Here is a 57,671-nt window from a genome sequence, read left to right as displayed (position 1 = left end):
CTCTCCCGGTATAAATTCCGCCCGCCTCGACAGGCGCTTGACGATACTTCGCCCATGCGATCCAAACACCAGCCCACTCCTTCGTCTTCGCCCTCTTCGACCCCGTCCCTGGCTCCACGTCTGCTTCGCCCTCTGGTGCTGGGCCTGCTGCTCTTGAGCGGCTCCCCCTGGAGCCTGGCTGCGGCCGACAAGGCCTCGACCTATTACGAAGACGGCCTGCGTCGATTCGAGCGAGGCGATCTGCCGGGCGCCATCATCCAGCTGAAGAACTCCATCCAGGAGGACCAGAAGATGCTGGCGGCACACCTGCTGCTGGGCAAGGTGTTGCTGGGCCAGGGCGAGTTGAAGGCTGCTGAAGCGGCGCTGGAAGAAGCGCTGAAGCAAGGCGTCAGCCGCAGCGAAGTAGCGATCCCGCTGGCACAAATCTATCTGCTGCTGGGTGATCGCAAGAAGCTGATCGACCAGATCACCACCAGTGGCCTGCCCACCCAAGCTCAGGCCGAGGTCCTGACCTTGCGAGGTTCGGCCTACGCCATGTCTGGCAATGTCACCCAGGCTGCCAAGAGCTTCGCCGAGGCCAAGGCCTTGAATCCCCGCTCGGGCAGCCCCTGGACAGCCGAGGCGCCCATGCTGCTGCGCCTGGGCGAGCGAGACAAGGCCAGGGCCTCGGCGCTCAAGGGCACCGAGCTGTCGCCCAACGAAGCGGGCGCCTGGTACACCCTGGGCACGATCTTGCAAGGTCAGCAAGACCTGAAGGGCGCCCTGGCGGCCCAAGAACGCGCCCTCAAGATCAATCCCAAGCAGGTCGACGCCCGGGTGGCACGTGCTTCCCTACTGATTGGCCTGAATCAGGAGGCCGAGGCCAGCAAGGACCTGGCCCAACTGGTGGAATGGGAGCTGGAAGACCCTCGCGCCTCATTTCTGCGCGGCTTTCTGGCCAACCGCAAAGGCGACCTTGCCACCGCCAAGACCGCCTTCGCCAATGCGGTGGACCTGATCGACGCCATTTCCCCTGAAGTTCTGGCGGGCAACGACCCTTTGCTGCTGGCCGGAGCAATGTCGCACCGTGCACTGGGCAACCCGGAGAAGGCGCGCGGCTATCTCGACATCCTCCTGGGCTTGAACAGCAAGAACTACGCCGCACAGGTGATGCTGGCATCCATCCTGGTCGACACCCGAGACTACGGGCGGGCCATGGTCTTGCTGGAAGCCGCACAGCGCATCAATCCGGAAGACCCGCAGGTCTTGTTCCTGCTGGGCACGGTGAACATGGCTCGCAAGCGCTATGTCCAGGCGAGTGAGTTTTTCGAGAAGTCGGCCGCCCGCAGCGGCTCGGCCTCGGCCATCCGCGAGCTGGGCTTCAGCCAGTTGAGCCTGGGCCAGGACAAATTGGGCCTGGCCAATCTGGAGAAAGCCTTCGCCGCCACACCGGGCGATGGCCGCGCTGGCATTCAGTTGGCCAACGTCTACCTCAACCAAGGCCAGACCGCCAAGGCCTTGCAGACCGCCCAAGCCATCGTCAAACGCGAGCCCGACAACCTGACCATGCTCAACTTCCTGGGCAATATCAAAGGCAGGGCCGGTGACAAAAAGGGCGCTCGCGACACCTTCCAGCAGTTGCTGCAGAAAGACCCGAACTTCCGCCCGGCGGCCGTCAATCTGTCCTGGCTGGACATGGAGGAAAGCAAGTTCGATCCGGCGCGCAAACGACTGGAGAAGCTGCTGGAAGGCGGCAACAAGGATGATGCCGAGTTGCTCTACCAGCTGGCGATCCTCGAGCTGCGCGCCAAGCGCCCCAATGAAGCGATCGCCCATCTGCGGCATGCCCACGAGGTGCAGCGCGTTGACGCGCGCCCGGGCTTGATGCTGGTGGAGCTTTACATGGAACAACGCCAGGCAGATCTTGCTCTGCCCCTGGCCAAGAGTCTGGCCGCCAACTATTCCGGCAAGCTTCCCGCCTTGCTGTCGCTGGCACGTGTCTACCTGGCCTTGAACGACGGTAGCAACGCACGCCAGGTGCTGCAAGAGGCCACCCGCGTGGCGGACTTTGATGCACAGGAGCAAGTCAAGATTGGACGCATGCAACTGGCTGCAGGCAATGTCGATGGGGCCACTTACAACGTGCAAAAGGCATTGCAGTCGCAGGCGGGCGACCTCGGCGCCCTGCTCTTGCAGGTCGAGGTGGAAGCTCGCCGCGGCGATCCCGCCAAGGTGGATGCCGCCTTGAAGACGTTGAACAACACCCACCCAGGCAAAGTGCAAACAACGCTGGTTGGCGCCCATGTGGCCATGTCGCGTGGTCAATTCCCTGCCGCTCAAGCTGGCTACCGCACCGTGTTCGAGAAAGAACCGAGTACGGCCAATGCGATTTTGCTGGCGCGCGCCATGGTGGCCGCAGGTGAGCTGGACAAGGCCCTGCTCATGCTGGAGGGCTGGGCCCGCAAAGCGCCCAATGACATCACCGCCCTGAAGGCCGTCGCGGGCGTGCAAATGCAAGCGGGCCGAAATGAAGCAGCGAAAAAGAACTACCAACAGATTCTGGCCTTGCAGCCAGGAGACATCGGCATTCAACTCAATTACGCCCAACTCCTGCACCGCATGGGCGACGCTGGAGCCGTCGCTGCAGCCGAGAAGGCCTTGAAGCAGGCGCCCGGCAACGCGGATGCAGCCGATACCTTGGGCTGGATCTTGGTGCAGCGCGGCAATATCGAGGGCGGCCTGCGTCATTTGCGTGAGGCTCGCCTGCGCAGCCCCGGCAATAGCGAAATCCGCTTTCACCTGGCCTTCGCCTTGGCCAAGCTGAACCGCAAAGCAGAAGCCAAGGAAGAACTGAGCGCTGCGCTCAACGCCCAACCCAAGCTGCCGATGACGCAGGAAGTCAGCCGTTTGAAACTGGAACTCGGTCTGTGATCACGGCTCCAGTCTTGCGCCCTGACGCCAATACGGCAAATCAAGCCCAGAATATGTAAGCCAAAAGGCCTATTCGAATATCCAAACCAAGGCCAATTGACCGAGACATTACTCACGCCCCTCGATATCGGGGGTTCTCTTGCAGCGGATTGAACAGGCAGAATCCGGGCATGAAATTGGTATTGAGTATTTGCTTGGGTAATTGGCTGCAACTGTGAATTTTTTACAGCCCCTCAACACCCCCCGGTTCGCGGGATTGTTGGAAGCCAAGGGCCGAGTAGGATGCAATCCAAGATTTCCGTAACACCATCTACGCCGACAGGGTCCACACCATGAACTACGCTGCCACAGCGACAACTACCACCGGTCGTTTTGCGTCTTTTGCCGCAACGGCTCTGTTCGTGGTGGCCGCCGGCTCCGCTTACGCTCAAGGCGCGACGACCGTGACCAAGGCGACTGGCTCCGGCTCTTCGCTGATCGAAACCCACTCGCTGGTGTTCGGCAACACCAGTGCCCGCGACACCGGTCTGGGTGCTTGGAAGGTCAATGAAGGCACAAGCAATGCACTGGGCGCCAACAGCTTCTGGGTTTACTGCCTGGACCCGCTGAACAACTACCTCTCGCCGGACACTTATGACAAGGTGTCGCTGAACAACTTCGTCAATGGCTACCAGGCCACGCCCGGCGGCGCCACCATGGGCTACGCCTCGATCTTTGCGGGCGCCAACTACCAGGCGACAGGTATCAAGGGCATGTACGACGACTCGACCACGACGACCAGCCGCGTCCTGGCCGACTTGACCAACCTGTTCGAGCACGCCTACTCTGACAGCCTGACTTCATCGACCAAATCGGCCGCCTTCCAGTTCGCCATCTGGGAAATCCTGGGCGACGGCGCCGGCAAGAGCTCCGACAAGAAATACTACAGCGCCGCCTACACCAACAGCGGCCTGGACGTGAACGAGACCGGTACATCGTTCAAGAACCAAGTGGACGTTTACCTGGCAGGTCTGAATGGCACCTGGGCTGCCGGCCTGACTGGCACAACGAACTACACCTTCTCGGTCTACAACCCGAACCCGAGCGGCTCGGGCCAAGCCCTGATCCGCGCAACCGCACGCGCCGTGCCGGAGCCTGGTTCGCTGGCACTGGTCAGCCTGGCTGTGTTCGGCGTGGTTTACACCCGCCGCCAAAGCAAGAAGCACTGATGCAAAGGGCTGGGCCATCCAGCCCGGCCATCAACAGAAAAAAGCGGCCGCGGGCCGCTTTTTTCATGTCTTTGTCGAGTCTCAGACAAGCAGTCAATAGGAGCGCAAAGGAGCAAATCAGCCTGCGTGCCGATGCCTCAGCACAACTACTCTGAGCGATAGACCGCCACCACGGGCTCGCCAGCAGCCACCCGCGCATAACCCCGATACATTCCCTCGGAGTTGAATGGCAGACATACCTCGCCTCGGGCAGAGACTGCAATCAATCCACCTGCATCCGGCGGAAGCTTTTGCATCACCACACGCTCACAAGCCTCGGCCAATGACAGACTGGCATATTCCATCAGTGCCGACACATCATGTGCGGCGCAAGCACGAATGAACAGCTCACCCGTGCCCGTACATGACACGGCCACTGTGGCGTCATTGGCGTAGGTTCCGGCTCCCACGAGTGGCGTATCCCCGACTCGACCGACCTGCTTGTTGGTCATGCCACCCGTAGAAGTGGCGGCCGCCAGATGGCCAGCCGCATCCAGGGCGACAGCGCCGACCGTACCAAACTTGGTGAGCTCATCAATTGGGCCCGACACCCGAGCATCACCCCGCAGCGATGACACATCCCGAGCCAGCAACTCTTGACCATCGTGATCGCGCAGCACGCCAGCCTGCAGTTGCCGCGCACGCCGAAGCTGCTCCAGGCGATGCGGCGTACCAAACCAACTGGGCTCCACCTGTTCCAAGCCATGGCGTGCGGCGAACTCATCGGCTGCCGCGCCGACAAACAGCAGATGAGCGCTGTGCTCCATCACCGCTCGAGCCGCAAGAATCGGGTTGCGCGTTCGGCTGACCCCAGCCACTGAGCCTGCACGACAGCCATGCCCATCCATCACGCAGGCGTCAAGCTCATGGGTGCCAGCCGCCGTGTAAACCGCGCCCTTGCCAGCATTGAACAGCTCACACTCTTCGAGCTGCCTAACCGCCTCCACCACCACATCAACTGAGCTTGCGCCTGCGGCGAGCTGCGCCTGACCGGCGCGCAGAATGCCCGCCAAGGCAGCGCGATAACGAGCCTCTTGCTCGGCACTCATGGCGCCCCTCGTCAAAGTACCAGCGCCACCATGGATGGCCAGGACAGGAGCAGGACGAGAAGTGGTTGTGTCGGTCATTTTGAGGTCCATGGCGAGCGAAGTACTGCGGCAGCGAGGATCACCTCGGACTTGGCGCTTGTGGATCATAGGCAAGCATCAGCGCCCCTTCAGCGCCCGCGTGCGAACAGCGCAGCGGGCTCATGGACAATAGCGATATGAAAATGCGCCTCTCCAACATCCTGTTCTCGCAAGGCTTCGGCACTCGCCGTCTTTGCGCCGGTCTGATTTACAACGGCGAGGTTCGCATCGCCGGCGAAGAGGCAGACGATCCGGATGCTGAATACGAAACCGAAGGGTTCAGCTTTGAAGTCAGTGGCAAGACCTGGCCCTTTTACGAAAAGGCGCTGATCCTGCTCAACAAGCCGGCAGGCTACGAGTGCTCGCAAAAACCCAAGCACCACCCCAGCGTCATGAGCTTGCTGCCCGCACCGCTGCGCGAGCGCAATGTGCAGCCAGTCGGTCGCCTGGACGAAGACACCACCGGCCTGCTGCTGCTCACCGACGACGGCAGCCTGATCCACAAGCTCACCAGCCCCAAGCACCATGTTCCCAAGGTCTACGAGGCACAGTGCAAGCACCCGGTCACCCCGGAGATGGTGGCACAGCTCATGGCCGGCGTGGAGCTGCGCGAGCCTGCAGAGTCCAAGCTGCCGGCCGAGTTGGCAGCCCGCCGCGCCAGCGAAGCGCGCAAGCCCCTCAAGCCCAGCAAGCCAATCGCCAGTGAACGCCCTGGCTTCACGCCGGAGATGGTCAAGGCCGAAGGCGCCGAGGCCTTCGGCAGCCACGGCCTGCGCCTGACGCTCACCGAAGGCAAGTACCACCAGGTCAAGCGCATGGTCGCCGCCGTCGGCAACCGGGTGGAGAGCCTGCATCGGCCGCAATTCGGTGCCCTGGCCCTGCCTGCGGATCTCAAGCCCGGCGAATGGCAGTGGGTCCACAGTCCAGCCCTGATCAGCAGCTGATTGCGCTGGGACAAGTGCCCTAGTGGTTTGCCCTTGAAAGCCAACCCCACTGTGGTTTTCAAGGGTTGTTCCGGTTCAATTTGTCATCTTTGCCCTGTAGAAACACACCCGCGAGTGGAGCGATCACAAGTGCGGGCATGAACCCGCACTGCCAGAGCGGTCTCAAGAAGAGGCCGCCGGACGTCGAGGGGTGAAAGAGATGACAACAGCGTCGGCCTCATGGGCCGCGAAGGGGCAGGATGCGGGACGCGTGTCCGAGTTCCCAGCAGACCTGGAGGGCGGCCGAGAAACACGGCTGAGCCCCGATATTTCCGCCCAGGTCTTGGTTGAGCAAATCCTTGGCCTGTTTGAAGGCACCGTCAAGCGCAGCATGCTGGGCCTGGCCTTTTGCTTGTTGCCCGTCTATCTGCTCTGGCCTCAGCTCTCCCACGAATTGCTGCTGGGCTGGCTGGGCGCACGCGCCTTGATCACGCTGTGGCGTTGCGCAGAGGCTGTGCATTTCCAGCGCCATGTTGTGGCCCCATGCGGCGAGCAAGGCCCTGCTCTCAACACCCTGCTGCCCTGGCGCCGGCGGGCCCTGCAACTGCTGGCCCTCGATGCTCTGAGCTGGGGGGCCATGGGCTGGTTCTTCCACACCCCGCAGGCGCCGGAACTGGAGGGCGTGATGCAGGCCTCCACCGTCGGGCTGAGCGCCATGGGCCTGTTTGTGCTCGGCGGGCGCTTTCAGGCCAATTTGATTTTCTCCACCCTGGCCCTGACGCCGCTGATGGCCTACCACCTCAGCTTGGGCACGCAGACCGGCGCCCTGATCGCCCTCGGGCTGGGCTTCTTCCTTTGCATCGCACTGAGCGAGTCCCGCCGCATCGAGCAACGCCACACCGAGCTGCTGCGCCTGCGCTTTGCCAATGCATGGGTGGCCGAACAGCGCCAACAGGCCCTGCAGTCGGCCGAGCACCAAAGTACCAGCAAGAGCCGTTTCGTCGCGGTGATGAGCCACGAAATCCGCACGCCGCTGAACGGCATCCTGGGCATGACCCAGCTGCTGGAGCGCAGCGAGCTCAAGCCCGAGCAGCGCGAGCAGATCGACATCGTGCGCCGCTCGGGCCGCCATCTGCTGGCCCTGGTCAACGACATCCTGGATCTGGCCCGCATCGAGTCCGGCAAGCTGGCCGTGGACGCCGGCCCGGTCAGCCTGCGCGAGGTGGTGGACGATGTCTGCCAGTTGCTGGTGCAGACCGCTCGCGACAAAGGTCTGGCCTTCGAGCTGCAGTTCAGCCCCGCCCTGCCCAGCCATGTGCTGGGCGATGCCTCGCGCATCAAGCAGGTGCTGCACAACCTGATCGGCAACGCCATCAAGTTCACCGAGCGCGGCGCCGTGAACGTGGAGGTCAGCTCGACCCTGGACATGCGCGCCGGCACCTTGCTGCGCTTTGCCGTGCGCGACAGCGGCGAAGGCATTGCGGCCGACCAGATGGAGCGCATCTTTGCCCCCTTTGAGCAGGCCACCCAGCAAAGCCGCGCGCCGCGCCAGGACGGCAGCGGCCTGGGCCTGACCATCTCGCGCGAGCTGGCCCGCGCCATGGGTGGCGATCTGCGCTGCAGCTCGGTGCCCGGCCAAGGCTCGCTGTTCGAGTTCACCCTGCCCCTGCAAGCCTGCCAGCCCGCGCCTGCGCGCCCCCTTCCTGCCAGCGACTACCGCGCCCTGGGCACCAGCAGCGCCAAGGACCTGGCGCCCCAGCTCAGCGGCCGCGTGCTGCTGGTCGACGACAGCCTGGTCAATGTGCTGGTGGCCTCGTCCATGTTGGAGTGCTGCGGTCTGCAGGTGGACACGGCCGAGAACGGCCTGGAGGCCTTGGACCGGCTGAGCCAGCAGCACTACGACCTGGTGCTGATGGACTGCCAGATGCCACGCATGGATGGCTTCGAGGCCACGCGCCGCTGGCGCAGCCAGGAGCGCCAGAAGTTCCTGGCACCCGTGCCCATCGTCGCCTTGACCGCCAGCGCCGTGAACGGCGACCGCGAGCGCTGCATCCAGTGCGGCATGGACGATTACCTGGTCAAGCCCTTCGAGATGGATGACCTCGTGGCCGTGGTGCAGCGCCATATGCAGGTCGCGCAGCTGAGCCGCTCGGCCGCTCTGGTCTGAAGGCCAAATCCGGTCGCTGCGCCGGCGCACGATAATCGGCGCCATGCAGGTTTTTCGCGGTTTCCATCATCCCGGCATCGCCAGCGCCTGTGCGCTGACGATTGGCAATTTCGACGGCGTCCATCGCGGCCACCAGGCCATGCTGGCCTTGCTCAAGTCCGAGGCCTCACACCGCGGCTTACCCAGCTGCGTGATGACCTTCGAGCCCCACCCACGCGACTTCTTTGCCCAGCTCGCCGGCAAGCCGGAGCTGGCGCCCGCCCGCATCGCCACCCTGCGCGACAAGCTCAGCGAGCTGGAGCGCTGTGGCATCGACCAGGTCATCGTGCTGCGCTTCGATGCGGCGCTGGCTGCGCTCAGCGCCCAAGCCTTCATCGATCAGGTGCTGATGCAGGGCCTGGGGGCGCGCTACATCCTGGTCGGCGATGACTTCCGCTTCGGCGCCAAGCGCCAGGGCGACTACGCCACACTGGACGCCGCCGGACGGCAGCGCGGCTTCGACGTCGCCCGCATGATGAGCTACGAGGTGCACGGGCTGCGCGTCAGCAGCTCCGCCGTGCGAGAGGCCCTGGCCGCCGGTGACATGGCAGGTGCGGCGCGCCTGCTCGGTCGGCCCTATGCCATCTCGGGCCATGTCGTTCATGGCCAGAAGCTGGGCCGCAGCCTCGGTGAATCCAGCCCCGGTGCCCTGGACGGCTTTCGCACCCTGAACCTGCGCTTCAGCCATGACAAGCCGGCCGCCCACGGCATCTTCGCCGTGCGCACCCATGGCCTGGCCGCCGAGCCGCTGGACGGCGTGGCCAGTCTGGGTGTGCGGCCCACGGTGGAAGACGCCGGCCGCGTGCTGCTCGAGGTGCATTGCTTAGCCTGGCCCGCGCCTCTGGGGCGTGAGGAGGCCTACGGTAAACTCGTGCGCGTGGAACTCCTGCACAAACTTCGCGACGAAGCCCGCTACGACGGGCTCGATGCCTTGACGGCTGCCATCCGGCAGGATGCCGAGCAGGCACGCGCCTTTTTGGCCACCCACGCCGCCTTGCGCCGGCAGACCACCCGCGATCGAATTTGATCGGCGCGGGGGCCGGGTGCAGCACACCGGCCTGCCGCAGCCCCTGCGACGGGCTCCATCCCCTCGCGCCTCCTGCACGCCTTCCACCGCCCGCCCTGCGCGCGGCGCCTCTTTTGAACGGGCTCACGCCTGAAAGCCATCGCTTCACCATGACAGCCGCCAAAGACACCCCCGCCGATTACCGCGCCACGCTGAACCTGCCCGACACCCCGTTCCCCATGCGCGGCGATCTGCCCAAGCGCGAGCCGGGCTGGATCAAGGCCTGGGAAGAACAAGGCACCTACCAGCGCCTGCGCGAGGCGCGCCGCGGCGCGCCCAAGTTTGTGCTGCATGACGGCCCGCCGTATGCCAATGGCCAGATCCACATCGGCCACGCCGCCAACAAGATCCTCAAGGACATGATCGTCAAGGCCCGCCAGTTGGAAGGCCTGGACGCGGCCTACATCCCCGGCTGGGACTGCCACGGCCTGCCGATCGAGAACCAGATCGAGAAAACCCACGGCCGCGGCCTGCCGCGCGACGAGGTGCAGGCCAAGAGCCGCGCCTATGCCGGCGAGCAGATCGACGCCCAGCGCGCCGATTTCAAGCGCCTGGGCGTGCTCGGCGAGTGGGACCGCCCCTACCGCACCATGGACTTCAAGAACGAAGCGGGCGAGATCCGCGTCTTGAAGCGCTTGTTCGAGCGCGGCTTCGTCTACCGCGGCCTCAAACCCGTGTACTGGTGCTTTGACTGCGGCTCCTCACTGGCCGAGTTCGAGATCGAGTACCAGGACAAGAAGAGCCCGGCCGTGGACGTGGCCTTCCTGAGCGCTGAGCCGGTGCGCCTGGCCGCGGCCTTTGGCCTGAGCTCGCTGGACAAGGATGCCTTCACCGTCATCTGGACCACCACGCCCTGGACCATCCCGGCCAACCAGGCACTCAACCTCAACCCCGAGCTGAGCTACGCCCTGGTGGACACGCCGCGCGGCTTGTATGTGGTGGCCGAGGCCCTGGTCGAGAAGTGCCTGGCACGCTGGAAGCTCGAGGGCTCGGTGCTGGCCACCACGCTCGGCAAGAACCTGGCCGGCCTGGAGTTCAAGCACCCGCTGGCCCATGTCGATGCGGGCTACAACCGAACCAGCCCCGTCTATCTGGCCGATTACGCCACCGCCGAGGACGGCACCGGCGTCGTGCACTCGGCGCCGGCCTACGGTCTGGATGACTTTCAGTCCTGCATCTCGCATGGCATGGCCTTCAAGGACATCCTGAACCCGGTCACCGGCAACGGCACTTACGAAGCCAGCCTGCCCCTGTTCGGCGGCCAGCACATCTGGAAGGCCAATGCCGTCATCGCCCAGACCCTGGAAGACGCCGGCCGACTGCTCTCGCATGTGCAGATCACCCACAGCTACCCGCACTGCTGGCGCCACAAGACGCCGGTGATCTACCGGGCGGCCGCGCAATGGTTTGTGCGCATGGATGAGGGCGAAGGCCTGTTCGCCACCGAACCGGCCGCCAAGACCCTACGCCAGACCGCGCTGGAAGCCATCGACGCCACCAACTTTTACCCCGAGAACGGCCGCGCCCGCCTGCGGGACATGATCGCCGGCCGGCCCGATTGGTGCATCTCGCGCCAGCGCAGCTGGGGCGTGCCCCTGCCCATCTTCCTGCACAAGGACAGCGGCCTGGCCCACCCCAAGACCCTGGAGTTCATCGAGCGCGCTGCGCAGCTGGTGGAAGTCGGCGGCGTCGAGGCCTGGGCCAAGCTGGACCCGGCCGAATGGCTGGGCGAAGAAGCGGCGCAGTACAGCAAGGGCAGCGACATCCTGGACGTCTGGTTCGACTCCGGTTCGACCTTCCAGCATGTGCTCAAAGGCAGCCACGTGGGCGCCGCCCACGACAGCGGCCCCGAGGCCGACCTCTACCTGGAAGGCCATGACCAGCACCGCGGCTGGTTCCACAGCTCCCTGCTGATCGGCTGCGCACTCTACGGCCGCGCGCCCTACAAGGGCTTGCTGACTCACGGCTTCGTCGTCGACGGCCAGGGCCGCAAGATGAGCAAGTCGGTCGGCAATGTGGTGGCGCCGCAGACCGTCAGCGAGAAGATGGGCGCCGAGATCATCCGCCTCTGGTGTGCCTCGACCGACTACTCGGGCGATCTGGGCCTGGACGACAAGATCCTGGCCCGCGTGGTTGATGCTTACCGCCGCATCCGCAACACCCTGCGCTTCCTGCTGGCCAATGTCTCGGACTTCGATGCCAAGACCGATGCCCTGCCGCTGGATCAGCTGCTGGAAGTGGACCGCTTCGCCCTGGCCCGCGCGGCGCAGCTGCAGGCCGACATCCTGGCGCACTACCAGCGCTACGAGTTCCACCCGGTGGTGGCCAAGCTGCAGGTCTATTGCTCGGAAGACCTGGGTGCCTTCTACCTGGACGTGCTCAAGGACCGGCTCTACACCACCGCGCCCAAGAGCCTGGCGCGCCGCTCGGCGCAGACGGCGCTCTGGCACATCACCCAGGCCATGCTGCGCTGGATGGCGCCCTTCCTGAGCTTCACCGCCGAGGAGGCCTGGGCCATCTTCGACGGCGGCCACGGCGGCGAGAGCATTTTTGTCGAGACCTACTGGAAGTTCGCTGCCCCGGACGAGGCCTTGCTGACCAAGTGGGGCCGCATCCGCGAGATCCGCGAGGCGGTCAACAAGGCCATCGAGGATGTGCGAAGCGCCGGCGGCGTGGGCGCCTCCTTGCAGGCCGAGGTGGCCCTGGGCGTCGAAGCGCAAGACCTGGCCCTGCTGCAAAGCCTGGGCGAGGATCTGAAGTTCGTCTTCATCACTTCGGCCGCCAACCTCTCGGCTGCGGAAGCATTGAGCGTCACGGTCACCCCGTCGGCTCACCAGAAATGCGAGCGCTGCTGGCATTACCGCGAGGACGTGGGTGCTAACCCGGCCCACCCGACTCTGTGCGGCCGCTGCGACAGCAATCTGCACGGCAGCGGCGAAACCCGTACGGTGGCCTGAACGATGGCGAGCAGCAACAAGAAAAGCGGCGCGGGCGGTGGCAACAAGCTGGGCCTGTGGCTGAGCATCGCCCTGGTCATCATCCTGCTGGACCAGTTCACCAAGGTGCTGATCCTGGGCAACTTCCAGCTCGGCGACAGCCGCTATGTAGCCAGCTTTTTCAACGTCGTGCGGGTCCACAACACCGGCGCCGCCTTCAGCTTCCTGGCCAATGCGGCGGGCTGGCAGCGCTGGTTCTTCGTCGGCCTGGGTGCCGTGGCGACGGTCTTCATTCTGGTCATGCTCAAGCGCCACGGCCAGCAAACCCTGTTTGCCACCGCGCTGAGCCTGATCCTGGGCGGCGCCATCGGCAATGTCATCGACCGCCTGTTGCACGGCTATGTGGTTGATTTCATCCAGGTGCACTTGAGTGGGCGAGCCTTCCCGTCCTTCAATGTCGCCGACAGCGCCATCACCGTGGGCGCGGTGCTGCTGATCTGGGACGAAGTTCGGCGAGTTCGCAAGGGCTGAGCGCGGCCCCGCGCCGCACTGCACCGCTGAACCTGAGCGCCAGCTTGACTCGCGTCCCGCGGGGCCTGCATCTGCTGGAAAGCCCGCTGGTGCACATGCCTTGCGGGCGCCTAAGCTGCGGCCATGACACCCGCCGAACTGCCCTCCAGCGATGCGCCCCGGCCCCAGCCTCTGCCGCCCTCGGCGGTGAATGAGGAAATCCCTGCCGACAGCGCTTTTGCCATCCGCCTGCGCCCGCTGGGCTTTGGCGACCCCGTGCGCTGGCTGGCGGCCGGCTGGGCCGATTTCCGGCGCGCCCCCCTGATCGGCCTGTTCTTCGGTGCCTGTTTCATGCTGATGGGCTGGTGCTTGCTGGGCGTCTACGAGCACGCACCCATCTACACCCTGGCCTTGTCGGCCGGCTTTCTGCTGATGGGTCCGTTTCTCTGCCTGGGCCTGTACCAGGTCAGCCGACGCCTGCAGCAGGGCTACCAGCCCCGCCTGCTGGACTGCCTCACCGCCTGGCGCAAGCGCATGTCGCAGATCGCCATCTTCGGCACCGTGCTGCTGATCCTGGAGATGATCTGGGGCCGCGCGGCCCTGGTGGTGTTTGCCGTCAGCTTTGACGGCATGCCCGATCTCAGCGGTTCCTTGGTCAAGTTGCTCAACCCCGAAAACCTGGGCTTCATCGTCGCCTACCTCGGCGTCGGCGCCTTCTTCGCCGGCCTGATCTATGCCGTCAGCGTGATCTCCATCCCCATGCTGCTGGATCGCCCGACCGATGCTGTCACAGCCGGCCTGACCAGCTTGCGCCTCGTGCTGACGCAGACCGGTGTGATGCTGTTCTGGGGCGCCCTGATCACGGTGCTGGTGGTGCTGGCCTTGCTGCCGGGATTTGCCGGCCTGCTGGTGGTGGGGCCGGTGTTGGGCCATGCCAGCTGGCATGCCTACCGCGCGGCCGTGGAAGACTGAAGCCGCCGAATTGCGCACCAGTCGCGCGTCGAACGCAGTTTTTTTGCGCAACAGCCGGCCGACAAGCGACGGCAGGCCGCGTCACCCAGGCGACAATGCGCAGCGCCACGCGCAGCCTGCCGGATGGCCACGGTGGTGGCCCCACAAGGCCTGCACGCTCGGCCGATTGGCCCACCCTGACCCTCCATGCTCGATTTTTCCTGCTTGACCCATTACGACTGGCTTGACGTGCCGATGTGGGTGTTCGACCCCGCACGCCAGCGCAATCTCTGGGCCAATGCCGCGGCCTTGGGCTTCTGGCGCGCCAGCAGCGCCGAGGAGTTCCTCTCGCGCGACTTTTCCGACACCAGCGAAGCCGTGCGCGAGCGCCTGGCCGTCACCGCCGCCGACCATGCTCAGGGCAAGATCGTGCGCGAGCAATGGACGCTCTACCCCAAAGGCCAGCCCGCCACCGTGATGCTGGTCTCACGCGGCATCCTCACCCCCGACCGCCGCCAGGTCATGCTGTTTGCGGCCGATTCCCTGGCCAACAGCAGCGACAAAGCCATGCTGCGCGGCGTGGAAGCCCTGCAGCACACGACCGTGCGCATCGCCGTGTTCAGCCTGCAGGACGGCAGCACCCTGATGCGCAATCCGGCGGCCGCCCTGGCTTTTGGCAAGCGCCCGGCTGTGGCTGGCACCAGCACCACCGGCCGCGGGCGCATCAGCGATTTCGAAGCCCTGTTTGCCGACAGCGGCGATGCCATCAAGGTCTTCAACCAGGTGCGCGCCGGCCACAGCTTCAAGGCCGACCTGGAACTGCTGACCGACGGCGGCCGCTGCTGGCATGGTGTCAACGCCCGGCCCATGCGCGACCCGGTGACCGGCGAGCAGGTGCTGCTGCTCAATGCCCGCGACATCGCCGACCTCAAGGCCAGCCAGGCCGCGCTCGAAGCTGCCCGCGAAGCGGCCGAAGCGGCCAGCCAGGCCAAGAGCAGTTTTCTGGCGAATATGAGCCACGAGATCCGCACACCGATGAACGGGGTGCTGGGCCTGACCGAGCTGGTGCTGCAGACCGAGCTCAGCGACAAGCAGCGCAAATTCATCGAGCTGGCCCACAGCTCGGCCAAGGGCTTGATGGTCATCATCAATGACTTGCTGGACGTGGCCAAGATCGAATCGGGCCGCGTGGTCATCGAGCAGGCGCATTTCTCCCTGCACGATTGCCTGCGCGAGGCCCTGCACCCGCTGCTGCTGCAGGCGCACGAGAAGGGCTTGCACCTGCACGCCCGCGTCCAGCCCGGCGTGCCGCAGCATGCCACCGGCGACGCTCTGCGCCTGCGCCAGGTGCTGGTCAATCTGGTCGGCAATGCGCTCAAGTTCACCGAAAAAGGCGAGGTGCGGGTCGAGGTGGAACGCATCGAGCCCGAGCCTGGAGAAGCCGGCAGCGCGCCGACCGAGGGCCCGCCGCAGCTGCGCCTGCGCTTCAGCGTGCACGACACCGGCATCGGCATGACGCGCGACCAGATCCAGCAGATCTTCGAGCCCTTCAGCCAGGCCGATGGCAGCATCACGCGCCGCTACGGCGGCACCGGCCTGGGCCTGACCATCGTGCAGCGCCTGGTCAGCCTGATGGGCGGCCAGGTGCAGGTGGAAAGCCAGCCGGGCACGGGCTCATGCTTCAGTTTTGAAGTGGCTCTGGACGGCTCGGGGGCGGACCGCCCAGCGAGCCCGCCCGACCCAGAACCTTGAATCCAGGCACGCCATGGACATGAATCTCACGGGCTCCGCCCGCTACCGTCGCCTTGCCTGGGGCTTGGCCGTGGCCGGCGCCCTGGCCTTGCTGTCACTCGCCTTGATCGGCGGCTTGTTCGGCTGGCTGATGGACACCGTCGCCAGCCTGGGCTCAGCGCGAGCGCAGCAAGCCAGCGCGGCTTTGCCGCTGATGACCGCCCTGGTGGTGGCCCTGGGCCTGCTGCTGCGCTGGCGCCTGCGCAGCAGCCGCAAGAACAAGCACCACGCCGACAAGCGCCCGGACATCGGCTTTTGAACCCGCGCCTGGCCCTTTTGCTGACCCTTCCACCCCTGATGTGGGCGGGCAATGCCGTGGTCGGGCGATTGATGGTGGGCAGCATCAGCCCCCTGGCCCTCAACGGCCTGCGCTGGGCCCTGGCAGCCCTGCTCTTGCTGCCACTGTCCTGGCGGCTGCTGAAACAGACCGAATTGCTGCGCCAGCGCTGGGCCTATCTGGCCTTGACCGGGTTCCTGGGCATGGGCTGCTACAACGCCCTGCAGTACCAGGCCTTGCGCAGCTCCAGCGCGCTCAACGTCACCCTGATCGCCGCCAGCCTGCCGGTCTGGATGCTGGCCATCGGCGCCCTGTTGTTCGGCGTGCGGCCGCAGCGGCGCCAGCTGCTGGGCGCCCTGCTCTCGCTGGCCGGCGTGGCCCTGGTGATCGCGCGCGGGCAACTGACCATCCTGGCCCAGGTGCACTTCGTCAGCGGCGATCTGCTGATGCTGCTGGCCATCCTCTCCTGGGCCCTGTACAGCTGGCTGCTGGCAAGGCCACCGGCCTCGATGCGCGGGGAACAGCGCCCCCACTGGGATTGGGCCGAGACCTTGATGGCCCAGCTGCTCTTCGGCTTGGTCTTTGCCGGCGGCATGGCGGGCGCCGAGCAGGCGCTGGGCAGCTCTGCGCCCATCGCCTGGGGGTCAGGTCTTGCCCTGACCCTCATCTATGTGGCGGTGGGGCCTTCGCTGATCGCCTACCGCTGCTGGGGCCTGGGCGTGGCCCAGGCCGGGCCGGCGGTGGCGGCTTTCTTCGGCAACCTCACGCCGGTGTTTGCCGGCCTGATGTCAGCCGCTCTGCTGGGCGAATGGCCGCAGTGGTACCACGGCGCGGCCCTGGGCCTGATAGCGGCCGGGATCTGGGTCTCGTCGAGGGTCTCGTCAAAAAAAGCGTAAGGCTGCGGGGCTGAGCACAACTCAGCTGCGCCCTCATTTAGGCCCTCAGCTGCGCTGGCCGCTGAAGCTGCCACCGCCCTTCATGCCGCCGCCATAGCTCCAGGTGCCGCTGACCGTGCCGTTGATGGGATCCACGCCGCCCTGGTAATGGGCCGAGCCCGCCGAACCGGAAGCCACCATGGTCAGGCGGCCATTGGGCAGCACCGCACCGCTGACGCTGAATGCGCCGCTCTGGTTGGAGACACCACTGCCGGTGACCGTGCCGCTGCCATTGAGGCCCGGCAGGATGCTGACGGTGAAGCTGCCTTGCTCGTAGCCGCTGAAGCTGCCGGAGAAGTTGCCGAAGATGCCGCCGGCCACCGACTGCGTGACCGGCAGGGGCTGGGCCTGAGGCGCGCTCGACACCATGCCGCAAGCGCCGACCAGGGTGCGCTGCACCCAGCCGCTGAAGTTGGCGGCGTCCACAAAGACAAAGCCGTTGCTGAGCTCACCCGAGGCGATCAGCTCGTCGTTCTTGGTGAGGGTGGCGACAACCTTGCCCTCGCGCGAAGCCGTGGCATAGGCCTTCACATTGGCGATCTTGGGGCACAGGGTCTGGCCGGGCTTCTGCGGTGCCTCGGCCTTTTGCGAGGCGGCGGCATTGGCATCGCCCGAGGCGCTGTTGCTGCGGATCAGCTGGGGCTGGTCGCGGATGGTCTGGACGATCTTGTTGTAGTTGTCCAGCAGGCTGGCCGCCACCATCTTGCCTTCCGGCGTCTTGGTGTAGCCACCCAGGGCACCCAGCATGCCGTTGCCATAGGCCCAGCCGCCGATGCCGAAGTCGGTCTTGGTGGCCTTGCCTTCGGCGGCGGCCACCTGGATGCTGGAGCGCACATCGGCGATCAGAAGGCTGGTGGACGCTTCCTTGAACTTGAGGCCACCGGCAATCGCGCCGAGCACGCCCAGGCGGCCCATCAGCGCACCGCCGATGCCGCCGGTGTCGGAAGCCGCCACCTGCACATTGGGCGTCATCACAAAGTCGGCGGCCTGCATCTGGCCCTTGCCGACATTGGATTCCTGGCGCAGATCACCGCTCTGGCCCAGGGCGCGCTCCTGCTGCAGGTTCTGCATGGCCACGCCGCGCTCGACCACATCGAAACAGCCCGACTGCTGAATCATCATGCGCAGCAAGGCCTCAGGCGAGCCCAGGCCGTAGCGCGACAGGTGGTGCCAGCCGGTATGCGGCTCGGCCACGGCGATCACGCCCAGCTTCTTCGAGCATTTCTCGACATTGGAGCCGTGCTCCTCGGCGCGGGCGCCGCCCGCCAGCATCATCACGGCCGCAGCCACCACGCCGGTCTGCACGAAGACCTTCTGCTTCATCATCAAGATGCACTCCCATTCAGGCATAGCCACACGAAGCCGGGCATTGTGCCCAAGTGTGTCCCACTCACCCATCCCCCAAAAGGGCACGGATCGGTAACAAATTGCGACCGAGCGATGCCCCGGCGAGACCACTCAAAACACGCCGGCGTAAGCCCCGCCATCGAGCAGGATGTTCTGCCCCGTCAGGTAGCCGGCCTGGGCGCTGCACAGCATGGCGCAGATGGCGCCGAACTCGGCAGCCGTGCCGAAGCGCTGGGCTGGAATGCTTTGCTTGCGGCGCTGCGCGAACTCCTCGGTCGCCAGGCCGTTCTTGCTGGCGCCGGCCACCAGGGTCTTGTGCAGGCGCTCGGTATCAAAAGCGCCGGGCAGCAGGTTGTTGAGGGTGACATTGCGGCCGGCCAGCTGCGGTTGGCGCGCCAGGCCGGCGACGAAGCCGGTCAGGCCCGAACGCGCGCCGTTGGACAGGCCCAGCACATCGATGGGCGCCTTGACGGCGCCCGAGGTGATGTTGACCACGCGGCCGAAGCCACGCGCCGCCATGCCGTCGACCGTGGCCTTGATCAGCTCGATCGGGGTCAGCATATTGGCGTCGATGGCGGCCAGCCAGGCGGCGCGGTCCCAGTCGCGGAAATCACCGGGCGGCGGGCCGCCGGCGTTGTTGACCAGCACATCGACCTGCGGGCAGGCGGCCAAGGCCGCCGCGCGGCCCTCGGGCGTGGCAATATCGCCCGCCACGGCAAGCACCTGCACGGCGGGGTTGAGGGCCCGCAAGGCCTCGGCCGTGGCCTCCAGCGCTTCAGCGCCGCGCGCGGTGATCACCACATGCGCGCCCTCTTTCACCAAGGCCTCGGCACAGCCCCGACCCAGGCCCTTGCTGGCCGCACACACCAGGGCCCAGCGGCCCGACAGTCCCAAATCCATCGCCATCACCTCCAACGCGTCAACAACCACACCCCGCCCAGCACCAGCAGCGTGCCCATCAGCACCCAGACCGTGAAGGGTTCATCCAAAATCAGCGCGCCCAGCACGATGGTGGACATGGGCCCCACCATGCCGGTCTGGGCCGCCAGGCTGGCGCCCAATCGCTCGATCGCCAGCATCACCATCAGCACCGGCGCAAAGGTGCACGCGGTGGCGTTCAGCAAGGACAGCCACCACACCTCGGGCGCCAGCTGGGCCAGGCCGCTGAGCGGCCGCAACAGCAGGAACTGAGCGATGCAAAGCAGGCAGGCCACCGTGGTGGCCAGGCCGGTCAGGCGCATCGCCCCCAGGCGCCGCACTTCTTCGCCGCTGAACAGCAGGTAGCAGGCATAGCTGAGCGCACTGCCAAATACCAAGGCCGCGCCGAGGCCCACATGCGGGCCTTGCAAGGACAGCTCCTGCCCAAACACCAGCAAAACACCGCTGTAGCTGATGGCCAGAGCCAGCAACTGCCGGCCAGTGACACGGCGCTTGAAGAACAGCCAACCCAGCAGCAAGACCAGGGTCGGGTTGAGGTACAGGATCAGGCGCTCGAAACTGGCGCTGACGAATGCCAGGCCGGCGAAATCCAGAAAGCTGGCCAGGTAGTAGCCGCTGAAGCCCAGGCCCAGCACCACCCAGGCGTCACGCCGGGTCAGCGCCGGCTTGCCCCGCCCGGCCCACCAGGCCAGCAGCACAAACAGGGGCAGGGCCATCAGCATGCGCAGCATCAGCAAGGTGATGGCATCGACACCATGCCGGTAGGCCAGCTTGACGATGATGGCCTTGCCCGAGAAGGCGATGGCGCCAGCGGTGGCCAGGGCGAAGCCGGGCCAGAGGCGGGGCGGAGGCGCCACTGGCAAGCCGGGAGAAGCGGGAGAAACGGGAGACGAAGAGGACATCGCCAGCCATCATAGAAGCCAGCCAGGGCCCGCGTGCGAACCGGGCCTTCCTATGGATGCGAGGCTCTCTCGCCTGAAGCGGAGGGCCGGGACGGGACGGAGCGAGCCAGGCGCTGCGCGGTCAGCGCCAGAACTTGCCGTCGGGGCCGATGATGGAGATGTCCACGAAATCCAGACCGCTGCGGTCCTTGGGGCCGTAGTGCAACTCGACGCCGCCCAGGTCCAGACGCTGCAAGCTTTCCAAAGACTTGAGCAGGCTGGCCCGGCTGATGTCCTTGACGCTGCGCTTGAGGCCTTCGACCAGCAGCTTGGCCGCTGCAAACCCTTCGATCTGCGAAGGGCTCAGTTCATTGCGACCACGCGCCTTGGCCAGCCCTAGGGCTTCACGCACCAAGGGGTTGTTGGTCGATCGCTCGTAGGGGAAGACCTGGGTGACGATCACGCCATGCGCGTTCTCGCCCAGGGCTTTGACGAAATCGACTGAAGCATTGTTGGACAGCGTGGCCACCTGGGCTTTGGAACCGGTCGCACGCAAGGCGTTGACCCCTTGCACCACCGCATGGCTGGGCCCAATGAAAAGCACGGCCTCGACACCGGCCCGTGCCACCTGCTCCATCAAGGGCCCCAGCTCGGGCCTGGCGCCATCGAAGCGCAGGATGGCCGAGGCCTTCATGCCCTGGGCTTCCAGGCCCTTGATCGCACCGAGACCGGCATCGTTGCCGAAGGCATCGTTGACTTGAACAATGGTCACCCGCTTGACCCCGATCGATGCCAGGTGCTGCACCGCGCGCGCCGCTTCCTTCTGGAAGGTGGCGCGCACATTGAAGACCTGGGGGATCATGGGCTGATGCAGCACCATGGCACCGCTGGACGGCGCCACCAAGGCCATCTGATGCTTGCTGAGCAAGGGTAGCAGAGCCTGGCTTTGCGCGGTGCCGCGGCTCAGGAACAAGGCCACCACCCCTTCGTCGATCAGACGCTCGGCATTGGCCGCACTGAGTCGCGGGTCGTACTTGTCATCCAAAGAGACCAGCTCGATGGGCTGACCCTTGATGCCGCCCTGGGCATTGATGGCGTCGAAATACAGGCGCGCGCCGTCGGTGATTTCCTGCACGCCGGTGGCAGCGGGTCCGCTGAAACCCGCCGTTTGGCCGATCTTGATCTGCGCCTGGGCCAGACCGCTGCACCACAGGCAAGACAGAACCAAAGCCAGCAACGCCCACCTGTTCCAAACGGGCACCACGGTGCCCTGCTGCCGGGCTGACACAACAGCCCTTCCTCCAGCGTCACGCATGACTCTCCCCCTCACCCTCGTCCCTTGTTTTTCGCCGGCCACGAAGGGGCCGTCAGCGAAAATTCAAGGCGCGATTGTGGCGCAGGGATTTGTCGCACGGGTGACCCTTGGCACCCGGAAAAACCCGTGCTGGCCTGGCCCCATCCGGGCGTGAACCGCCTCTCAGATCGAGGCGTTCAAAGCCTGCGCGCCGCCAGGGCTGAGCAGGCATTGCATCAACTCCGCGACGCTGCGGATCTGCGCACCGAAGGGCAAAGCCCCTACACCGCGGAAGAACAAGCCATGCTTGACATCGCCGCGCAAGGCGGCTGCCAGCTGGTTGTCGATGCAGAACTGGCCGGCGTCCTTGAGACCATCGCGCAAGCCGCATTGCGCCAGGCAATCGAAGGCCTTGGTACAGCGGCTCTTGACCTGGGCCATGGCCTGCAGCTTGGGCGCGGCGCGCAGGTAGTTGCGCAGCCAAGGGGTGGCCACGGCGCGAGCTGGCAGGCCAGCCACGCTGATGAACTCGACCAAATCGCTCTCCTGCGCTTCGGCCAGCACGCGCTTGAACTCGGGGTGGGCATCGCCCTCGGTGGTCACCGCAAACGGCGTGCCCAGTTGCACGCCGGCCGCGCCCAAAGATTGCAGGCGCTGGATGTCGGCGAAGCTGCGCACGCCGCCGGCCGCGATCAAGGGGATCTGGCCCGCAATGCCGGCCTTCTCGAAATACTCCAGGCACTCGGGAATCACGCGCTCGAAATCGAAGCGCGGATCGTGCACATCGGCGACCTTGGCCGCGCCCAAGTGGCCACCGGCCAGTCGCGGGTGCTCGATGACGATGGCATCGGGCAAGCGCTGCTTGCGCTCCCATTTGCGCACGATCAGCTGCACGCCGCGGGCATCGCTGAGGATGGGGATCAAAGCCACCTGCGGGTGCTCGGCCGCCAGGTCGGGCAGGTCCAGCGGCAGGCCCGCCCCCACCACCACGGCCTCGATGCCGCACTCCAGCGCCCGACGCACCTGGGGCGCGTACTCGGCCACCGCACGCATGACGTTCAAAGCCACCAGACCGCGGCCCTGGGCGCGCTGCTTGGCGCCCTGGATCTCGCGCTCGAGTGCAATCAGATTGACCTCGTTGATCAGGCGCTTGGCCGCGTCGCCCGCATTGTGGCCCTCGGTGCGAGCCATCAGGTCGGGATGCTGGCGGCGCAGATCCACCGAGCTCAAGGTGCCCACACCGCCAAGACTGGCCACCGTGCCGGCCAGTTGCTGGGCGCTGACGCCCACGCCCATGCCGCCTTGCACGATGGGCAGCAAGCGACGGCCCTTCAACTCAAGAGCGCGCAGACCGCTGCGCTCGAACAGGGATTGCAGCTGCTGCTGGGGGCTGGAGGTTTCAGTCATGGGCAGGCTCGGGCGCTGAGCGCCCCGCACGGTGGATGAAGAACAGCCGGCAGACTAAGGCCTAGAGAGCCGGCACTAATTGACAAAAATCAGCCTCGCGTGGATGGGCCTGGCCTGTCTGTGCCGCTGAAGGCTTGAGTTCACGCAAGCGCTGCCGATAGGCCCGGCATGCCAAGCAGACCGGGGCCGCTGAACATGCGTCGCCACCCGGCAGCAGTTGGAGGTCCGGTCACGGAACACCACCGATCTTGGCCCATTGAAAAGCAATCAAAACGCCAAGCTTCGAGGGTTCCCCGATGAGATACCAAGACAGCATGGCGCGCAGCGCCGAGCACCTGCGCGCCGCCCTGCCCCAGATGACGCGTCAGCGCGCTGCTTTGCACCCGATCAGCTATGCGGTCTGGTACGAGCATGTCAGCGGCATCAACCCCGCCCTGAGCCACGCCCTGCAAACCTTGACGCAGGACGAGCGCAGCCTCGACGAGGCGCAGACCCTGCAGCTCTACCAGGACCATGTCAGCGATTTCAATGCCCGCACCGCCCAGAACATCGGCGACGGCCTGAACCGGGTGCTCGACACCCTATCGGCCTCGGCCTCGCTGGCCGGCCGGCAAACGGCCGGGTTTGAGGCCTCGCTGCAGCGCTGGGTGGAAGAGCTGCTGGTCGAAGCCGTGCCGGCGGCCGAGCGCAGCGGCCAGACGCCGGGCCAGATCGTCCAGCAATTGCTGGTCGGTACCCAGGACATCCGCGCCACCCTGCAAACCCTGCAGGATCGCTTGGACGGCAGCCAGAACGAGCTGCGCCTGCTGCGCGAAGAAGTGCGCCGGGCGCGGGCCGATGCCTTGGTGGATTCGCTCACCGGTCTGGCCAACCGCCGCGCCTTCGAGCAGGAGCTCAGCCTGTGCGCCGCCAGCCGCACCGGCCTGCGAACCGAGCACGAGGACCGCCGTGCCGAGGACGCGCAAGCGCCCTGCCTGGTTCTGGGCGACATCGACTTCTTCAAACGCGTCAATGACAGCTTTGGCCATTTGTTCGGCGACCATGTGCTGCGCGCCGTAGCCCAAACGCTCAAGCAGGTGGCACGCGGCGACAGCCTGCCGGCCCGGGTGGGCGGCGAGGAGTTCGCCCTGCTGCTGCCGCATGCCAGCCTGGCGCAGGCCCAAGGTCTGGCCGAACAGATGCGCGCCAGCGTGGCGGCCAGCCGCATCCGTCCGGCCCAGGCCCAGCCCAGCCTGGAGCGCATCACCATGTCCATGGGCGTGACGCAGATGACGCCGGGCGAGAGTGCGAACGACTTCTTTGAGCGGGCTGACCGCGCGCTCTACGCCTCCAAACGCTGCGGCCGCAACTGCGTCACCGTGCTCAGCGCGGAGGCGGCCTGAGCCCGCCCCCATGCACAGCACCAGCCTGCCCGGCCGCCCGCCCGACACGCCGCCGACGCGGCCGCGCGACGCCGGGCCACTGCCCCGACTTGACCGGGCCGCGTCTGCCCATACACTGAGGGCAGTTCGTCCCCTGCCCTTGCAATGACGCCCCGTTTGAACATCCTGCCGCTGACGCATTCCCGCCCAGCCCCGGCCTCGGAGCAGACCGCGTGATGTTCGAACGCGCCTCGCTGCGCTACGCCGTCATCGTGGCCCTGCTGATCGGCCTGCTGGTGCCGACCGCACTGGTGCTTCTGTACGACGCCCAGAAAACCCGGCGGACCGCGCTGGAGGACCTGAAACGAGATCTGGTGCGCACGACCGAGGTCATGTCGCTGTCCCTGGCCGAACCGGTGTGGCAGGTCTCGCCTGACCTGGCCGAGCCCATGATCAAGGCCCAGTTCGACGACCCTCGCTTTGTCTCGGTGGTGGTGCGTGAACCCTCCAATGTCGCCCCCTTCCAGGAGCTGCGCCGCAAGCTGGCAGCCAACGAACCGGACCTGACGCTCAGCGAAAGCCGGCCCGTGCTGCGCGATGGCCGCAAGATCGCCGAGCTGACGGTCGAGATGAGCGCAGCGCCCCTGCTGGAGACCAAGCAGGCGGAAATGTTGCGCACCCTCTGGCGCAGCTTTCTGACCCTGACCCTGTCCTCGGCCCTGATCCTCTGGGTGATGCAGCGCCGCGTGCTGCAACCCATGACCCAGATGACCCAGGCCGCCGAAGCCCTGGCCGCCGGCCAGCTGCAGCAGCCGCTGAAACTGGGAGGCAGCGACGAGATCGCCCGGGTGGGCCAGGCCATGGAGCATATGCGCCAGTCACTGCTGCAGGCCTTTGATGCCTTGCGCGAGCATGCCAATACCCTGGAGGAACAGGTGGAGCAGCGCACCGCCGAGCTGACCACCAGCAATGCCGATCTGACCCAGGCCCTGGCCAACCTCAAGACCGCCCAGCATGAGCTGGTCGAGTCGGAAAAGCTGGCCTCGCTGGGCCGCTTGGTGGCCGGGGTGGCCCATGAGCTGAACACGCCGTTGGGCAACTCCCTGACCGTGGTGTCCTCGCTGGAAGATCGCTACAAACAGCTCGACGAGATGCTGGCGAACAACACGCCCATGCGCCGCAGCGTGTTGGAGGACCTGGTGCGCGACACCCGGCGCGGGCAGGACATCCTGCAACGCAATGTGCAGAAAGCGGCCGACCTGGTGCGCGACTTCAAACGCGTGGCCATCGACCAGACCACCGACTCACGGCGAGATTTCGAACTCGATCGCGTGATCGAAGATGTGCTGGTGATGGTGGAGCCCAGCTTCAAGCACACGCCCTTCCTGATCAAGACCGAACTGACCCGCGGCATCGCGATGAGCAGCTACCCCGGCTCCTTGGGCCAGGTGTTGACCAATCTGTTGATCAACGCCCTGGTGCATGGCTTTGAAGGCCGCGAACAAGGCCAGGTCCTGGTGCGCTGCATGTACGGCAGCAGCGGCGAGGAGGTGGAACTGAGCGTCGAGGACGACGGCCGCGGCATGGACGAATCGGTGCGCCGCCGCATCTTCGATCCCTTCTTCACCACCAAGCTGGGCACCGGCGGCTCCGGCCTGGGCATGCACATCGTGCACAACATCGTCACCCATGTGCTGGGCGGACAGATCGAGGTGATCAGCAGCGTCGGCCAGGGCACACGCATGGTGATGCGCCTGCCGCTGAATGCGCCACAGCGCAGCGGCGGCAGCGAGGACGCCTTGCACTGAGCGCCCTTGCCGGCCAGGGTTCGCAGCGCGCCCTTCACAGGGCGCTCAGCTCAAAGCCGATGCCGACGGGCTGGGCCCGGCATCTGGCATGACTCAGTTCGAAGCGGCTGAAGCCGGCGCAGAGGTGGCTTCCGGGGTCGCAGAGGCCGGAGCCGAACTGGCCGCGGGCGCTTCGGCGGCATGGGGAGCCGCCACATCGTGCTTCTCGCCGCTCATGTCAATGTCGCCACCCTTGCTCATGATGAAGATGGCCAGAGCCGCAAACGCAATGAAGCCGACGAGCAGTTTCCACATGGTGTATTCCCATTAAAAGAAGAAAGGATGGCGGCATTCTTGCCAGCCAAGCTGACAGCAGCCTGAGCGCAGGCTGAGCTCGGATGCGCCTCAGCGCACCATCTGCACAGGGTTCATGCGCGGGATGTGGATCAGAAAATCCCAGTTCTGTCCCAGGCGACCCGGGCCTCGCGAGGCTTCGATGCCCCCACTCTGGTACTCAAAACTGTGCTGGGGGAGCGTCACCGGTCCACGCGCGATCAAGAGCTGAGCCGGCGACGCCACAGCACCTGGGCGAGATCGGGCAATCAAGGCCTCCAGACTGCCCGGCACCGGCGCGGGCACAGACTGCGGCACTGCGCGCAGGTAATCCAGCACCTGACCACCACTGGCACTGAACTGCAGCACCTTGTAGGCCGGGCCCCAGTGCCGGGCCATCACTTCACCGGATTGCGGGTGCGCCGGGCTGCGCTCAAAGCCTCGCGCGACATGCACGGTATGCGCCCACACCACGGCCTTCTTGCCCGGGAACTGTTGTTCCATCAGCCAGATGGCATGGCGGCCCATCTGGATATCACGCTGAAAGTCGCGTCCCTCGCTCCAAAGGCTGCGGGCCTGGGACTCGATGCTGCCCAACAACTGGCACCACCACCCCTCGGAGCCGACACCTGCACGCTGCTCCGGGGGAATCTCTCGGCACAAGGCCTGACGCTGGGCCTGAACCTGCTGGAAGAAGCCGGCTTGCTCCGCAGCCTCGGGCAGGGGCGGCCGCAGACTCAGCAAGGCCTGGGCGAGTTGCGCGAAGGGCTGCCAGACGTGGTCCCGGGCCAGCTCAGGCGCTCGCAGCTGAATGCGCTCTCGCAGCCCGGGCAGCAAGCCTTTCAGGCTGAGTTCCCCGCTGTGCTGGCTGTCGAAACCCGCCAGTTGCAAGGGGCGGCTGCTGCTCTGCCGACGATCCAGATACTGCAGCAACAAGCGGCCTTCGGCGGTCTTGGCGTACATGAAAAACACATTGCCTGGCGCCAGCGCATCCAGGCTCTGACCCGCGGCCATCGCCTGAGCCAGACGGCCAATGTCATAAAAGCCACTCTCCAGGAGCAGCACCTCGTAGCCCAGCTTTTCATGCAGGAAACGCAAGAGGCGCAGCTTGAGCAAAAACTCCTCGCGGCCGCCATGGGTCTGCTCGCCCAAGGCCAGAACCCGAACACCGTCCAGTTCCTTGGCCAAAGGGGCCAGGTCGCTGAAGTCTTCATCCGCCGGCGACAAGCTGCGCAGCGGCCGCAGATCCACCGGAAGCCCCGCCAGAACCGATGCGCCTGCAGCGGCCGGGGTCGATGCCGGGGGTGGCGCGCTCGCTGGTGCACCTACCGGCAGCGCTGCGAGCACGAGCAGCGGCCCCAGCCAGCGCCTGGAAGCAAGGGAAACCGCAGACGCAAGGGAACAGAGCTTGGTGTTCATGTGAAAGCCAATAAAACCAAAGTAAGACCAATTTAGCAAGAAATCTGCCCCGAGCCCATCTGCCTGAGCGTGGATCGGCTCGCCCAGCGCACCTGCACGCATTTCCTCTGCAAGCAACAAGCCCAATAAAAAAGGGAGGCCCAGGGCCTCCCTTTTGATGAGCCAGATGGCTCGAAGATGAAACGCTCAGTCCTTGGCGTAAATGTCCACATCCTTGGTTTCACGCACGAACAGCAGGCCGATGACCAGGGTCATGGCGGCCACGCCGATCGGGTACCACAGGCCGTGATAGATGTTGCCGTTCTGAGCCACCATCGCGAAGGTGATGGAGGGCAGCAGACCACCGAACCAGCCGTTACCAATGTGATACGGCAGGCTCATCGAGGTGTAGCGGATACGGGTCGGGAACATCTCCACCAGCATGGCGGCGATCGGACCATAGACCATGGTCACGTACAGCACCAGGATGAACAGGATGCCCACCACCAGCGGCTGGTTGACCTTGGCCGGATCGGCCTTGGCCGGATAGCCTGCAGCCTTCAGGCCTTCAGCCAGTTCCTTCTTGAAGGCAGCGATGCCCTTGGTCGTGGCTTCATCGAACTTGTGCTCGTTCAGCTTGGTGGCATTCAGACCGGTGATGACCTTCTCGCCGATCTTGATGACGGCCACCGAACCGGCCTCGCCGGGCAGGGTCTCATAACTGGCCGAAGACTGGGCCAGCGCACGCTTGGCGATGTCGCAGGAGCTGGTGAAGTCCACCTCACGCGCAATCGGGCTGCCCTGGAAGGAGCAGGTGTTCATGTCCACCGTCAACGTGATTTGCGCGGTCGCTTGTGCCTTGGCCAGATCCGGGTTGGCGGCGTTGGTCAGGGCCTTGAACAGCGGGAAGTAGGTGACGATGGCAAGCAGCAGGCCGGCCATGATGATGGGCTTGCGGCCGATCTTGTCGGACAGCGTACCGAACACCACGAAGAAAGGCGTGCCCAGCAGCAGCGAGACCGCCACCATGATGTTGGCCGTGGCGTTGTCCACCTTGAGCACGCTGGTCAGGAAGAACAGGGCGTAGAACTGGCCCGAGTACCAAACCACGCCTTGACCGGCAACCAGGCCGAACAGTGCCAGCACGACGATCTTCAGGTTCTTCCATTGACCGAAGGACTCGGACAGCGGGGCCTTGGAGGTCTTGCCTTCCGACTTCATCTTCTGGAAGGCCGGCGACTCATTCATCGACAGACGAATCCAGACGCTGATGGCCAGCAGCAGGATGGAGACGATGAAAGGCACGCGCCAGCCCCACTCGGCGAACGCAGCCTCACCGACCACGGTACGGGTGCCCAGAATCACCATCAACGACAGGAACAGGCCCAGGGTCGCGGTGGTTTGAATCCAGGAGGTGTAGGCGCCACGCTTGCCGTGAGGCGCATGCTCGGCCACATAGGTGGCTGCACCGCCGTACTCGCCGCCCAGCGCGAGGCCCTGCAGCATGCGCAGACCGATCAGGATCACCGGGGCTGCGGCACCGATGGTGGCCGAGCCCGGCAAGATACCGACGATGAAGGTCGACAGACCCATGATCAGGATGGTCACCAGGAAGGTGTACTTGCGACCGATCATGTCGCCCAGGCGACCGAACACCAACGCGCCGAAGGGGCGCACGATGAAGCCGGCCGCAAAGGCCAGCAACGAAGCGATGAACGCCGCCTGCGGATCCAGTTGCGAGAAGAACTGCTTGGCGATGATGGCCGCCAGCGAACCGTAGAGGTAGAAGTCGTACCACTCGAACACGGTTCCGAGCGAGGAAGCGAAGATGACCTTCTTTTCCTCGGCCGTCATCGGCGTGTTGGTGGAGACTGCGTTTGCAGTTGCCATGGTGGGTGTCTCCGTTGATTGCAGCCGGCCACAAGGGGATGGACCTGGGGTCCTGAGAGGCTCTCACCGGCAAAGGCTGAGGGCCCATCCTCTTGCAAACCGACGTTTGCTTGAGAGCCACCGACCGGTAGCTCTTGACACGCATCATGGGAGTCGGCTCTGACCCAACTCTGACGCCGAACTGAACGCAGGCTGACAAAATCCGCTGCAACCCTGCTTGGGGATTTCGTGATGCGAAATTTTCAGACTTTTCAGGGTAAGTCCCGGGCTGGCATTGCCAGACTCGCCATGCCGCTGAACTAGCTCGTCAGCTCAAGACATGCACAGACCGCACCCTCCCGGGCACAGCCTGAGGGAAGTGCGCTGCTCAAGGGGCCGCCCGACGCACTCCAGGGCGCGGTACCGCGGCCGCCTCCCAGTCACCTTGCTGGAACCAGGGGTCGCCCTTAAGGTAGGCCGCCACCATATCGAATGAGTCCAGGCCCCAGAACAGGCGGCCGTCCACCTCGATCGTCGGCACGCCAAACACGCCCAGGGTCAGCGCGGCCTCGGTGGCCACGCGCAAGGTCTCCTTGACCTCTTCGCTGGCCGGATCGCGCACCGGCGCCAGTTCTTGGCTCAGCGCTGCCAGACGAGCTGGGTCGGCAGGATGAGCGCCCTCACTGCGCCAAACATGGCGAAATATGCGCTCCACCGTGGCCCGGTTCGGCGTGTCACCGGCCGGCGCACACGCCCAGGCCAGGCGCAACAGCGGCAGCGGATTGAAAGGATGCTGGGCCGGGACCTGCAGGGGCTGGCCCAGCTTGTGCGCCGCCCAACTGATCTGACGGAAGGTCCACTGTCGTTTGGGCTCGATTTCGGCCGGCCCCTTCTGCCCCAAGGCGTGGAGCAAAGCAGCGAACAGAATCGGCCGATATTCGACGCTGTAGCTCAGCCCTTCCAGGGCCTGAGGCAGATGCTCGAAGGCAAGCGCGGCGTAGGGAGAGATGGGATCGAAATAAAAACGCAGATGTTTCATGCGAAGGACTCCGGTACGGCGGCTGCGGCCCTGCCGACCTCAGCCTGTTGCAGGTGGATGATTAAAAACAAGAGCAAGGGGGGCGCGATCTTCAGGCGATGAAGATGCCTTGCTCTGCCAATTGCTCGCGCCGCGCCGGCAGGCGCGCCAGGATCTCAAGCCGTGTCGCATCGTCAGATCGCGACCAGACGGTGATCTCCGGAATGCTGCGCGCACAGCCCTCACACCAACCGGTGGGTGCATGGATGCGGCAGATGTTGGTGCAGGGCGAACTGACGGTGGAACCAGGAGCCGGCACGGCCGGCGGCGAAGGGGGGCGCAGCGCGCTCATGCTTGCACCACCTCGATGAACTCAGCGCCCGTCAGGCGCTGGAGTTGCTCGGGGCTCATAAGGAACACGCCGTTAGGGTGTCCGGCCGCGGCCCAAATGAAGTCAAAGCGCCGCAGATCGGCATCCAGGAACAAGAGCGGCTGGGGCAGATCTGCGGCCGGCGCAAAGCCCAGTGGCGACACACCGCCAATCGAGAAACCGGTGCGAGCCTTGACATACTCGGCGTCCGCGCGCCCCAAAGCGCCGGTGTGCTGCTGCAGCTTCTTCTCGTCGACCCGGCGATCCCCCGAAGCGATCACCATCACCGCGGCCTCGTCGCTGCGGCGACGGAACACCACCGATTTGGCAATCTGGCCAAGGCTGACACCCAACGCATCGGCGGCTTCTTGCGAAGTACGTGCCGCCACGTCCAGCCAGCGCGGCGGATGTTCATGACCCCGTTGCAACAAGGCAGCCTGGACGCGAAGAAAGCCCTCGGGCCGCACATCGGCGGGCACGGTCTGGGAAGATGCAGACATGGATAAAGGATTCATCCGTGCATTGTCTCAGGCCCAGGACAGCAGGCCCGGAGCGACGCATCTTCAGGACAGAACCGCGGCCAAAGCCTTCGGAAAGTGAACACGCGGATCCCAGCGCGCAAACTCTTCGACCATGGCCAGGGCACGCGCACGCAGCGCGGGCTCGTCGCGCAGGTCGCGCAGAGCTTGGCGCATGCGTGACTGCGAGAACTGCCCGGCACGGAAATAGCGCCCGACACCGGCTTGCTGCATGGCCTTCATGGTCAAGACCTGATCGAGGTTGGAGCAAATGCCCAGCACGGGCCGCCCCTTCTGCAGAGCCTGTTGAACCGTGGCGCTACCACCATTGCAGACCACCACATCAGCGCAGGCCGCCGCTTCGCTGCCCGGAAGATATGGGGCACAAAACACATAGGGCGAGTCCGAGCGGAAATCGCTGCGCCCTGCAGTGGCCACCAAGCAGCTCATGCCCTCAGCCAGGCAGGCATCAATGATGGCCGGCAGCAGGTCAACACTGCCGGTCGAGCCTAAGGTGATGTAGGCCAGCGGGCGACCTTGTCCCGCGGGTACGCCCCACCAATCCGGCGGCGTCATCTGCGGCGACCAGACGATGGGCCCCACATAACGATGAGAAGCCGGTAAATCCGCGGTTGGCACCAGAGCCGGCGTGTCGGAATACAGCGTCAGATCGCCGTCGCAATAGTATTCACGCAAGCTTCGGTAGGCCGGCAGGCCGTAGTCGGCTCGCACTCGATTCATGGCTGCACAGTGATGCAAGCTGGCCCAGGGCCAGACGGCACGAAACACAAGATCAAGACCCGCGTAACCCAAATATCGGGCCGGCGCCATTTCCGGCGCTTGCATTTGCTGATCACGAGCGAAAGGGCTCCAATGGGCATTAGCTATCGACATCAAAGGGATGCCGACTTTGCGCGCGGCCACACTCAGGGACAGTCGATAGTCACCGACGATGGCCGCTGGACGCAACGCCTCCAGCATGCGGGTGTCGGCATCGACATACGCCCGCAGCTCGGCCTCGTTGTACACCGGTTGACCGTCAGCCAAACGCTGCAGAAACAGCGCAGGCGCGATGCTGTGCAAGGCGTAGGACTGCCATTCCGGGCTGGCAGAACACACCGGGAACTGGCCGTTGCTGGCAAAGATCACCTCATAGCCGGCCGCAACCGCACAATGGGCCAACACACTAGGGCGCGCCACGTGGGCCAGGGACACAGCCTCGGCGACGAACAGAAGTTTCGGTGCGGACATGGCTTGCTTCTACGGCGACTCGGTTCGGGGCGTGCGGAAGTTGAGTTCGGTCAAGACCGGCGCGCCTGCCCAAACAAGCCATGAGCGCGGAGCTCGCTCACGGTCTTGTCGTACAAATTGGCCGACGCTTGGCCCGAGGCCCAGGCCACAAACTCTTCCATGCCCTGCAAGAGGTCCACTTGAGGCTTGAATCCCAGGTCGCGGCGCGAATGCTCAAGCTCGGCATAGCAGGCAAAGATGTCACCCACCCGGAACTCGCCCCGATCCTCCAAGCTGGCTTCAAGCTTCATGGCTTGCGCTTGCGTACGCGCGATGTCCGCGATGGTGGCGGGAACACCGGATCCGACATTGAACTTCTGACCTGCCGCCTGGGGCGAGCTCAAGGCCAGCAAATTGGCTTGAACCACGTCACGCACATGAACGAAATCTCGGATCGGCAAGCCGCTCTCGTACATGGACAAGGCCTTGCCTTCGCGCAGCAGCGAAAAGAAGATGGACACCACCCCGGTGTAGGGGTTCTTCAAGGACTGGCCGGAACCGTACACATTGAAGTAGCGCAGCGTGGTGACGGGCAAACGGTAGGTCTTGGCAAAGTAGTCGCAGTAGTCCTCCTGCTCCTTCTTGGTTCGCGCGTAAACCGACAGCGGCGCAGAGGGGCAGTCCTCCGTCGTGGGCAAGGCCTGCATGGCAGTCTGGCAGTGTGGGCAAGGCATGGAAAAGTCGCCGCGATTCATGGCTTCGACCGAGCGAATCTCGGGATGCTGCACACCATGGCTCGCGCAGTTGTAAAGGCCCTCGCCGTAAATCGCGCGTGACGAAGACAGCACCAGGCGGTGCAGCTGCATCTTCTTCTTCAGAATTGCTTCCAAAAGCACCGCCGTGCCCAGGACATTGGTGGACACGTAATCGGCGATTTCATACATGCTTTGACCTACACCGGTGCGGGCTGCCATGTGGTAGACCGCATCAACACCGTCCAAGGCCTGCATGCAGTCACTCAAACTCAGAACCGAGCCCAGACGGCAATCCGCAAGCTGCTGCAATTCGGCACTGAACTGAGGTGCAGCCCCGTGAATCTGGGGATCAAGGCTGTCCAGGATTCGGACCGTATGCCCCTGGGCCACCAAAGCACGTGTGGTGTGGGTGCCGATAAAGCCTGCGCCACCGGTGATCAAAACATTCATGACTACTCCTTTACTGCAAGCACGGCAGGACGTGCCGGGCCCGATGCCGGCGGATCAGCGTTGCAAAATGCGAGCCACGTTCTCTATCGGTATGGCGTAGCTGATTCCTGAGGGCTGAGCGAGCACGGACTCTTTGGTGTTCTTGATCAGGACCATATTGATGACTCCGAGCACCTCACCGCTGCGCGCATCCAGCACTGGCCCGCCGCTGTTGCCTGGGTAGGCCGTCGCATCCAGCTGCAGGATGTTGAAGGAGCCTGCGCGCAGCTGCGACACATTGCGTGCGTTGAGTGTGGTGGAGCTGGGAGCCGGCAAGGCAACCGGCGTGACGGCCGAGACCATGCCACGATGGCTGACATGTGAAAACCCCAGCGCACCGCCGATGGGGAAGCCAATGAACAGCACCTCCGTGCCCTCCTCGGGCAATTCGGTCTTCAAGGGTAGAGGCCGCAGCGCCGGGGCACCGATCTCAAGAACGGCCAGGTCATGGGCGCGCTCCAGGCTGAGGTCCTGCACCTTGCGCAATTCCCAGGCACCGCTGGCCTGCTTGACCTGCACCGCCAACTGCGATGCTTGCTCTGAACCCGGCTCCGGCAGCACATGGGCGTTGGTGACGATGCGCGTGCCATCAGCGACGGCGAAGCCAGTGCCACGAAACGAAAAACGGGGCGTGGCCAAAGGGTTGAAGGTGCCAACCAACACCACCGAGGGCTTGCTTCGAGCGATGATCTCGGCAGGCGTCAACGCCGAGGCCGAGCTTTGCGCATGGGCTGCCAGCGAGACAAGCAGCCCCGCACACAGTGCGCGCACAAGGGTGCCAAGACACCTCGCGCAAGACTGAGCAAGGCTGATGCCGACCTCTTTCAAGCCAGATCCCCTGAAGTCAAACTCATTTCCAGCGCTGCCACACACTCGCGCCAGATGGTGTCGGGTTCGGTCAACTTGAAACCATAAAAGTGCCCGGCCTCGGTTTCGCGGTGACGCACCGAACGCACTTCCACCCGCGAGCGCTTGTTCTGCCCCAGATCGATCTCAGCCCAACCGTCTTGCTCCAAGGGCAGATTGAGCTTGCACTCCGCCTGAAAACCAGAGAGCGAAATTTCAATGACATCCAGCACAAAGTTGCGCTTCGAGCCGTCCACACTGAACTCAACCGCACCTGGGCAACGAATGGAATAGCGCTGATGTCGGCGCAAGGGATGGCCATGATCCGCAGAGCCTTGAAGCAAGGGCAAAACAGCCCGGTATTCGACCTGGTCGTAAATCGACCAAAGCAGGGACTTCTTGCGATCGTCCAGCTGCAGAAGAACCTGGGTTCTTTGATTGAAAAAGTAGTCCAGCAGCTCGGGCGTCATCACCGGATCGTTGGTGGTGAAGTACTTGCGGCTCGGGCGCTTGATATTGGGCAGAGACAACTCGAAAAAATAGTTGTGCAGGTCCTTTTTAGGCGGCCGGCCACCATAAGTTCGCCGGAACACCCCAGGTGCCAAACGTAAGTCCAGCGTCGCGCCAACGGCTGGCGCGCCGTTGGCGAAGTCATAGTGATCGATCACGTTGGCTTGCAAGCGCTCGCAGCAAAGCACGGCTTCATAGAGCTCGATACGATCAGGGTTGACGGCAATCACGAGGTGGCGGGTATCAAAGTACTCGACGCAGTACTGGCGCATGAACTTCACCAAAGGAAAGAAGATCGCGCCGCCGGTACGCCGAAACTCAGGATGCACCGCCAAAGCAGATATTTCTGCTATCTTGCCGCCTTTTGCACGCACTTGCGTCAAATCAAACGCGGTCTGCATCGGGAAGCCGAACACCCCCTCCCGCACGATGGAAATGGTGCCCACCACGCGGCCGTCGAACTTGGCGCACAGAGTCGTGGTCGTGGGCAATGCGTGGTAAATCGTAACGCGCATACCCGACGGATGCGGCTTCATGAAACCGCTGGACACATAGGCGTCATGCAGGATCTGAAAGCAAGCCTCCAGCTCCTCCTGGGTTTCTGCAATTTTCAGCTCCAGCCGACTGTCAGGCGCGGGATCGCAATCCACCATGCGCCGGTAGAAAGGAAATCGGATGCTCTGCGGGAACTTGCGGAACAAGCCGCGTAGCTGTTGATGGAGGCTTTTGCGGAAATTGGACCGGCGGATTTGACTCATAGATTCCTCAATCTGATGCGTCACCCAACGCGCCGCGGCGGCAGGGCCACGGCGCATGGAATCAGCGGGAATGGCGAGCATTCAACATCCTGCGAACACGCGCGCCACCATCCGACCAATATACGCCGAGCGTACAAATCGTGACAAAGTTTGCAAGTGGCAAGACACCCGTCTTATCGAGAGCCCAAGACACCCAGCTTTCACCGCCTCGCCACAATCCGACCCGACGCAAGGCCCGGGCTGACCTGCCCGACAATGACGCATCTGTCGCGAGTTGCCCCGCGCCGATTTGCCCGCCTGGGGCCACACAGCGCTGGCTACAGGCCCCACTCCTGCGTCAAGCCTTGATCTGGAGCTTGTCCATCAAGTCGTACAGAGTCGGGCGGCTGACGCCCAGCAACTCGGCCGCGCGCAAGATATTGCCATCCACACGCGCCAGGGCGGCGACGACAGCCTGCCGCTCGGCACGCTCACGCACTGTGCGCAAGTCCAGAACGGCAAGCTCCTCGCCATCCAATGGGGCAGCAACTGCGATACCGATGTCATCGGCCGTGATCTGCTGACCATCGGCCATGATGGCAGCGCGCTTGATGATGTTCTGCAATTCACGCACATTGCCGGGCCAGGCATAGGACTCGATCTTGCGAATTGCATCTTCGCCCAGGCTGAGTCCGGGCCGACGCAACTCGCTGCTGAACTTGCGCAAGAAGGTGTGCGCCAACAGGACCGCATCGCCCTGGCGATCACGCAAAGCCGGAATATCGATCACGATCTCAGCCAGTCGGTAATACAAGTCCTCGCGAAAGCCGCCCGAGCTGATCTGATTTTTCAGATCCTGATGGGTTGCCCCGATCACCCGCACATCGATCGGAATCTCCTTGCGCCCGCCAACACGCTCGATCACGCGCTCCTGCAGAAAGCGCAGAAGCTTGGCCTGCAGCGGCATGGGCAGGTCGCCTATTTCGTCCAGCATCAGCGTGCCCCCATGGGCCGTCTCGATCTTGCCGATGGTGGTCTTGCTGGCACCCGTGAAGGCACCCTTCTCGTAGCCGAACAGTTCGCTCTCCAGCAGATTCTCAGGAATGGCGGCGCAGTTGATGGCGACGAAACGCCCTTCCCGCTTGGAGGCTTCATGCAGGCCCTGGGCCAGCACTTCCTTGCCGGTGCCGCTCTCACCGAGCAAAAGCACGGTGACATCGCTGCTGGCTACCTTCTCAATCGTGCGGCAGATGCGCTGCATCTGGGCGTCACGGGTCACCAAGCCGCTCAATGCACCCGTCTGTTGCGCGGTCTGCAGGCGTCGATTCTCTTGCTGCAGTTCGTACAGCCGGTAAGCGCGCTCGACCGTCAAGCTGAGCACATCTGGATCGACGGGCTTGGACAAAAAGTCATACGCACCCATGCGGATGGCTCGCAGCGCGTTTTCTTGATCGTTTTGACCGGTCAGCACGATGACCTTGGCCGAAGGATCCAACTCCAACAGCTTCTCGAGGCACTTGAACCCCTCGGACACCGAATCCTGATCGGGCGGCAGGCCCAGATCCATGGTCACCACGGCAGGACTGTGCCGACGAAACTGCAGCACAGCCGAAGCCACGTCCTGAGCCAACACGGATTCGAATCGATCAAGTGACCACTTGAGCTGCTTTTGCAAAGCAAGATCGTCTTCAACGATCAGCAAAGGCTGTTGTCGCACTGCGCTCATGCGCCTCCCACCAAAGAGTGCTCTCCCGCACCACCGCCATGAAACAAAGGCAATGAAATCGTCACTGTGGTCCCGATCTTGAGTTTGCTGTCCACCGAAATCTTTCCACCCAACTCTTGCAGGTATTGGTAACTTTCATAAGCGCCAATCCCCATACCGCTGGATTTGGTCGTCTGGAACGGCTTGAAAAGACGGTTCTGGATGAAATCTTCACTCATTCCGCAGCCTTGATCACTGACGATGAGGCGAGCCATGCTGCCATTCTGTTCCAGAACCAGCCGCACCTCGGCATCAGCCGCACTGGCATCGAAGGCGTTCTGCACAACGTGACCAATGACGCGCTCGACGCGATCTTCGTGGCCGCGCGTGCGCAGCCCCTGACTCAACTGCAAGTTCAAACGGCGCCCCTTGGCTTCCGCCGCGGCGGCCAGGCGTTTGGCAATCCCGACCAGGTCCACACCGCTGCTCACCCCATGAGGCTTCTCACCCTCGCGAAGCTGCAACATCAGCTGCCGCATCTTCTCCAGCGAGTTCTCCACCGTGTCCAGCATATCCTGCTGAAACTCGGGATTATCTCGAAGCCGCTTTGCATTCTTCATCATCAAGGACAGCTGCGTGACGATGTTCTTCAGATCGTGAACCACAAAGGCGGACATGCGATTGAAGGCATCGAATTTGCGCGCCTCGAGCAAGGCTTCGGCCGCCTGCATCTGTGCCAGGTAACTGGCAGCCTGGCTGCTGGCGGTCTTGAGCAGGTCGCGAACCTCCCAGTTGACCTCGATCGGTGCCCTCGGTCGCCCCAAAACCACCAAGCCCAGCAACTCGCCACCCACGATCAATGGAATGACCAGCCAGTAGCGTGAATCCGCAAGCAACCATTCGGGCAGGGCTACGGCCTGATAGTGCTGGTGCTGAGCATGGAGTTGCTGGATATCAACGATCCAGTTGCGTTCGCGCAAGAACTCACAAAAGCCCGAGGCAGCATGCTCCGCGCGATCCTGCTGAGGCAGGTTCCAGTTCGCCACCGGGCGCAACTCAGCCTCGGCACCACGGCGCAACCACAAAGCTCCGGAAGGGGCTTCCACCAGATTGGCCAAGGCCTTGACCACCGTCAGCCCCATCTCCTGCGGAGAGCTGCCAGAAGACAGAATGGCCGTGAAACGCAGCCACTCCTCTCGGTAGTCGTAGCGGTAATTGAAAAAGTTCTTGCTGATGTAGATCTTCAAGCGAGCCCGAATTGCGCCGGACAGCACCGCCACAGCCAGTGCAATCAAGGCCACAAACATCAGGGCCAGTTGCAGGGCCCTGCCCCACTCGCCGCCGGTGTAGCGCACGTAATAGCCCACCGCCGAAACCAGCAACAGGTAGGCGCCCACGAGCAAAAGCGCGGCCGAGTGGAACACCGCGGCGCGAGAAACATGGAGTTTGTCCAGCCAGTCGACCTGCCTGCGTGCGGCCATGAACAACAATGGGACCGCGAGACTGTGGACCAGGGCGCGGACACTCAATGCGTCGCTGTCAAAGCGGCGAAACAAGGCGGCCTGCGAAAAGAAAAACAGATCGAATGCAAAGATGGCGCTCAAGCCAAGGCAAACCGGCTTGGCGTTCCAGCGCGAATCGGCTGAAACATTGCGCAGCAACTGCTCCACCAGAATCAGCCCGACCACGGCCTGAGCCAGAGCCGCAAATGCCGCCGGTCGGCTGAGCATGACAGGCCAAGACAACCACGGGCTGCTGTATTCACGCGAGATCAAAAACGCCAGAGATGTCAAAGACACCACGACGGCGAGCGGCGCGAAACGCGGCAGACCTGCCGCCCGAGCGCCCCCATCGGCGGGCCGTAACAGCAGACACACAAATGCCAGCCACAGCGCGTAGCGCAACCAATCCGCCAAAGGAATCAGCCAGACATCGACCTCGATCGGCAAACGAAGCCATTGGGTGAGCCAGGAAAAGGCCGCCCAGCCCGTGCTGACAAGCAAGGCCGAGAAAAAAACGTAGGAAACACTGTGGGCTGGAGCGCTGCGCTGCCAGCACAGCTTCCAGGCGAAGTACAAGGTGAAAACGGCATAGGCCAAAGCGGCCAGCGCATCACCGAACAAGCTGAGATCCAACAAACTATTGAGCATCAGCGATTGGAGCACGACCTACAGATCAGCTGAATCGGCACAAATGCCAAACACTCACCCGCAGCGGGACAGAAAAAAGCCGGCTCCATGAGCCGGCCCATCTTTCAGAGGAACTCAAGGCCTCGGTCAGCGCGCGCCCTTGCCGGTCAACACCACGGCGACCGTTTCCAGCATGATCAGCAGGTCCAGGAAAAGCGAGTTGTTCTTCACGTAGTACAGGTCGTACTGCAGCTTCTCGATCGAATCCTCCACCGTCGAACCGTACTCGTAACGGACTTGAGCCCAACCCGTGACACCCGGTTTGACGCTGTGGCGAACAGCAAAATAAGGAATCTTGTTGACCAGGTCATCGACGAAGAACTGGCGCTCCGGTCGGGGGCCGACCATGCTCATTTCGCCGCGCAGCACATTGATCAGTTGCGGCAACTCGTCGATGCGCACCTTGCGAATGAAGCGACCGACGCGAGTCACGCGATCGTCGTTCAAGGTAGCCCAGCGAGGCTTGCCATCCTTTTCGGCGTCCGTGCGCATGCTGCGGAACTTGATCACCTTGAATACTGCACCATTCAGACCGACGCGCTCTTGCTGGTACAGGACTGGGCCTTTGGATTCCAGCTTGATCAGCACGGCGGTCACAACCATCACCGGCAAGGTCAGTACGAAAATCAGCGACGAAAAGACGATATCGCAGATACGTTTGACAGCCGTGCGGAACACGCCCTGGTTGAAGCCGTCGCCGAAAATCAACCAACCCGCATTAACGTGACTGATCTTGATCTGGGCGAGGGTCTTTTCAAAATGCGTCGCGATGTCGACCACGCGGATACCGTAGAGCTTGCAATCCAGCAACTGGCGCAGCGGCATGCTGCCACCACGCCGCTCAGACAGAGCGACAACGATTTCATCAACACCCAAGCTGCGTGCTGTGTCCGTCAAAGAACCGCGGGCCTGGATCAGTTCATTGGCCGGCACTTCCGAAGACTCCTCGTTGGGACCGGCCAGGTAACCCACGATCAGCGCATGGGGGTCGGCTGCCTTCAGGGTGGCGCCCACCGTCTTGGCCACAGCGCCGGAACCAAAAATCAGGATGCGAGTACGGGTGCGCGACTGGGCACCGGCATGGGCGGCATACACGCGATGAACCATCACGGCCGCAACGGCAAGCATGGCAGCGAACGTCACCAATTGACGATGACCCGGATCCACCGGCAGCAGGCTGAAGATGGCATAAGCGAGCGGCAGACCGAACAGCAAGCCGAGCAAAGCGCGGGCGCAGGACTCGGTCAGCGAGCGGTTGTGCACATGCTGGTACAAACCACTGGCCGAGTTGATGACAAACATGCAACCAGCCAAGGACAAACCATGAGAGGCGACAAAAGGAATGACCGAGCTGGCAGCCTCTTCCTGACTCAGAACCACGGCGACCACCGCAAAGACGATCAAACCCAGATCAAAAAAGACCTGCAGCAAAGTCTGCCGATGCAAATAGTGGCTGAATATCCGAATCATGTTATTCCCCGATCACTAAAACTGAACTGCCTGCAGCGTCAAGCGTCTGCTATCAATTCGGGGCAGCGGAATCGCCACCTTCGAACCGGATGAGCCCCAACAACCATGCTCACCTGCAAACGATCCAAATCTGACACTGGGTCTTACCTTGATCGCGAGCGAATGATGCCTGCGCCGCCACTGCTTGAAAGCCCCCCGTTTAGAGGGGGACCGGCGGGAATAAAGACAAAACTCCGCAACACGAGGCATTGAGTTTTCAGGCCCCTGCGACTAAGTGGCGAGAGTAGAGCGCATTCCAGAACACCCGCAGTGCACGCGAGATCGCCGCAGCGTGCGTATTCCACGGGCTCGCGCCTCTCGCAAATTGGCACATGTGTCACCTGGGAACAGTTTGTTCAGCTTTATCAGTTTCCTTCGGAGAGTATGAGTTTGTGCTTATTCCCGTAGCCCAAAAAAAGGCCCGCTTACGCGGGCCTAGGGATTGCATAGTCAGCTGAATTGAATCAACGAACCACAGCGATTTGCGACTTTTCGCCACCCTTGTAGGTGTACATGGTCAGAGCGCCGTTCTTGATGTCGCCCTTGTTGTCGAAGGAGATGGTGCCCGTGACACCCTTGTAGCCTTCGGTCTTGGCGAGCACCGGCAGGTACTTGGCCGGCTCAGCAGAGCCCGCCTTGACCATGGCAGCCACCAGCACGTTCACTGCGTCGTAGACGTAGGGCGCGTAGATCTGGACTTCAACCTTGTAGGCTTCCTTGAACTTGGCCTTGAAAGCGTCCGAAGTCTTCTTCGATTCGCCTTCCACGCCACCGGCTTCAGCGCACACCACTTGGCCGTCGCCCATGGTGCCAGCGGCCAGCTTGGGCAACTCGCCCGAGCAGATACCGTCGCCACCCACAAACTTGGCTTCGATGCCCAGTTGCTTCATCTGGCGCAGCATCGGGCCAGCCACTGCATCCATACCGCCGAAGAAGACCACGTCGGGCTTCTTGGCCTTCAAGTTGGTCAGGATGGCGGTGAAGTCCGTGGCCTTGTCGGTGGTGAATTCACGACCAACGACCTTGCCGCCGGCTGCCTTGACGCCCTTTTCGAACTCGTCGGCCACGCCTTGGCCGTAAGCGGTACGGTCGTCGATCACGGCGATCGACTGGCCCTTCAGCTCCTTGACGGCGTACTTGCCCAGCGTGCCACCCAGGTGCACGTCATCAGCCACCACACGGAAGGTGGTCTTGTAGCCGTTGCGAGTGAACTTGGGGTTGGTGGCCGAAGGCGAAATCTGGGGGATGCCCGCGTCGCTGTAGACCTTGGAGGCCGGGATGGAGGTGCCCGAATTCAGGTGACCGACCACGCCGTTGACCTTGGAGTCGACCAGCTTTTGAGCTGCGGCGGTGCCTTGCTTCGGATCGCCAGCATCGTCTTCGGCCAGCAGTTCGAACTTGGCCTTCTTGCCGCCGATCATCACGCCCTTGGCGTTCAGCTCGGTGATGGCCATGCGAGCGCCCAACTCATTGTCCTTGCCCAGGTGGGCAATCGCGCCGCTGGTGGGGCCGACGTGGCCGATCTTCACAACCAGGTCCTGGGACATGGCTGCACCGCTCAGCATCAGCGCCACGGCGCCGACCACAACATTCAATTTAACCTGCATGAATTACCTCCGAGTTGGAAGAAGGAGAGTTATTTGCCGTTGAATTCTCAACACCATGAACATACCCCAAAACGAGGGGGTGACGACATGGGGAAAGCATGGAATCGCAACAGGCCTTGCCAGGGCGCAAGTGGCAAGGCTTCAAAGCCTTCAGGCCACCTTGTGGTGGATGACCTTGAAGCCCAACTCTTCATAGCGGCGCCAGCGCCGGCGCGCGGCCTGCACCTGCTCGGGGTCGGTCGAAACCACCTCCAGCACGCGCTGGAATTCGTCGAAATCTTCGGGCATGTCAGCGCCGACATTGAGCAGCACTTCGCGGTGGGGCAAGTCCACGCAGCGCTCACTCAACAAGATCGGCGTGTGCTCGCCCAAGGGCGTGCCCGCATGCGCAGCTTCCCAGCGCGCGTGCGGCACAAAAATGCTGGCCTCGGCATCCCAGAGCTTGCTGTCCAGGCGCCCCAGCAGATGTGCCGGCCCACACACGCCCGTGCGCACCCCGGCCTGCTGTGACTTGCGCAGCAGACGCACGAGGTAGCCGAGCCGATCGGCAACGCCGGTGTAGAAACTGACTTCGGTTGTCATTCGGTCCTTGTGAACGAGAAATGGCGGGCGCCGGTCACCGACGCCCGCCCCATTCTTCGATCAACGAACTTGCGACAGCACGAAGTGGGTCAGCAGGCCCACCGGACGGCCGGTGCCGCCCTTGGCCGCGCCACCCTTCCAGGCCGTGCCGGCGATATCCAGATGACCCCAGGCGTACTTGCTGGCAAAGCGCTGCAGGAACTTGGCCGCGGTGATGGAGCCACCGGCGCGCGAGCCCACGTTGGCGACGTCCGCGAAGTTGCTCTTGAGGCCCTCTTCGTAGTCGTCATCCAGGGGCATGCGCCAGCACAAATCCAGCGACGCTTCGCCGGCTGCGGTCAGGGCTTGCGCCAGGCTCTCGTCGTTGGCATACATGCCGCTGCGCACACCGCCCAGAGCGATCACGCATGCACCCGTCAGCGTGGCCACATCCACCACGGCTGCGGGCTTGAAGCGCTCGGCATAGGTCAGCGCATCACACAGAATCAGGCGGCCTTCAGCATCGGTGTTCAGGATTTCGATAGTCTGACCCGACATCGAGGTCACCACATCACCCGGCTTGAGGGCGCGGCCGCTGGGCATGTTCTCGCAGGCAGCGATCAGCACCACCAGATTGATCTTGGGCTTGAGCTCAGCCACAGCACGCAGGGTGCCGATGACACTGGCGGCGCCGCCCATGTCGAACTTCATCTCGTCCATTTCGGCACCCGGCTTCAGCGAAATGCCGCCCGAGTCAAAGGTGATGCCCTTGCCCACCAGCACCACGGGCGCCTGCGTCTTGGCTGCGCCTTCGTAGCGGGCGACGATGAAACGCAGCGGCTCGTCTGAGCCTTGCGCGACGGACAGGAACGAGCCCATGCCCAGCTTCTCGACGGCCTTCTTGTCCAGCACTTCGACCTTCAGGCCGTAGGTTTGGCCCAAGGCCTTGACCTGCTCGCCGAGGTAGGTCGGCGTGGCGTAGTTGCCCGGGCGATTGGCGCATTCGCGGGCCAACTCGACACCCGCACCGATCGCCTCGCCGCGGGCCAGACCTTGCTTGGCAACCTTGGCAAAGGCGACATCGGCCTTGTCCACCAGCAGCGTCAGCTTGCTCAGCTTGCCGGCTTCCGGCGCGCTGGGTTTGGTGTGACGGTACACATACGTCGCATCGCCTGCAGCCAGCACGAACTGCTCAGCCAAGCTGTCACCGTGAGCGTTGAAGTCGAAACCGACAAAAGCCACACCGGCATGGGCCACGCCGCGGCCCTTGAGCAAGCCCAGAGCCGATTGCACAGCGGCACGAGCGGCCTTGACACTGGTCTTGCCAGAAGCTGCCAACACCAGGCGCGGGGCCTTCACACCCGTGGGGCGCTGCAGCACCAGCGACTTGCCAGCTTTCAACTCGAAGTCGCCCAGCTTGATCGCGTCCTTGATGAGGGCGCTCAGGCCGGCGTCCAGGCCCTCAGGCAGCGTGTCGCCACCCAGAACCAGGATCAAGGCATCAGCATTGAAGCTGGCCAATGCGTCAAAGGACGCAGACTGTGTACGGAAGTCCATAATGTCGCCGAGTAGAAAAAAGTCCCAGGATGTTATTCGATTCCACCGTACGCACCGAGTTGGCGCGCAGCTTCGGCGTGACCCTCGTGGTCATCCTCACCACCGTCCTCACCATCATGCTGATTGGCACCCTGGGCCAGGCGGCGGGCGGCAGCGTGGCGCCGCAGGATGTGATGCTGCTGCTGGGCTATGCCTCGCTAGGCCATCTGCCCACGATGCTGATCCTGTCGCTGTTCATTGCCATCGTGACCAGCCTCGGCCGCATGTACCGCGATTCGGAGATGTCGATTTGGTTCTCCAGCGGCATCGGCCTGAGCCGATTCGCCAAGCCGGTGTTCCGCATGGCCTGGCCGGTCCTCCTGGTGGTGATGGTGCTCTACCTCTTGATCTGGCCCTGGGGCAACCAGAACAGCGCCCAGCTGCGCGAGCGCTATCAAAAACGCAGCGACTTGTCCCGTGTGGCACCCGGCCAGTTCCAGCCTTCACGTGACGGCAGCCGCGTCTTCTTCATCGAACGAGACAGCGAGGACGGACGCACTGGCCGCAATGTCTTCATCCTGTCCAAACAACAGGACAGCGAATCTGTCACCACCTCGTCCAAGGGCCGCATCGAGCAGGTCGGCGACGACCGCTTCTTGGTGCTGGATCGCGGTCAACGCAACGAAACGAAGGGCTTTGGCGGCGAAAAGACCTTGGCCCGCTTCGAGGAGTACCAGGTCTTGATGGACAGCCAGATCTTGCGCTCGGCCGATCAATTGCCACCCAAAGCACTGGCCACCCTGGAACTGATCAACAACCCAACGCCGCGCAACCGGGCCGAGCTGGCCTGGCGCTTCGGCATGATTCTGTCGGCCTTCAATATGTGCTTGCTGGGCCTGGGTCTGTCGGCCACCAATCCGCGCCGTGCCAGCAATTGGAACCTGCTGTTTGCCTTGCTGACCTTTGTGGTCTATTTCAATCTGGTCAATCTCAGCCAGTCCTGGATCACCAGTGGCCGCATGAGCATGGGTGGCACCCTGCTGAGCGTGCACGGCAGCGCGTTGGCGCTGGCACTGTTGCTGCTGTGGTGGCGTGACCAGGGCAATCGCATCCACCTACCGCGCCGCCGCGGCGTCGGCTTGAAGGCCGGCTGCCAGGGAGGCGCCGCATGAAAACAGTCCGCCGCCTGCTCTACCGTGACATCGTCGGCGCCGTCGCCTTTGTCACCTTGGCCTTTCTGTCCTTGTTCTTCTTCACCGACTGCGTCGATGAAATCGACCGCATGAGCCGGGCAGGCGCCGGCAGCTGGGTGGCGCTGCAACTGGCCCTGCTGTCGATCCCGGGACACTTCTACCAGTTGTTCCCGATCACGGTGCTGATCGGCACCATCTTCTCGCTGGCCCGCCTGGCTCAGTCCAGCGAGTTCACGATTCTGCGCACTGGCGGCCTGGGCCCCGGGCGCGCGCTGGGCCTGCTGGCCAACCTGGCCATGGTCTTTGCCGTGCTGACCTTTGTGGCCGGTGACTTTGCAGAACCCTTCTTCAAGCGCCAGTACGACTTGCTTCGCGCACGCGCCACCGGCGATGCGCAGGCCAATGCCAAAGGAGCCTGGTTGAAAGAGCACCGCACCGTGGACGGCCAGGAACGCAGCTATTCCATCCACGTCGGGCGGGCCGATGTTGCGGGGCAACTTCGCGAGGTACGCATCTTTGAGTTCAACGAGCATGGCGGCCTGATTTCGCGCACGGCGGCCGAGCGCGCCAGCGTGGACAAGCAAGGCATGTGGCAGCTGCAAGAGGTGGAGCGCACCGAGTGGGCCAGCGGCGAGGATGCACCGAATCTGAGCACCCCAGTTCGCGAGCTGCGGCTGCCGCGCCTGGATTGGCCCAGCAGCCTGCACGCTGGCGTGATCACAGCAGCCGTCCTGCCGGCCGGCTCCATGTCGACCTTGGAGCTCTATCGCTACACCGAGCACCTGTCCGCACAAGAGCAATCGGCCCAGGCCCATAACATTCAGTTCTGGCGCAAAGCGCTCTACCCCTTCGCCTGCTTTGTGATGATCGCCCTGGCCCTGCCATTCGCCTATCTTCATGGGCGGTCGGGCGGCATCAGCCTCAAAGTCTTCGGCGGCATCATGCTGGGCATCAGCTTTGTCCTGCTAAACAATGTGGCCGGGCATATGGGCATCTTGAACAACTGGACGCCTTGGGCTGCCGCCGCAACGCCCAGCCTGATCTATCTGGCCCTCTCGCTGGCCGCCTTCGGCTGGTTGGTCCGCTACCGATGAACCCGCTCCACACCCACCACCAACAGCCATGAGCCAAGGCCTGCTTCTTTTCGCCCATGGCGCCCGCGATCCCGATTGGGCGCGCCCATTCGAAGCCGTGGCCGCCCGCTTGGCCCGACAGCGCCCGGGCTTGGCCATGCGATTGGCCTACCTGGAGTTCATGTCGCCCAGCCTCGAAGAAGCGGCACACGGCCTCGCGGCCGAGGGCTGCGACACGATTCACATCGTGCCCATGTTCCTGGGAACCGGCGGCCACGTGCGGCGCGACATTCCGCCCCTGCTGGCCAGCCTGGAAAGCCAGTACGGCGATGCCGTGCAGTGGCTGCTGCACCCTGCCCTGGGCGACCAGGAGCGCATCATCCAGGCCATGGCCGAGGCCAGCCTGGCCTGGCTGGACGGCCCCGCCGAGGAACACCCATGAACTTGCACCAGTTCCGATTCGTGCAGGAAGCGGCACGCCGCAATCTCAACTTGACCGAGACCGCCAAGGCGCTGTTCACTTCTCAGCCGGGCGTGTCCAAGGCCATCCTGGAACTGGAAGAAGAGCTAGGCATCGACATCTTCTCGCGTCACGGCAAGCGCCTGCGCCGCATCACCGAGCCCGGCCAGCAGGTGCTGGCCGCCATCGAAATCATCATGCGCGAGGTCAACAACCTCAAGCGCATCGGCGACGAATACTCCAAGCAGGACAGTGGCACCCTGTCGATCGCCACCACTCACACCCAGGCGCGCTATGTTCTGCCGGGCCCGGTGGCGCAGTTGCGCCGGCAACTGCCGCTGGTGCGCGTCAGCCTGCACCAGGGCAACCCCGACCAAGTCGTGCGCATGCTGCTCGACGACAGCGCCGATGTCGGCCTGGCCACCGAATCTCTGGCCCAGATCGAAGAGCTGGTCACCTTGCCCTGCTACGAATGGCAGCATGTGCTGGTGGTGCCGGCCGACCATCCTCTGGCCCAGGTGGAGCGCCCGAGCCTGGAGCAGCTGGCTGCCGAGCCCCTGGTGTCTTACCACCCCAGTTTCACCGGCCGCACTCGCATCGACCGGGCTTTCCAGGCACGCCAGTTGCACCCCAACTTCGTGCTCGAGGCCATCGACTCCGACGTCATCAAGACCTATGTCCGCCTGGGCATGGGTGTGGGCATCGTGGCCGAAATGGCGGTGCGCGAGGATCCTCCCGACGGCGGACTGGTGTCGCGACCGCTGGGCCATTTGTTCGGCCAGAATGTCACCCGCATTGCCTTCAAGCGTGGCGCTTATCTGCGCAATTACGTCTACAGCTTTGCCGAGCTCCTGTCGGACCGACTGAACCGCCCCTTGCTCGAGCGAGCCATGAGCGGCGAGGCCAGCGACTACAAGCTCTGAACGCTTTGATCCCTTGATTTCAGTCGGGCCTGGCCGCTCGACTGTCTGCCCCGCCCTCGACCATGAATGCACCGACATCGCCCGGCAGCCTGACCCCGCCCACGCCCCTGAACAGCCGCCTGCCCCAGGTGGGCGCCACCATCTTCAGCACCATGTCGGCCTTGGCTCAGGCCCATGGCGCCGTCAATCTGGGCCAAGGATTTCCCGACTTCGACTGCGACCCCGCCCTGATCGAGGCCGTGCATGCCGCCATGCGTGACGGCCACAACCAGTACCCACCCATGCCCGGCGTGCCCGCACTGCGCCAAGCGGTGGCCACCAAGCTGCAGGCTACGCATGGCCAAGCCTATTGCCCTGAGCGCGAGATCACCATCACCGCCGGCGCCACTCAAGCCATCTTGTGCGCCCTATTGGCCATCGTTCATCCCGGCGATGAAGTGATCGTGCTGGAGCCCTGCTATGACAGCTACGCCCCCAATATCGCGCTGGCTGGCGGCGTGCTCGTACGCGTGCCCCTGGACCCGAAGACCTTTCGCCCCGATTTCGATCGCCTCCGCGCCGCGTTGACCCCCCGCACGCGCGCCCTCATCATCAACACCCCGCACAACCCCAGTGCCACGGTCTGGAGTGATGCCGAGATGCGCAACCTTGCCGACTTGCTGCGCGGCAGCCAGGCACTGTTGATCAGCGATGAGGTCTACGAACACATGGTCTATGACGGGCAGGCGCATCAAAGCGTCGCCCGTTTTCCGGAGCTGGCCGCTCGCAGCCTGATCGTGTCCAGCTTCGGCAAGACCTTCCACGTCACCGGCTGGAAAGTCGGTTATGTCGCCGCTCCCGCGGCCCTGAGCGCCGAGTTCCGCAAGGTACACCAGTACACGGTGTTCTCCGTCAACACGCCGGTTCAGCTGGGTCTGAGCCGCTATCTGGCCGACCCACGTCCCTATTTGGATCTGCCCGCGTTTTACCAGCGCAAGCGCGACCATTTCCGCGCAGGCCTGGCGCAAAGCCGGCTGCGCCTGCTGCCCAGCGAGGGCAGCTATTTCCAGTGCGTGGACTACCGCGAGCTTGAGGCCGGACGAGCACTCAACGACGCCGAGTTTTGCCAATGGCTGACACGAGAAGTGGGCGTGGCGGCAATTCCAGTGTCGGCCTTCCATGCGGACAAGCAAGACCAGGCGCGGGCCAGCCAAGAGAAGATCATTCGCTTTTGCTTCGCAAAAAAAGACGCGACCCTGGATCGCGCACTGGCCTTGCTGCGGCAGCTCTGAGCTGGTGCGCCAAGGCTCGGGCGCGACAGAAACTCAGAAACTCAGAGAATCAGAAACGGCTGGGTGCGCTGATGCGCGACGCTGCGGCGTTCGGGTCATCCAGCGAGATGTCAACCTCCAGCGCATGCTGAGGGCCCGGCATGGCCTTGCCCTGCCAGATCATGGTGGCCATCAATTCATGGCCGTCGCCCGCCGTTCCAGCCGCAGACGAAGCGTCGCCATCCAGAGGCAAGAAGAGATCGATTTCTTCGCCGCGCACCTCATGTTCGGAGCGATCACGGGCCACACTGTAGAGAAACAGCAACTCACGGTAGGCCGGCAAATCGAAACCCTGCCCTTGCGCACCACCACGCGAAAGCAGTTCCTGCACCAGGGCCATGCTGGCGGCCGCATCGGCCCAGCGGCCCTGGATGCGCTGCAAGTCGGCAGGATAGGCCTCCAAATCACGCCCCAGGTTGAGATCGGCGCCCCAGGTAGGCGCCAAGGCATCAAACCGCTTGGCAAAGGCCGCAGCCACCTGTTGAAAGCGCGGCTCCTGACCTTGGCGCTGGTGGATCTCCATCAGCTTCAAATACGGCAAGGCGCTGGCGCCGCCGAAATCGATGCGGGCCTGCAGCAACTCCACCGCGGCATCACTCTGGCCCAGCACCAGGAAGAACTCGACCTGCTGTTCCAGGTCGATCAGTTCCTCCACGGTCACATGATCGGTGCCGACCGCAGTGACGTTCAAGGGCACGGGCGCGGTGAAAGCACCGGTGTCATTGACGAAATTGGCCGGCGTGTCCAGCAACTGAATGCTCAGAGGCTCCGACGCTGATTCGTCCGCCAGCGGCATGGGGGCAGACAGAAAGTCGTCGCCTGGATCGCCCATTGCATCGTCTACCGCATCTTGAGGCGGCAAGGTGATGGTGCGCTCATCGATCGAACTGAGGTGCGCCGCTGCCGGCATGGCGCCCGTGGCCGAAGCCCAAGCGCTGGGCGGAGCAGAGGCCGCCACTCCAGAAAGCGCGGGCGCAGGACTGACAGGGGTCAGGTCATGCCCGTCCAGGCCGGGCCGATCGCCGCCGCCAGTCCGCGATGCCTCGCTGGGTGCAACTCCCACGTCAGGCTCGCGCGCATCGATCTCATCTGGCGACTTCCCTGCACGGCCGGCAGTCCACCAAGCCGCATCGCGTTCGGCGCGCTCCTGGCGTCGGCTGTTCCAGAGAAAAGCACTCAGGCCCGCCAAGCCCAGGCTCAATGCAGCCAAGCCCCAGACGGCGGGCTGCGGCCCTTCATCCGGCGGCGCTGCCTCCAACTGCGTGCGCAAGGCCTGCACCTTGGCACGGCTACCCTGGTTGTCTTGCTGCAGCCGGTTGAGCAGTTCTTCGAGCTGACGCAAACGCAGCAGCGCCACCTCGGCAGCCGCGATCTGGGCCAAGGGCGACTCGGCGGCCTCATCGGCATCCGGGGCATCCAGGCGCAAACGAGGCGTTTCGCCGGCCTTCAGACTCACGGTTCGCAAGGTTGAGCTGGCCTTGCCCTGAGTCGGCCTGGCCCTTGCCGTCCGCACAACGGCCGCATCGGCCGCAGGTGCTGAAGGCAGCTTGACTTTCGAGCCCGACGCAACTCTCGATGAAGGTGCGACGGGCCCGGTCGCGCCAGGCGCCGGGGCCATGCGAGCGCTTGAACCGAGCAGCTCTTCGGGGCGGGCGCCGGCGGCAGCCATGGCGGCCCGCATGGCCGGCGTGTACTGAGGCGCCCGCACAGCAGCAGCGGCTTGATTGAGGCCGCGTGCTCCTTGATCCAATCCCGGCGGATCGATGAAGGCCGTGTACTGGCGCTTCAAGACCGACGGACAACCCAGACTCAGGTTGACATGCACCAGAGGTTCATTGATAGGCACCGGGCTATAAAGGCGCACAGCTCGCACCGCGCCTTCACTTTCACCTTCCAGCACCACCTGCACCAGATGCGGCGGCAAGCGCGCCTCACCCGCATAGACCTCAGCCTGCACGCACTCGGGAGTCAGACGCTCACCCGCCTTCAACAGCACAGGAAAGGCCAGATTCAGCGCCTGCCCCAGGGCTGATTGCGTCAGCGGACTGTCCACGCCCAGGGCCTGCACCGGGCCGCACAGACCCAGGCTCACACCGAGCAGCAGTGGCGCGATGGATCGGGGATGGCGCCAGGTGAAGGTGGGCGGTGCGGGTGCTCGGTCCATGCCGGGGGGAAATGTTGTTTGACTCACTCTAGCACGCAGCATCGCCCGCACTGCGGGACAAAAGCGCGAAACAAACCGCCTTCCCAGGCCATTTCCGCAGGCGACGCAAGTGCCTGGGTTTTCCATGCCATTTCCGTTTTGAGACCATCCCGACACCAAGCATCTGCTCATGGACAATCAGTCATCCGACGACAAACTCTTGTGGTCACGACAGCGGCACAGCATGAACAGCACGGTCCTCACACAAACAGAACGCAACAACATCGAATCGGGCCCGTGGTTCTCCAAGCTCTCCGCCGCCTTGCGCGAGGACATCCTTGCTCGCGCCTCGGTGCGCCGCCTCAACGATGGCGCCCTGCTCTCCTGCCGTGGCGAGCCGGCCGAGGAATGGATGGCGGTCGCCAAGGGTGCCGTGCGCGTGAGCTCGGTGTCACTGGCGGGCAAGCAGATTGCGCTGACCTATGTCGAACCTGGCACCTGGTTCGGAGACATCGCCTTGTTCGACGGGCTGCCACGGACCCACGATGCCAGTGTGCATGGCGAAACCACCTTGCTGGTGATCCGCAAGCCCGATTTCCGCGAGCTGCTGCAGCGCCACACCGAGCTCTACGATGCGCTGCTGCGCCTGAACTGCCGCCGCCTGCGCCTGATGTTCGATATGGTGGAAGACCTGAACACCCGACCCCTGGCCTCTCGGCTGGCCAAGCAGATCATCTTCCTGGCTCGCTCCTACGGCGAGCCTCAGGGCGAGGAAACCCGCATCGGCCTGCAACTGGCGCAAGAAGACCTGGCCCAGCTGCTGGGGGCGTCGCGCCAACGCGTGAATCAAGAGCTCAAGAGCTTCGAACGCGAAGGGGCTGTGCGGGTCGAACCCACGCGCCTGGTCATGCTCAGCCGCGACAAACTCCTGGCCATTGCCAATCGCTGAACAGCCTCTGCGGCCCTGCGCTCAGGGCCGTGACAGGTCTTCCTCCGGCCGCGAAGACTGCCAGGCGATCGAGGTGGTGGTCGGCCATGGACCGCTTTCAGACAAGCGACCATTGACACGCTGAGCCTCCCGGCCCGCGACTTCCAGCAACTTGAGCAGGCCCTGGATGGCAGGCAAGCTGGGCTGGTCCATGGCCGTGCGCAGGTAGGCATTGCCACGCAGGGTCATGATCACGACGGGGTGCCCTTCGGGCAGCAAATCCTGACTGGCCTGGGCCAAGGCTTCGCTGAGATCGCCATCCAGCCAAGCGGCGGTCAGGTCTTTGTTGACGCCGATGGCACCGAAGCGTTGACGCACCAGCTTGGAGCTGATCTGGCCGAGCTTGGGGAACATCACCAGCCAGCGCATCTCCTCCGGCGTGTCGGTGTCGACACGGGTCTTGAGCGTGTCGGTGTAGGCCTCGAACACGGTGGACTCGAGCGACTCCATCAGCTGGCGGCACAGCACCATCATCTGCAGATCGCTGTGCAGGCGCAGCTCGCAGCGAATGCGCAGCTCGGAGCCCTTGATGTAGCCGCGCTGGGAGTCTCCCCACTCGATGCGCAAGCTGCCGGGCAGGGCCTTGGGCTGCTCGATCACAAAGCCGCGGCCGTCTCGGGTCAAGCGGAACTGGGCGTTGCGGCTCTCCGACCAATCGTGGATGGGCCGCCAGCGGGCGGCATTGGAGCGGGCAACGAACCAGTGTTTGACTTGCTTAAAAAACATGAGCTAGCACAATGCGGCGAACGCCAGAACAGCGTGACGATGCGCCTTGCATCGACCGTCTGGCCAAGGTGGAGAACCCAAATGATCGAAGTGTATTCATGGCCTACACCCAACGGCCACAAGGTTCACATCATGTTGGAAGAATGCGGACTGCCCTATCGGGTGATCCCCGTGGACATCGGGGCGGGCGCACAATTCGAGCCCGCCTTTCTGGCCATCAGCCCGAACAACAAGATCCCCGCCATCCAGGACAGCGAAGGCCCGGACGGGCGGCCGATCAGCCTGTTCGAGTCGGGCGCCATCCTGCTGTACCTGGCCGGCAAGACCGGGCGATTTCTGCCCGCTGACACGGCCGGCAAGTACGAGGTGCTGCAGTGGCTGATGTTCCAGATGGGCAGCGTCGGCCCCATGCTGGGTCAGGCCCACCACTTTCGCATCTACGCCCCGGAGAAAATCGCCTACGCGATCGAGCGCTACAGCAAGGAGGCGCAGCGCCTGTACGGCGTGATTGACAAGCGTCTGGCCATGAGCCGCTACATCGGCGGGCCGGCTTACAGCATTGCCGACATGGCCATCTTTCCCTGGCTGCGCAGCTGGAAAAACCAAGGCGTGCAGATGTCGGACTACCCCCATCTCAAGGGCTGGTTTGACGAAATCGCTGCGCGGCCGGCCGTGCAGCGCGGCGTGGCCGTGCTGGAAACCCAGCGCAAGCCCTTGATGGACGACAAGGCCCGCGAAATGCTGTTCGGGGACACCCAGTACCGCCGACATTGATGCCTGCTTCGTCAGGCACACAGAGCCGGACGCACTCCTCATGCATCTCATGAACCTCAAGGTCCTGGCGCCGAGACAGCGGCGGAAGCGGCTGCGGAACTGACCCCAGCACCCGTGCGTGAGGCCGGCACAAAGGACTGCAAGAACTCATCGCTCATGGTGCGCGCCAGCAACTCCGGACGCAGGCGCTCGAGATTGCGCTGATTGAGCTCAAAGCCACGTTCGTTGGTGTAGAGCGGCGCCCCGATGCTGAGGCCTTCGCCCGAGGTCCGCGGCCCCTTCATCCCCTGCAGGGGATACAGACGCAAGCGGGCCTTGAACGAAGACGACTCGACATCGGCGAACACGGTGGTTTCCAAGACCTGGCCGCAACCGAGGCGCTGTGCTTCGTCCAGCAACAGGCGCGCATTGCGCGCAAGATCCAGCGCCGAGACCTTGAGCACCAAGGCATGAGCGGTGTGGCGAGCCTGATTGAGTGCATCAACCACCTCGCGGTTGAAGCTCAGATTGAGCTGATCCCAATGCTCGTTCTGGGCAGCCTGCGTGGGTTCGAAATTGCGCCCATGCCCGAACACCAACACACAGGACCCTGGGCCGGTGCCCAATACCGGCGCTGCCGCGCCGCCATCCTGCGCCCAAACTGTCGTGGCACCGAACAAGATGGCCACCACTCCGAAGAACCGAGCCGCTCGGCCGGCTTTGGCAGCGCGCAGGGCGAGGCAGGTGTGTCGGGTGATTGGCAAGGCAGTCATGGCAAGGCAGGCACGGCAGTCACGGAAGCATGGGCAAGAACAAACGCAATCCCGTGTCGAAGCGGACGCGCACAGCCCGCGGGCTCGACAGGGCTGCGGAGTCTAACAATGGAATGCGACGGAGCTGGGCACTTGAAGCCTCAGCCGGCGCCTTCTCTGCCCGGCTTGAAGTCTTGAATCGGATCCTCACTGCATGGTGTTCGATCCAAAAAAGCAAAGCGGCGTCCAACGAGGACGCCGCTTGCTCACAAGGAGTCACATGGCGTGCAGACTGAGACGAATCTGCACTGCGCTCCAAGCCATTCCCCAAGGTGGCGAGAACAGCATTTGCAGCCGCACTCACTCCCCCTCCAGCGTGCACATCGTGGTGCCGCTATTCCCTCGTTTTGTGGACTCTACTTTACGTTTGGTAACGCGCAGGATGCAATCCTTGCAACGCGAAATCTCTGACCCAAATGCAGGAAATCAGCGTTAAAGCGGGAATTCAAAGGAAAGCAAGGTTCAGGAAAACCCTAGAACGCCGGGAACAAGCGTGATTCAAAAAGATGCGCCAGCTTGTCAGCCCGTAAATCCATTCTTGCTTTGCAAGGCAGCGTCGCTGGCTTCGAAACAAGAACAGTACAGAAGCGAAACATCGCAAGATCCGCCAGCGTCAGCCCCTGAAACCGCAATCAGCCCGGCACGCCAACGCGGAGATCCACCACACAGGAAGGGGAGTGCGGCGCAACATGGCTGCGAGAAAGAAGATTGGCCCGACCAGCAAGAATCGAACTTGCAACCGCCCGCTTAGAAGGCGGGTGCTCTATCCAGTTGAGCTATGGTCGGTCGAACAGGGCACGGCGCCGATCGACGCCAACCCTGGCAATGAGCCCCGGCAAGCCTGCCACGAGGCCACCCAAACAAATTGAGGTCTGAGCTGTAGCAGAACTCGAATCAAGGCTCCGGGGGCCGCGATTGTGCCATGGGCCTGGGAGGCCGCGCGAGTGCGCCGCCACCGAGGCCCCACCATCAATTCATGATCACATTGACGATGGAGTTGCCAATTCCCATCAAGGCCGCGCCCGAGATCAGGCCCGCACAGATCGGTTCGCAACCTTCCACCCAAATGCGGTGACCGGGGCTGCTCACACTCTTGTGGCGCAGGCCCATGACCCAGAACAGCATTGCACCCACCCACATGGCAAACACCGACTCGGGCGGCAACACCACGCCCAAGCCAATGGACACAGCCGACAGCGGGAAGCGGCCCTTGGTGACGATGCGCAGCACCTCGATGACGATGGCGCTGATGGCTGCCACAGCCATGGCGATCAGAGCCGAGGTCGGGAAGCCATTGAAGCCGCGTGCAATCAACTCGGCCACGCCCTTCCACTGCAAGGCGCCCGGCATGGCGAACTGCTCAGACACCAGGGTCGAGACCGAGCGCACGCCGTTGGCGTCGGCCGGCAGGAAAAGCAGGAAGTACAGCGGCACACAGGCCAGCAGGCCGGCAAAGATGCCGATGATATGACCGATGGCCTGGTGGCGCGGCTTGCCGCCGAGCATGTAGCCCGGCTTGATGTCCGAAAGCAGATTGGCGGCGTTGGAGGCAATCTCCGAGGTCATGCCGGCCGGCAGCAAATTGCTGGCGGGATTGGTCCGGTCGATGGCGCCCATGGTGAACTGGGTGATCTTGGACAGGGCCCCGGTCGGCGTCCATGAGGTCAGCGCCATGGAGTTGGTGCAGATAACCGTCAGCACAAAGATCAAGGGCAGCGAGATCAAAGCCAGGAACATAGGCACGCCGAAGAACAGATGGGTCACCCAGGCACCCAGCAAACTGAACACCGGCACGCCGACGTAGGAAATCCACAGCGGCACTTCGATACCGGCCAGCAGATCCGGGCCCGTGGACGCCACAGCCGCCCCCTTCTTCTTGCCTTTGAACAGACTGGTGATCAGCTCAGGTTTGGCCAGCAGGCTGGTCAGCGAGCCCACCACCATGATGGTGACCCCCCACCACAGCGACCACTGGTTGACGATCTCGGCGCGCGAAAGCGGCACCAGTGCCCCACTGGGCGACACGCGCGGCGCAATATCGCCGAGCTGAATCATCATCGGTGCAAGGATGACGAAGTTGATGAAGGCACCGAGCAAGCAACTGGTTGCGATCGCAATGCCCATCAGACCGCCGACACCGATCATGGCTGCGTCCAGCGTCAGGCGCAGGCCCAAGACGCGGAAATCAGTGCCCAGGATCTTGGGAATCCACCAT

46 protein-coding genes and 1 tRNA gene (1 of these 47 running past the window's edge) are annotated in these 57,671 nt (G+C 63.8%); 21 read left to right on the top strand and 26 right to left on the bottom strand.

The window, feature by feature from the left end; genetic code table 11:
- Positions 1-54: 54 nt before the first annotated feature.
- Both prsT and AC1Q6P_RS09335 read left to right on the top strand, forming a co-directional pair.
- Positions 55-2,910 carry an XrtA/PEP-CTERM system TPR-repeat protein PrsT gene (prsT, locus tag AC1Q6P_RS09340; protein WP_492663553.1) on the top strand — a complete coding sequence of 952 codons (2,856 nt, stop codon included), beginning with the start codon at positions 55-57 and terminating at the stop codon, positions 2,908-2,910.
- A 332-nt stretch (positions 2,911-3,242) separates the two neighbouring features.
- Positions 3,243-4,118, top strand: a complete 876-nt coding sequence (locus AC1Q6P_RS09335) for a PEP-CTERM sorting domain-containing protein (protein WP_108724359.1) — start codon at positions 3,243-3,245, stop codon at positions 4,116-4,118.
- Between the two features lie 146 nt (positions 4,119-4,264).
- Here the strand turns inward: AC1Q6P_RS09335 and AC1Q6P_RS09330 are convergent, their stop codons facing one another.
- A complete protein-coding gene (locus AC1Q6P_RS09330; protein WP_492663686.1) occupies positions 4,265-5,284 on the bottom strand; it encodes an isoaspartyl peptidase/L-asparaginase family protein in 1,020 nt (339 codons plus the stop codon).
- Between the two features lie 143 nt (positions 5,285-5,427).
- Here AC1Q6P_RS09330 and AC1Q6P_RS09325 point away from each other — a divergent pair, with 143 nt between their 5' ends.
- The 9 genes from AC1Q6P_RS09325 (at position 5,428) to AC1Q6P_RS09285 (ending at position 16,840) form a co-directional block, all read left to right on the top strand.
- Positions 5,428-6,228 (top strand): pseudouridine synthase, encoded by an 801-nt coding sequence (locus AC1Q6P_RS09325; protein WP_492663687.1) that lies wholly within the window; start codon positions 5,428-5,430, stop codon positions 6,226-6,228.
- 250 nt (positions 6,229-6,478) lie between these two features.
- Positions 6,479-8,374, top strand: a complete 1,896-nt coding sequence (locus AC1Q6P_RS09320) for an ATP-binding protein (protein WP_492663554.1) — start codon at positions 6,479-6,481, stop codon at positions 8,372-8,374.
- 43 nt (positions 8,375-8,417) lie between these two features.
- Complete coding sequence (locus AC1Q6P_RS09315) at positions 8,418-9,440, top strand: bifunctional riboflavin kinase/FAD synthetase (RefSeq protein ID WP_102770171.1); 1,023 nt, start codon at positions 8,418-8,420, stop codon at positions 9,438-9,440.
- A 149-nt stretch (positions 9,441-9,589) separates the two neighbouring features.
- Entirely contained in the window at positions 9,590-12,436 is a 2,847-nt protein-coding gene (gene ileS, locus AC1Q6P_RS09310; protein WP_492663555.1) for an isoleucine--tRNA ligase, read from the top strand.
- Between the two features lie 3 nt (positions 12,437-12,439).
- Positions 12,440-12,946, top strand: a complete 507-nt coding sequence (gene lspA / locus AC1Q6P_RS09305) for a signal peptidase II (protein ID WP_492663556.1) — start codon at positions 12,440-12,442, stop codon at positions 12,944-12,946.
- 123 nt (positions 12,947-13,069) lie between these two features.
- Positions 13,070-13,897, top strand: a complete 828-nt coding sequence (locus AC1Q6P_RS09300; protein ID WP_271009200.1) for a DUF2189 domain-containing protein — start codon at positions 13,070-13,072, stop codon at positions 13,895-13,897.
- A 186-nt stretch (positions 13,898-14,083) separates the two neighbouring features.
- A complete protein-coding gene (locus AC1Q6P_RS09295) occupies positions 14,084-15,628 on the top strand; it encodes a sensor histidine kinase (RefSeq protein WP_492663557.1) in 1,545 nt (514 codons plus the stop codon).
- A gap of 13 nt (positions 15,629-15,641) precedes the next feature.
- Positions 15,642-15,926, top strand: a complete 285-nt coding sequence (locus AC1Q6P_RS09290) for a hypothetical protein (protein WP_271009198.1) — start codon at positions 15,642-15,644, stop codon at positions 15,924-15,926.
- Entirely contained in the window at positions 15,923-16,840 is a 918-nt protein-coding gene (locus AC1Q6P_RS09285; RefSeq protein ID WP_492663558.1) for a DMT family transporter, read from the top strand. The genes AC1Q6P_RS09290 and AC1Q6P_RS09285 overlap by 4 nt, the downstream gene beginning before the upstream one ends.
- Before the next feature lie 45 nt (positions 16,841-16,885).
- Here the strand turns inward: AC1Q6P_RS09285 and AC1Q6P_RS09280 are convergent, their stop codons facing one another.
- The 5 genes from AC1Q6P_RS09280 to AC1Q6P_RS09260 form a co-directional block, all read right to left on the bottom strand.
- Positions 16,886-18,205, bottom strand: a complete 1,320-nt coding sequence (locus AC1Q6P_RS09280) for a CsgG/HfaB family protein (RefSeq protein ID WP_492663688.1) — start codon at positions 18,203-18,205, stop codon at positions 16,886-16,888.
- A 132-nt stretch (positions 18,206-18,337) separates the two neighbouring features.
- The gene (locus AC1Q6P_RS09275) at positions 18,338-19,126 is read right to left on the bottom strand and encodes an SDR family oxidoreductase (RefSeq protein WP_171826057.1); all 789 of its coding nucleotides are present in this window, start codon (positions 19,124-19,126) and stop codon (positions 18,338-18,340) included.
- Between the two features lie 5 nt (positions 19,127-19,131).
- On the bottom strand, positions 19,132-20,067 hold the full coding sequence (locus tag AC1Q6P_RS09270; RefSeq protein WP_492663559.1) for a DMT family transporter: 936 nt from the start codon (positions 20,065-20,067) through the stop codon (positions 19,132-19,134).
- 121 nt (positions 20,068-20,188) lie between these two features.
- Positions 20,189-21,283 carry an ABC transporter substrate-binding protein gene (locus AC1Q6P_RS09265; protein WP_492663560.1) on the bottom strand — a complete coding sequence of 365 codons (1,095 nt, stop codon included), beginning with the start codon at positions 21,281-21,283 and terminating at the stop codon, positions 20,189-20,191.
- Between the two features lie 240 nt (positions 21,284-21,523).
- Complete coding sequence (locus AC1Q6P_RS09260; protein WP_492663561.1) at positions 21,524-22,747, bottom strand: NAD(P)H-dependent flavin oxidoreductase; 1,224 nt, start codon at positions 22,745-22,747, stop codon at positions 21,524-21,526.
- A gap of 296 nt (positions 22,748-23,043) precedes the next feature.
- Between AC1Q6P_RS09260 and AC1Q6P_RS09255 the strand changes: the two genes are divergently transcribed.
- From AC1Q6P_RS09255 to AC1Q6P_RS09245, 3 genes are all read left to right on the top strand, one after another.
- Positions 23,044-24,129, top strand: coding sequence for a GGDEF domain-containing protein (locus AC1Q6P_RS09255; RefSeq protein ID WP_492663562.1), 1,086 nt, complete (start codon positions 23,044-23,046; stop codon positions 24,127-24,129).
- Positions 24,130-24,344: 215 nt separating this feature from the next.
- Positions 24,345-25,916 carry a sensor histidine kinase gene (locus tag AC1Q6P_RS09250; RefSeq protein ID WP_102770158.1) on the top strand — a complete coding sequence of 524 codons (1,572 nt, stop codon included), beginning with the start codon at positions 24,345-24,347 and terminating at the stop codon, positions 25,914-25,916.
- Positions 25,917-26,114: 198 nt separating this feature from the next.
- Complete coding sequence (locus tag AC1Q6P_RS09245; protein ID WP_285806014.1) at positions 26,115-26,276, top strand: hypothetical protein; 162 nt, start codon at positions 26,115-26,117, stop codon at positions 26,274-26,276.
- 24 nt (positions 26,277-26,300) lie between these two features.
- On the opposite strand, the gene AC1Q6P_RS09240 is transcribed toward AC1Q6P_RS09245, so the two are convergent.
- The 15 genes from AC1Q6P_RS09240 to AC1Q6P_RS09170 all read right to left on the bottom strand — a co-directional run bounded on the left by AC1Q6P_RS09240 (position 26,301) and on the right by AC1Q6P_RS09170 (position 45,096).
- On the bottom strand, positions 26,301-27,479 hold the full coding sequence (locus tag AC1Q6P_RS09240) for an erythromycin esterase family protein (protein WP_492663563.1): 1,179 nt from the start codon (positions 27,477-27,479) through the stop codon (positions 26,301-26,303).
- 354 nt (positions 27,480-27,833) lie between these two features.
- Positions 27,834-29,516: an MFS transporter gene (locus AC1Q6P_RS09235; protein WP_207796057.1), complete on the bottom strand. Its 1,683-nt coding sequence runs from the start codon at positions 29,514-29,516 to the stop codon at positions 27,834-27,836.
- A 367-nt stretch (positions 29,517-29,883) separates the two neighbouring features.
- A complete protein-coding gene (locus tag AC1Q6P_RS09230) occupies positions 29,884-30,534 on the bottom strand; it encodes a 2-hydroxychromene-2-carboxylate isomerase (RefSeq protein ID WP_271009188.1) in 651 nt (216 codons plus the stop codon).
- Positions 30,535-30,625: 91 nt separating this feature from the next.
- Complete coding sequence (locus AC1Q6P_RS09225) at positions 30,626-30,865, bottom strand: DUF1289 domain-containing protein (protein WP_492663564.1); 240 nt, start codon at positions 30,863-30,865, stop codon at positions 30,626-30,628.
- Positions 30,862-31,383, bottom strand: coding sequence for a YbaK/EbsC family protein (locus tag AC1Q6P_RS09220; protein ID WP_102770152.1), 522 nt, complete (start codon positions 31,381-31,383; stop codon positions 30,862-30,864). Before AC1Q6P_RS09220 ends, AC1Q6P_RS09225 begins: the two co-directional genes overlap by 4 nt.
- Before the next feature lie 63 nt (positions 31,384-31,446).
- Positions 31,447-32,652 (bottom strand): glycosyltransferase, encoded by a 1,206-nt coding sequence (locus AC1Q6P_RS09215; RefSeq protein WP_492663565.1) that lies wholly within the window; start codon positions 32,650-32,652, stop codon positions 31,447-31,449.
- A gap of 50 nt (positions 32,653-32,702) precedes the next feature.
- Positions 32,703-33,836: an NAD-dependent epimerase/dehydratase family protein gene (locus AC1Q6P_RS09210; RefSeq protein WP_492663566.1), complete on the bottom strand. Its 1,134-nt coding sequence runs from the start codon at positions 33,834-33,836 to the stop codon at positions 32,703-32,705.
- Between the two features lie 54 nt (positions 33,837-33,890).
- Entirely contained in the window at positions 33,891-34,703 is an 813-nt protein-coding gene (locus tag AC1Q6P_RS09205; RefSeq protein WP_492663567.1) for a S1C family serine protease, read from the bottom strand.
- Positions 34,700-36,070, bottom strand: a complete 1,371-nt coding sequence (locus tag AC1Q6P_RS09200; protein ID WP_492663568.1) for a GNAT family N-acetyltransferase — start codon at positions 36,068-36,070, stop codon at positions 34,700-34,702. The genes AC1Q6P_RS09205 and AC1Q6P_RS09200 overlap by 4 nt, the downstream gene beginning before the upstream one ends.
- A 256-nt stretch (positions 36,071-36,326) precedes the next feature.
- Positions 36,327-37,694 carry a PEP-CTERM-box response regulator transcription factor gene (gene prsR / locus AC1Q6P_RS09195; protein WP_102770148.1) on the bottom strand — a complete coding sequence of 456 codons (1,368 nt, stop codon included), beginning with the start codon at positions 37,692-37,694 and terminating at the stop codon, positions 36,327-36,329.
- A complete protein-coding gene (gene prsK, locus AC1Q6P_RS09190) occupies positions 37,691-39,838 on the bottom strand; it encodes an XrtA/PEP-CTERM system histidine kinase PrsK (RefSeq protein WP_492663569.1) in 2,148 nt (715 codons plus the stop codon). The genes prsR and prsK overlap by 4 nt, the downstream gene beginning before the upstream one ends.
- A 111-nt stretch (positions 39,839-39,949) precedes the next feature.
- Positions 39,950-41,332 carry a TIGR03013 family XrtA/PEP-CTERM system glycosyltransferase gene (locus tag AC1Q6P_RS09185; protein ID WP_492663570.1) on the bottom strand — a complete coding sequence of 461 codons (1,383 nt, stop codon included), beginning with the start codon at positions 41,330-41,332 and terminating at the stop codon, positions 39,950-39,952.
- Between the two features lie 503 nt (positions 41,333-41,835).
- Positions 41,836-42,978, bottom strand: a complete 1,143-nt coding sequence (locus AC1Q6P_RS09180; protein WP_102770145.1) for a branched-chain amino acid ABC transporter substrate-binding protein — start codon at positions 42,976-42,978, stop codon at positions 41,836-41,838.
- A gap of 150 nt (positions 42,979-43,128) precedes the next feature.
- A complete protein-coding gene (locus tag AC1Q6P_RS09175) occupies positions 43,129-43,560 on the bottom strand; it encodes a DNA polymerase III subunit chi (RefSeq protein WP_492663571.1) in 432 nt (143 codons plus the stop codon).
- Positions 43,561-43,620: 60 nt separating this feature from the next.
- Positions 43,621-45,096 carry a leucyl aminopeptidase gene (locus tag AC1Q6P_RS09170; protein WP_492663572.1) on the bottom strand — a complete coding sequence of 492 codons (1,476 nt, stop codon included), beginning with the start codon at positions 45,094-45,096 and terminating at the stop codon, positions 43,621-43,623.
- A 29-nt stretch (positions 45,097-45,125) separates the two neighbouring features.
- Between AC1Q6P_RS09170 and lptF the strand changes: the two genes are divergently transcribed.
- The 5 genes from lptF (at position 45,126) to AC1Q6P_RS09145 (ending at position 49,995) form a co-directional block, all read left to right on the top strand.
- Positions 45,126-46,247, top strand: a complete 1,122-nt coding sequence (lptF, locus tag AC1Q6P_RS09165) for an LPS export ABC transporter permease LptF (protein ID WP_492663573.1) — start codon at positions 45,126-45,128, stop codon at positions 46,245-46,247.
- A complete protein-coding gene (lptG, locus tag AC1Q6P_RS09160) occupies positions 46,244-47,362 on the top strand; it encodes an LPS export ABC transporter permease LptG (RefSeq protein ID WP_492663574.1) in 1,119 nt (372 codons plus the stop codon). Before lptF ends, lptG begins: the two co-directional genes overlap by 4 nt.
- Positions 47,363-47,390: 28 nt before the next feature.
- Complete coding sequence (locus tag AC1Q6P_RS09155; protein ID WP_271009178.1) at positions 47,391-47,783, top strand: sirohydrochlorin chelatase; 393 nt, start codon at positions 47,391-47,393, stop codon at positions 47,781-47,783.
- On the top strand, positions 47,780-48,724 hold the full coding sequence (locus tag AC1Q6P_RS09150; RefSeq protein WP_102770139.1) for a CysB family HTH-type transcriptional regulator: 945 nt from the start codon (positions 47,780-47,782) through the stop codon (positions 48,722-48,724). The genes AC1Q6P_RS09155 and AC1Q6P_RS09150 overlap by 4 nt, the downstream gene beginning before the upstream one ends.
- 62 nt (positions 48,725-48,786) lie before the next feature.
- Positions 48,787-49,995, top strand: a complete 1,209-nt coding sequence (locus AC1Q6P_RS09145; RefSeq protein WP_492663575.1) for a pyridoxal phosphate-dependent aminotransferase — start codon at positions 48,787-48,789, stop codon at positions 49,993-49,995.
- 49 nt (positions 49,996-50,044) lie between these two features.
- On the opposite strand, the gene AC1Q6P_RS09140 is transcribed toward AC1Q6P_RS09145, so the two are convergent.
- Complete coding sequence (locus tag AC1Q6P_RS09140; RefSeq protein ID WP_492663576.1) at positions 50,045-52,198, bottom strand: hypothetical protein; 2,154 nt, start codon at positions 52,196-52,198, stop codon at positions 50,045-50,047.
- 223 nt (positions 52,199-52,421) lie between these two features.
- Between AC1Q6P_RS09140 and AC1Q6P_RS09135 the strand changes: the two genes are divergently transcribed.
- On the top strand, positions 52,422-53,126 hold the full coding sequence (locus AC1Q6P_RS09135) for a Crp/Fnr family transcriptional regulator (RefSeq protein WP_102770136.1): 705 nt from the start codon (positions 52,422-52,424) through the stop codon (positions 53,124-53,126).
- 21 nt (positions 53,127-53,147) lie between these two features.
- Here the strand turns inward: AC1Q6P_RS09135 and AC1Q6P_RS09130 are convergent, their stop codons facing one another.
- A complete protein-coding gene (locus AC1Q6P_RS09130) occupies positions 53,148-53,891 on the bottom strand; it encodes a hypothetical protein (RefSeq protein ID WP_102770135.1) in 744 nt (247 codons plus the stop codon).
- An 81-nt stretch (positions 53,892-53,972) separates the two neighbouring features.
- Here AC1Q6P_RS09130 and AC1Q6P_RS09125 point away from each other — a divergent pair, with 81 nt between their 5' ends.
- Positions 53,973-54,665: a glutathione S-transferase N-terminal domain-containing protein gene (locus AC1Q6P_RS09125; RefSeq protein ID WP_102770134.1), complete on the top strand. Its 693-nt coding sequence runs from the start codon at positions 53,973-53,975 to the stop codon at positions 54,663-54,665.
- A gap of 56 nt (positions 54,666-54,721) precedes the next feature.
- Here AC1Q6P_RS09125 and AC1Q6P_RS09120 read toward each other — a convergent pair whose 3' ends face one another.
- The 3 genes from AC1Q6P_RS09120 to AC1Q6P_RS09110 all read right to left on the bottom strand — a co-directional run.
- Positions 54,722-55,417, bottom strand: a complete 696-nt coding sequence (locus tag AC1Q6P_RS09120) for a hypothetical protein (RefSeq protein WP_492663577.1) — start codon at positions 55,415-55,417, stop codon at positions 54,722-54,724.
- Positions 55,418-56,165: 748 nt separating this feature from the next.
- Positions 56,166-56,242: transfer RNA gene (locus tag AC1Q6P_RS09115), tRNA-Arg, on the bottom strand.
- A 183-nt stretch (positions 56,243-56,425) separates the two neighbouring features.
- Positions 56,426-57,671 carry the 3' portion of an OPT family oligopeptide transporter gene (locus tag AC1Q6P_RS09110; protein ID WP_171826163.1) on the bottom strand. It continues 743 nt past the right edge of the window, so 1,246 of the gene's 1,989 nt are visible here — the last part of the coding sequence; its start codon lies beyond the right edge, outside the window — the gene reads right to left on this strand; its stop codon occupies positions 56,426-56,428.

Source organism: Roseateles sp. GW835-FHT13E02 (assembly GCF_058794035.1).
This window is presented reverse-complemented; position numbering and strand designations above follow the sequence as displayed.

What these genes read in the sequence shown, in the direction of transcription:
- AC1Q6P_RS09185 (WP_492663570.1), bottom strand. Translation starts at nt 41,332, where the DNA reads ATGATTCGGATATTCAGCCACTATTTGCATCGGCAGACTTTGCTGCAG.
- AC1Q6P_RS09135 (WP_102770136.1), top strand. Translation starts at nt 52,422, where the DNA reads ATGAACAGCACGGTCCTCACACAAACAGAACGCAACAACATCGAATCG.
- AC1Q6P_RS09275 (WP_171826057.1), bottom strand. Translation starts at nt 19,126, where the DNA reads ATGGATTTGGGACTGTCGGGCCGCTGGGCCCTGGTGTGTGCGGCCAGC.
- AC1Q6P_RS09175 (WP_492663571.1), bottom strand. Translation starts at nt 43,560, where the DNA reads ATGACAACCGAAGTCAGTTTCTACACCGGCGTTGCCGATCGGCTCGGC.
- AC1Q6P_RS09125 (WP_102770134.1), top strand. Translation starts at nt 53,973, where the DNA reads ATGATCGAAGTGTATTCATGGCCTACACCCAACGGCCACAAGGTTCAC.
- AC1Q6P_RS09325 (WP_492663687.1), top strand. Translation starts at nt 5,428, where the DNA reads ATGCGCCTCTCCAACATCCTGTTCTCGCAAGGCTTCGGCACTCGCCGT.
- AC1Q6P_RS09230 (WP_271009188.1), bottom strand. Translation starts at nt 30,534, where the DNA reads ATGAAACATCTGCGTTTTTATTTCGATCCCATCTCTCCCTACGCCGCG.
- AC1Q6P_RS09150 (WP_102770139.1), top strand. Translation starts at nt 47,780, where the DNA reads ATGAACTTGCACCAGTTCCGATTCGTGCAGGAAGCGGCACGCCGCAAT.
- AC1Q6P_RS09330 (WP_492663686.1), bottom strand. Translation starts at nt 5,284, where the DNA reads ATGACCGACACAACCACTTCTCGTCCTGCTCCTGTCCTGGCCATCCAT.
- lptF (WP_492663573.1), top strand. Translation starts at nt 45,126, where the DNA reads ATGTTATTCGATTCCACCGTACGCACCGAGTTGGCGCGCAGCTTCGGC.
- AC1Q6P_RS09315 (WP_102770171.1), top strand. Translation starts at nt 8,418, where the DNA reads ATGCAGGTTTTTCGCGGTTTCCATCATCCCGGCATCGCCAGCGCCTGT.
- AC1Q6P_RS09220 (WP_102770152.1), bottom strand. Translation starts at nt 31,383, where the DNA reads ATGTCTGCATCTTCCCAGACCGTGCCCGCCGATGTGCGGCCCGAGGGC.
- ileS (WP_492663555.1), top strand. Translation starts at nt 9,590, where the DNA reads ATGACAGCCGCCAAAGACACCCCCGCCGATTACCGCGCCACGCTGAAC.
- AC1Q6P_RS09255 (WP_492663562.1), top strand. Translation starts at nt 23,044, where the DNA reads ATGAGATACCAAGACAGCATGGCGCGCAGCGCCGAGCACCTGCGCGCC.
- AC1Q6P_RS09215 (WP_492663565.1), bottom strand. Translation starts at nt 32,652, where the DNA reads ATGTCCGCACCGAAACTTCTGTTCGTCGCCGAGGCTGTGTCCCTGGCC.
- AC1Q6P_RS09210 (WP_492663566.1), bottom strand. Translation starts at nt 33,836, where the DNA reads ATGAATGTTTTGATCACCGGTGGCGCAGGCTTTATCGGCACCCACACC.
- AC1Q6P_RS09180 (WP_102770145.1), bottom strand. Translation starts at nt 42,978, where the DNA reads ATGCAGGTTAAATTGAATGTTGTGGTCGGCGCCGTGGCGCTGATGCTG.
- prsT (WP_492663553.1), top strand. Translation starts at nt 55, where the DNA reads ATGCGATCCAAACACCAGCCCACTCCTTCGTCTTCGCCCTCTTCGACC.
- AC1Q6P_RS09145 (WP_492663575.1), top strand. Translation starts at nt 48,787, where the DNA reads ATGAATGCACCGACATCGCCCGGCAGCCTGACCCCGCCCACGCCCCTG.
- lptG (WP_492663574.1), top strand. Translation starts at nt 46,244, where the DNA reads ATGAAAACAGTCCGCCGCCTGCTCTACCGTGACATCGTCGGCGCCGTC.
- AC1Q6P_RS09300 (WP_271009200.1), top strand. Translation starts at nt 13,070, where the DNA reads ATGACACCCGCCGAACTGCCCTCCAGCGATGCGCCCCGGCCCCAGCCT.
- AC1Q6P_RS09200 (WP_492663568.1), bottom strand. Translation starts at nt 36,070, where the DNA reads ATGCTCGCCATTCCCGCTGATTCCATGCGCCGTGGCCCTGCCGCCGCG.
- AC1Q6P_RS09225 (WP_492663564.1), bottom strand. Translation starts at nt 30,865, where the DNA reads ATGAGCGCGCTGCGCCCCCCTTCGCCGCCGGCCGTGCCGGCTCCTGGT.
- AC1Q6P_RS09140 (WP_492663576.1), bottom strand. Translation starts at nt 52,198, where the DNA reads ATGGACCGAGCACCCGCACCGCCCACCTTCACCTGGCGCCATCCCCGA.
- AC1Q6P_RS09295 (WP_492663557.1), top strand. Translation starts at nt 14,084, where the DNA reads ATGCTCGATTTTTCCTGCTTGACCCATTACGACTGGCTTGACGTGCCG.
- prsR (WP_102770148.1), bottom strand. Translation starts at nt 37,694, where the DNA reads ATGAGCGCAGTGCGACAACAGCCTTTGCTGATCGTTGAAGACGATCTT.
- AC1Q6P_RS09130 (WP_102770135.1), bottom strand. Translation starts at nt 53,891, where the DNA reads ATGTTTTTTAAGCAAGTCAAACACTGGTTCGTTGCCCGCTCCAATGCC.
- AC1Q6P_RS09270 (WP_492663559.1), bottom strand. Translation starts at nt 20,067, where the DNA reads ATGTCCTCTTCGTCTCCCGTTTCTCCCGCTTCTCCCGGCTTGCCAGTG.
- AC1Q6P_RS09290 (WP_271009198.1), top strand. Translation starts at nt 15,642, where the DNA reads ATGGACATGAATCTCACGGGCTCCGCCCGCTACCGTCGCCTTGCCTGG.
- AC1Q6P_RS09260 (WP_492663561.1), bottom strand. Translation starts at nt 22,747, where the DNA reads ATGACTGAAACCTCCAGCCCCCAGCAGCAGCTGCAATCCCTGTTCGAG.
- AC1Q6P_RS09120 (WP_492663577.1), bottom strand. Translation starts at nt 55,417, where the DNA reads ATGACTGCCTTGCCAATCACCCGACACACCTGCCTCGCCCTGCGCGCT.
- AC1Q6P_RS09170 (WP_492663572.1), bottom strand. Translation starts at nt 45,096, where the DNA reads ATGGACTTCCGTACACAGTCTGCGTCCTTTGACGCATTGGCCAGCTTC.
- AC1Q6P_RS09250 (WP_102770158.1), top strand. Translation starts at nt 24,345, where the DNA reads ATGTTCGAACGCGCCTCGCTGCGCTACGCCGTCATCGTGGCCCTGCTG.
- AC1Q6P_RS09235 (WP_207796057.1), bottom strand. Translation starts at nt 29,516, where the DNA reads ATGGCAACTGCAAACGCAGTCTCCACCAACACGCCGATGACGGCCGAG.
- AC1Q6P_RS09335 (WP_108724359.1), top strand. Translation starts at nt 3,243, where the DNA reads ATGAACTACGCTGCCACAGCGACAACTACCACCGGTCGTTTTGCGTCT.
- AC1Q6P_RS09155 (WP_271009178.1), top strand. Translation starts at nt 47,391, where the DNA reads ATGAGCCAAGGCCTGCTTCTTTTCGCCCATGGCGCCCGCGATCCCGAT.
- lspA (WP_492663556.1), top strand. Translation starts at nt 12,440, where the DNA reads ATGGCGAGCAGCAACAAGAAAAGCGGCGCGGGCGGTGGCAACAAGCTG.
- AC1Q6P_RS09280 (WP_492663688.1), bottom strand. Translation starts at nt 18,205, where the DNA reads ATGATGAAGCAGAAGGTCTTCGTGCAGACCGGCGTGGTGGCTGCGGCC.